This window comes from Sporosarcina sp. JAI121 (assembly GCF_013408665.1).
Taxonomy (GTDB): Bacteria; Bacillota; Bacilli; order Bacillales_A; family Planococcaceae; genus Sporosarcina.
The window spans coordinates 870,150-927,820 of record NZ_JACCCL010000001.1; the positions used below are offsets into that span (position 1 = coordinate 870,150).

General features: G+C 43.2%; 54 protein-coding genes and 1 tRNA gene (1 of these 55 only partly in view). 38 read left to right on the forward strand and 17 right to left on the reverse strand.

Features of this window, described 5'->3' with window-relative positions; translation table 11 throughout:
• Window positions 1–2 precede the first annotated feature (2 nt).
• Window positions 3–269, forward strand: a complete 267-nt coding sequence (locus tag HDC33_RS04055) for a tyrosine-type recombinase/integrase (protein ID WP_179391221.1) — start codon at window positions 3–5, stop codon at window positions 267–269.
• 106 nt (window positions 270–375) lie between these two features.
• On the opposite strand, the gene HDC33_RS04060 is transcribed toward HDC33_RS04055, so the two are convergent.
• A tRNA-Val gene (locus tag HDC33_RS04060) sits at window positions 376–448 on the reverse strand.
• A gap of 127 nt (window positions 449–575) precedes the next feature.
• Here HDC33_RS04060 and HDC33_RS04065 point away from each other — a divergent pair.
• Window positions 576–1,430, forward strand: coding sequence for a DNA-3-methyladenine glycosylase family protein (locus HDC33_RS04065; protein WP_370457402.1), 855 nt, complete (start codon window positions 576–578; stop codon window positions 1,428–1,430).
• 186 nt (window positions 1,431–1,616) lie between these two features.
• Here the strand turns inward: HDC33_RS04065 and HDC33_RS04070 are convergent, their stop codons facing one another.
• Window positions 1,617–1,760, reverse strand: coding sequence for a hypothetical protein (locus HDC33_RS04070; protein ID WP_179391222.1), 144 nt, complete (start codon window positions 1,758–1,760; stop codon window positions 1,617–1,619).
• Between the two features lie 249 nt (window positions 1,761–2,009).
• Between HDC33_RS04070 and HDC33_RS04075 the strand changes: the two genes are divergently transcribed.
• The 9 genes from HDC33_RS04075 (at window position 2,010) to HDC33_RS04115 (ending at window position 15,873) form a co-directional block, all read left to right on the forward strand.
• A complete protein-coding gene (locus HDC33_RS04075; protein ID WP_370457403.1) occupies window positions 2,010–2,765 on the forward strand; it encodes a Gfo/Idh/MocA family protein in 756 nt (251 codons plus the stop codon).
• 61 nt (window positions 2,766–2,826) lie between these two features.
• On the forward strand, window positions 2,827–4,215 hold the full coding sequence (locus tag HDC33_RS04080; protein WP_179391223.1) for an aldehyde dehydrogenase: 1,389 nt from the start codon (window positions 2,827–2,829) through the stop codon (window positions 4,213–4,215).
• A 199-nt stretch (window positions 4,216–4,414) separates the two neighbouring features.
• Window positions 4,415–5,467, forward strand: a complete 1,053-nt coding sequence (locus tag HDC33_RS04085) for a M42 family metallopeptidase (RefSeq protein ID WP_179391224.1) — start codon at window positions 4,415–4,417, stop codon at window positions 5,465–5,467.
• Window positions 5,468–5,480: 13 nt separating this feature from the next.
• On the forward strand, window positions 5,481–6,971 hold the full coding sequence (locus HDC33_RS04090; protein ID WP_179391225.1) for a UDP-N-acetylmuramoyl-L-alanyl-D-glutamate--2,6-diaminopimelate ligase: 1,491 nt from the start codon (window positions 5,481–5,483) through the stop codon (window positions 6,969–6,971).
• Between the two features lie 293 nt (window positions 6,972–7,264).
• Window positions 7,265–8,839 (forward strand): peptide chain release factor 3, encoded by a 1,575-nt coding sequence (locus HDC33_RS04095; RefSeq protein ID WP_179391226.1) that lies wholly within the window; start codon window positions 7,265–7,267, stop codon window positions 8,837–8,839.
• A 142-nt stretch (window positions 8,840–8,981) separates the two neighbouring features.
• A complete protein-coding gene (locus tag HDC33_RS04100; RefSeq protein WP_179391227.1) occupies window positions 8,982–12,047 on the forward strand; it encodes an efflux RND transporter permease subunit in 3,066 nt (1,021 codons plus the stop codon).
• Window positions 12,048–12,309: 262 nt separating this feature from the next.
• Window positions 12,310–13,398, forward strand: coding sequence for an SDR family oxidoreductase (locus HDC33_RS04105; RefSeq protein ID WP_179391228.1), 1,089 nt, complete (start codon window positions 12,310–12,312; stop codon window positions 13,396–13,398).
• A 242-nt stretch (window positions 13,399–13,640) separates the two neighbouring features.
• Window positions 13,641–14,396 (forward strand): TerC family protein, encoded by a 756-nt coding sequence (locus HDC33_RS04110; RefSeq protein ID WP_179391229.1) that lies wholly within the window; start codon window positions 13,641–13,643, stop codon window positions 14,394–14,396.
• Window positions 14,397–14,523: 127 nt separating this feature from the next.
• Complete coding sequence (locus HDC33_RS04115) at window positions 14,524–15,873, forward strand: TrkH family potassium uptake protein (RefSeq protein ID WP_179392623.1); 1,350 nt, start codon at window positions 14,524–14,526, stop codon at window positions 15,871–15,873.
• 37 nt (window positions 15,874–15,910) lie between these two features.
• Here the strand turns inward: HDC33_RS04115 and HDC33_RS04120 are convergent, their stop codons facing one another.
• On the reverse strand, window positions 15,911–17,659 hold the full coding sequence (locus HDC33_RS04120) for a B12-binding domain-containing radical SAM protein (protein WP_179391230.1): 1,749 nt from the start codon (window positions 17,657–17,659) through the stop codon (window positions 15,911–15,913).
• A 193-nt stretch (window positions 17,660–17,852) separates the two neighbouring features.
• Between HDC33_RS04120 and HDC33_RS04125 the strand changes: the two genes are divergently transcribed.
• Together HDC33_RS04125 and HDC33_RS04130 are read left to right on the forward strand one after the other, a co-directional pair.
• On the forward strand, window positions 17,853–19,286 hold the full coding sequence (locus HDC33_RS04125) for an ATP-binding protein (RefSeq protein WP_179391231.1): 1,434 nt from the start codon (window positions 17,853–17,855) through the stop codon (window positions 19,284–19,286).
• A gap of 101 nt (window positions 19,287–19,387) precedes the next feature.
• Complete coding sequence (locus HDC33_RS04130; protein ID WP_179391232.1) at window positions 19,388–19,828, forward strand: MarR family winged helix-turn-helix transcriptional regulator; 441 nt, start codon at window positions 19,388–19,390, stop codon at window positions 19,826–19,828.
• 89 nt (window positions 19,829–19,917) lie between these two features.
• Here the strand turns inward: HDC33_RS04130 and HDC33_RS04135 are convergent, their stop codons facing one another.
• Both HDC33_RS04135 and HDC33_RS04140 read right to left on the reverse strand, forming a co-directional pair.
• The gene (locus HDC33_RS04135) at window positions 19,918–20,571 is read right to left on the reverse strand and encodes a hypothetical protein (RefSeq protein ID WP_179391233.1); all 654 of its coding nucleotides are present in this window, start codon (window positions 20,569–20,571) and stop codon (window positions 19,918–19,920) included.
• Window positions 20,572–20,619: 48 nt separating this feature from the next.
• Window positions 20,620–20,805, reverse strand: a complete 186-nt coding sequence (locus HDC33_RS04140) for a YkvS family protein (protein ID WP_179391234.1) — start codon at window positions 20,803–20,805, stop codon at window positions 20,620–20,622.
• A gap of 247 nt (window positions 20,806–21,052) precedes the next feature.
• Here HDC33_RS04140 and HDC33_RS04145 point away from each other — a divergent pair, with 247 nt between their 5' ends.
• The 3 genes from HDC33_RS04145 to HDC33_RS04155 all read left to right on the forward strand — a co-directional run bounded on the left by HDC33_RS04145 (window position 21,053) and on the right by HDC33_RS04155 (window position 23,248).
• Window positions 21,053–21,211: an aspartyl-phosphate phosphatase Spo0E family protein gene (locus HDC33_RS04145; RefSeq protein WP_179391235.1), complete on the forward strand. Its 159-nt coding sequence runs from the start codon at window positions 21,053–21,055 to the stop codon at window positions 21,209–21,211.
• Window positions 21,212–21,738: 527 nt separating this feature from the next.
• Complete coding sequence (locus tag HDC33_RS04150; protein WP_179391236.1) at window positions 21,739–22,605, forward strand: NAD(P)-dependent oxidoreductase; 867 nt, start codon at window positions 21,739–21,741, stop codon at window positions 22,603–22,605.
• Window positions 22,606–22,789: 184 nt separating this feature from the next.
• Window positions 22,790–23,248, forward strand: a complete 459-nt coding sequence (locus tag HDC33_RS04155) for a chemotaxis protein CheW (protein ID WP_179391237.1) — start codon at window positions 22,790–22,792, stop codon at window positions 23,246–23,248.
• 73 nt (window positions 23,249–23,321) lie between these two features.
• Here HDC33_RS04155 and HDC33_RS04160 read toward each other — a convergent pair whose 3' ends face one another.
• Entirely contained in the window at window positions 23,322–23,786 is a 465-nt protein-coding gene (locus HDC33_RS04160; protein WP_179391238.1) for a YkyB family protein, read from the reverse strand.
• A 289-nt stretch (window positions 23,787–24,075) separates the two neighbouring features.
• Here HDC33_RS04160 and HDC33_RS04165 point away from each other — a divergent pair, with 289 nt between their 5' ends.
• From HDC33_RS04165 to HDC33_RS04205, 9 genes are all read left to right on the forward strand, one after another.
• Entirely contained in the window at window positions 24,076–26,121 is a 2,046-nt protein-coding gene (locus HDC33_RS04165) for a putative bifunctional diguanylate cyclase/phosphodiesterase (protein WP_179391239.1), read from the forward strand.
• A 153-nt stretch (window positions 26,122–26,274) separates the two neighbouring features.
• Window positions 26,275–27,033 (forward strand): 2,4-dienoyl-CoA reductase, encoded by a 759-nt coding sequence (fadH, locus tag HDC33_RS04170; RefSeq protein WP_179391240.1) that lies wholly within the window; start codon window positions 26,275–26,277, stop codon window positions 27,031–27,033.
• Window positions 27,034–27,085: 52 nt separating this feature from the next.
• Window positions 27,086–27,322 carry a hypothetical protein gene (locus tag HDC33_RS04175; protein ID WP_179391241.1) on the forward strand — a complete coding sequence of 79 codons (237 nt, stop codon included), beginning with the start codon at window positions 27,086–27,088 and terminating at the stop codon, window positions 27,320–27,322.
• A gap of 104 nt (window positions 27,323–27,426) precedes the next feature.
• Window positions 27,427–27,867 carry a cyclic-di-AMP-binding protein CbpB gene (cbpB, locus tag HDC33_RS04180; RefSeq protein WP_179391242.1) on the forward strand — a complete coding sequence of 147 codons (441 nt, stop codon included), beginning with the start codon at window positions 27,427–27,429 and terminating at the stop codon, window positions 27,865–27,867.
• A 64-nt stretch (window positions 27,868–27,931) separates the two neighbouring features.
• Complete coding sequence (locus HDC33_RS04185; RefSeq protein WP_179391243.1) at window positions 27,932–29,425, forward strand: MDR family MFS transporter; 1,494 nt, start codon at window positions 27,932–27,934, stop codon at window positions 29,423–29,425.
• Complete coding sequence (locus tag HDC33_RS04190; protein WP_179391244.1) at window positions 29,406–30,299, forward strand: transcriptional regulator CcpC; 894 nt, start codon at window positions 29,406–29,408, stop codon at window positions 30,297–30,299. Before HDC33_RS04185 ends, HDC33_RS04190 begins: the two co-directional genes overlap by 20 nt.
• 95 nt (window positions 30,300–30,394) lie before the next feature.
• Window positions 30,395–32,794: a COG1361 family protein gene (locus HDC33_RS04195; protein WP_179391245.1), complete on the forward strand. Its 2,400-nt coding sequence runs from the start codon at window positions 30,395–30,397 to the stop codon at window positions 32,792–32,794.
• Window positions 32,791–33,720 (forward strand): ABC transporter ATP-binding protein, encoded by a 930-nt coding sequence (locus HDC33_RS04200; protein ID WP_179391246.1) that lies wholly within the window; start codon window positions 32,791–32,793, stop codon window positions 33,718–33,720. Before HDC33_RS04195 ends, HDC33_RS04200 begins: the two co-directional genes overlap by 4 nt.
• A 1-nt stretch (window position 33,721) precedes the next feature.
• A complete protein-coding gene (locus HDC33_RS04205) occupies window positions 33,722–34,573 on the forward strand; it encodes an ABC transporter permease (RefSeq protein WP_179391247.1) in 852 nt (283 codons plus the stop codon).
• A gap of 263 nt (window positions 34,574–34,836) precedes the next feature.
• Here HDC33_RS04205 and HDC33_RS04210 read toward each other — a convergent pair whose 3' ends face one another.
• Window positions 34,837–36,030, reverse strand: coding sequence for an MFS transporter (locus HDC33_RS04210; protein ID WP_179392624.1), 1,194 nt, complete (start codon window positions 36,028–36,030; stop codon window positions 34,837–34,839).
• Between the two features lie 266 nt (window positions 36,031–36,296).
• On the opposite strand from HDC33_RS04210, the gene HDC33_RS04215 reads away from it, so the two are divergent.
• Entirely contained in the window at window positions 36,297–36,725 is a 429-nt protein-coding gene (locus tag HDC33_RS04215; RefSeq protein WP_179391248.1) for a hypothetical protein, read from the forward strand.
• A gap of 319 nt (window positions 36,726–37,044) precedes the next feature.
• On the opposite strand, the gene HDC33_RS04220 is transcribed toward HDC33_RS04215, so the two are convergent.
• From HDC33_RS04220 to HDC33_RS04245, 6 genes are all read right to left on the reverse strand, one after another.
• Window positions 37,045–38,118: an ABC transporter substrate-binding protein gene (locus HDC33_RS04220; protein WP_179391249.1), complete on the reverse strand. Its 1,074-nt coding sequence runs from the start codon at window positions 38,116–38,118 to the stop codon at window positions 37,045–37,047.
• Window positions 38,115–38,915: an ABC transporter permease gene (locus HDC33_RS04225; RefSeq protein WP_179391250.1), complete on the reverse strand. Its 801-nt coding sequence runs from the start codon at window positions 38,913–38,915 to the stop codon at window positions 38,115–38,117. Before HDC33_RS04225 ends, HDC33_RS04220 begins: the two co-directional genes overlap by 4 nt.
• Window positions 38,899–39,723, reverse strand: coding sequence for an ABC transporter permease (locus HDC33_RS04230; protein WP_179391251.1), 825 nt, complete (start codon window positions 39,721–39,723; stop codon window positions 38,899–38,901). Before HDC33_RS04230 ends, HDC33_RS04225 begins: the two co-directional genes overlap by 17 nt.
• On the reverse strand, window positions 39,713–40,819 hold the full coding sequence (locus HDC33_RS04235) for an ABC transporter ATP-binding protein (RefSeq protein WP_179391252.1): 1,107 nt from the start codon (window positions 40,817–40,819) through the stop codon (window positions 39,713–39,715). The genes HDC33_RS04230 and HDC33_RS04235 overlap by 11 nt, the downstream gene beginning before the upstream one ends.
• Before the next feature lie 32 nt (window positions 40,820–40,851).
• A complete protein-coding gene (locus HDC33_RS04240) occupies window positions 40,852–41,394 on the reverse strand; it encodes a helix-turn-helix domain-containing protein (RefSeq protein ID WP_179391253.1) in 543 nt (180 codons plus the stop codon).
• 159 nt (window positions 41,395–41,553) lie between these two features.
• Entirely contained in the window at window positions 41,554–43,008 is a 1,455-nt protein-coding gene (locus HDC33_RS04245) for a hypothetical protein (protein WP_179391254.1), read from the reverse strand.
• A gap of 73 nt (window positions 43,009–43,081) precedes the next feature.
• Between HDC33_RS04245 and HDC33_RS04250 the strand changes: the two genes are divergently transcribed.
• From HDC33_RS04250 to HDC33_RS04265, 4 genes are all read left to right on the forward strand, one after another.
• A complete protein-coding gene (locus HDC33_RS04250) occupies window positions 43,082–43,405 on the forward strand; it encodes a hypothetical protein (RefSeq protein WP_179391255.1) in 324 nt (107 codons plus the stop codon).
• A 199-nt stretch (window positions 43,406–43,604) separates the two neighbouring features.
• Window positions 43,605–44,147, forward strand: coding sequence for a peroxiredoxin (locus HDC33_RS04255; RefSeq protein ID WP_179391256.1), 543 nt, complete (start codon window positions 43,605–43,607; stop codon window positions 44,145–44,147).
• Between the two features lie 72 nt (window positions 44,148–44,219).
• Complete coding sequence (locus tag HDC33_RS04260; protein ID WP_179391257.1) at window positions 44,220–44,678, forward strand: TlpA family protein disulfide reductase; 459 nt, start codon at window positions 44,220–44,222, stop codon at window positions 44,676–44,678.
• Window positions 44,679–44,809: 131 nt separating this feature from the next.
• On the forward strand, window positions 44,810–45,469 hold the full coding sequence (locus tag HDC33_RS04265) for a potassium channel family protein (RefSeq protein ID WP_179391258.1): 660 nt from the start codon (window positions 44,810–44,812) through the stop codon (window positions 45,467–45,469).
• Window positions 45,470–45,523: 54 nt separating this feature from the next.
• Here the strand turns inward: HDC33_RS04265 and rnjA are convergent, their stop codons facing one another.
• From rnjA to def, 3 genes are all read right to left on the reverse strand, one after another.
• Window positions 45,524–47,191, reverse strand: coding sequence for a ribonuclease J1 (gene rnjA / locus HDC33_RS04270; RefSeq protein WP_179391259.1), 1,668 nt, complete (start codon window positions 47,189–47,191; stop codon window positions 45,524–45,526).
• Between the two features lie 2 nt (window positions 47,192–47,193).
• Window positions 47,194–47,403 (reverse strand): DNA-dependent RNA polymerase subunit epsilon, encoded by a 210-nt coding sequence (locus HDC33_RS04275; RefSeq protein WP_179391260.1) that lies wholly within the window; start codon window positions 47,401–47,403, stop codon window positions 47,194–47,196.
• A gap of 291 nt (window positions 47,404–47,694) precedes the next feature.
• Window positions 47,695–48,252: a peptide deformylase gene (gene def, locus HDC33_RS04280; RefSeq protein WP_179391261.1), complete on the reverse strand. Its 558-nt coding sequence runs from the start codon at window positions 48,250–48,252 to the stop codon at window positions 47,695–47,697.
• Between the two features lie 134 nt (window positions 48,253–48,386).
• Here def and HDC33_RS04285 point away from each other — a divergent pair, with 134 nt between their 5' ends.
• From HDC33_RS04285 to HDC33_RS04320, 8 genes are all read left to right on the forward strand, one after another.
• Window positions 48,387–49,028, forward strand: a complete 642-nt coding sequence (locus HDC33_RS04285) for a YkyA family protein (RefSeq protein ID WP_179391262.1) — start codon at window positions 48,387–48,389, stop codon at window positions 49,026–49,028.
• Window positions 49,029–49,294: 266 nt separating this feature from the next.
• On the forward strand, window positions 49,295–50,410 hold the full coding sequence (pdhA, locus tag HDC33_RS04290; RefSeq protein ID WP_179391263.1) for a pyruvate dehydrogenase (acetyl-transferring) E1 component subunit alpha: 1,116 nt from the start codon (window positions 49,295–49,297) through the stop codon (window positions 50,408–50,410).
• 3 nt (window positions 50,411–50,413) lie between these two features.
• Window positions 50,414–51,391: an alpha-ketoacid dehydrogenase subunit beta gene (locus HDC33_RS04295; RefSeq protein ID WP_179391264.1), complete on the forward strand. Its 978-nt coding sequence runs from the start codon at window positions 50,414–50,416 to the stop codon at window positions 51,389–51,391.
• 63 nt (window positions 51,392–51,454) lie between these two features.
• Window positions 51,455–52,834 carry a dihydrolipoamide acetyltransferase family protein gene (locus HDC33_RS04300; protein WP_179391265.1) on the forward strand — a complete coding sequence of 460 codons (1,380 nt, stop codon included), beginning with the start codon at window positions 51,455–51,457 and terminating at the stop codon, window positions 52,832–52,834.
• Window positions 52,835–52,838: 4 nt separating this feature from the next.
• Complete coding sequence (gene lpdA, locus HDC33_RS04305) at window positions 52,839–54,251, forward strand: dihydrolipoyl dehydrogenase (protein WP_179391266.1); 1,413 nt, start codon at window positions 52,839–52,841, stop codon at window positions 54,249–54,251.
• Between the two features lie 241 nt (window positions 54,252–54,492).
• Window positions 54,493–55,335, forward strand: a complete 843-nt coding sequence (locus HDC33_RS04310; protein ID WP_179391267.1) for a polysaccharide deacetylase family protein — start codon at window positions 54,493–54,495, stop codon at window positions 55,333–55,335.
• 107 nt (window positions 55,336–55,442) lie between these two features.
• Window positions 55,443–56,408: an NAD(P)H-dependent flavin oxidoreductase gene (locus HDC33_RS04315; protein WP_179391268.1), complete on the forward strand. Its 966-nt coding sequence runs from the start codon at window positions 55,443–55,445 to the stop codon at window positions 56,406–56,408.
• Window positions 56,409–56,422: 14 nt separating this feature from the next.
• Window positions 56,423–56,704, forward strand: coding sequence for a UPF0223 family protein (locus HDC33_RS04320; protein ID WP_179391269.1), 282 nt, complete (start codon window positions 56,423–56,425; stop codon window positions 56,702–56,704).
• 562 nt (window positions 56,705–57,266) lie between these two features.
• Here HDC33_RS04320 and HDC33_RS04325 read toward each other — a convergent pair.
• Window positions 57,267–57,671 carry the 3' portion of a YktB family protein gene (locus HDC33_RS04325; RefSeq protein ID WP_179391270.1) on the reverse strand. The gene runs 225 nt beyond the window's last position, so only the last 405 of its 630 coding nucleotides appear in the window; the start codon falls outside the window, past its right edge; it ends in the stop codon at window positions 57,267–57,269.

Here is a 57,671-nt window from a genome sequence, read left to right on the forward strand (position 1 = left end):
TCATGAAGCGCATTATAAAAGAGGCTAATGTGGTAGCAATCCGATTTCATGATATGCGGGACACATATGCTTCCATCCTTTTATCAGAAGGAGTCGATATCGTTAAAATATCAGCTCGACTTGGACATGCGAATCCTGAAATCGTGTTAGGGCTTTATGCCCATCTGTTGCCTAATTCACATAGTGACGTTGCTGATATATTTCACAATGCTATTCGAAATCATACGAATGGTCAGCAACAACAGCGGCGGACAAATGGCGGACAGTAGGTAGGTAAAAAATCCAATGAAAAAAAGACCTCCAAGCACAAGGCCTGAAAGTCTTTTTATGGAGAAACCTCTGTTCCTAAAGGTTTCCTGCGGGTTTGGCACCCAATGGTCCCGACTGGGCTCGAACCAGCGACCCCTACCTTGTCGAGGTAGTGCTCTCCCAGCTGAGCTACGGAACCGGGAATGTAATTGGTGCATCTGCTTACTGCACAAGTTCTATTATAGCGGGTCTGAAATAGAAGTCAACACTTTTTGTGAAAGTTTTTCGGAAAGAGTATAATAGACAGCAGAACTATGTAGATAGGGGTGCTTCTAATCGATATTCAGCTTTCGTTGCCGTTCGTTTATGACTTCGATAGTGCAATTGAGCGGTTGGCGGGGGATCCAGTGAATTCGGTGGATCTGGCCAAGCGCACGGTACGTTTTCCGATGTTGGAAGGGAATATTGTCACACTTCAAAGTATCGGTACGACTAGGCAACCGTCTTTCATTATAGAAGATGCTACTGATGAATTTCAAATTAAAGAAATTAAGTCCATTTTCCACTTCGATAAACCGCTTGACGAAATCGGAACTCATTTTACTGGAACGGATCTTGAACCGTTGTTTTTGAAATATGTAGGGACTCCTCTTATAAAAGAGTTTTCATTATATGGCACGCTGATGAAAAGTGTCATTCATCAGCAACTCAATCTGTCATTCGCGCATACGTTGACAAAACGTTTTGTGGAAACGTTCGGGGATGAAACGGAAGGTGTTTGGCGTTATCCTGCACCGGAGCACATAGCATCACTAAACGTCCCAACACTTCGTGAATTGCAGTTCAGCACACGAAAGGCTGAATATGTCATCTCTCTCTCGCAAGCGATTGCAGAGGGCGCGCTGGATCTTGAGCGATTCCAATCGTTGGAAGATGTAGAAGTGGTGACGGAACTTGTTGCGTATCGCGGAGTTGGTCCATGGACTGCGCAAAACTTTCTGATGTTCGGCCTGGGACGTCCGAATTTATTCCCGATAGCGGATATCGGTTTGCAAAACGCACTGAAAAAGTTGTGGGGAATGGACCGAAAACCGACGAAAGATGAAATGCTTGTCCGTTTTCCGGATTGGTCGCCTTACCTAAGTTATGCGGCACTCTATCTGTGGCACAGCATCGAATGAACGCCGTTTGCCGGAGCGTAAACAACTTTACCAAAACACCAACTGACACTTCGGACAAACCAAACAAGGTTCACTAAAAATCGCTGACCCCAAAAACAAAAACAGCTTTTCCATAGTGCTTCGTGGAAAAGCTGTTTTAAGGTCCGCTGGAAATTGGTATCGTTATCAGGTTGGCTAAAAGCAATATCAGTGTGTTTGCTCCAGCATCTGTTGCTCCTCATCGAAATAAAGGAAATTTTCTTCTTCAAGTTCAGATAGACGGTCTTTATTAATCCCTAATGAAAGATTACCTTCAAAGATTGTTTCCCACCAAATATCAGTTGTTGTCATGTCCATTTCCTCCTTTTGATTCTTTGTTATTTGAACATCTTATTCCCGCTAATGTTACAATACGAAACATCAATGGCTAAAAAGGAATCATAAGGCCTATCAATTTTATTTATAAAACAATTCAATAAAAAGGAGCTGTTTCAATGGGGAAAACTACATTTGCCATTATCGGTACTGGAATCGTCGGCGAACGGATCATCAATCAATTACGGCCTATATGCGGCATCCTCTTATGAAGAAGTACTTGAGTTGAAACCAGACTGGATTTACATTGGAACCCCGCCTGTATCGCATGCCGCACTAAGTGTGAAAGCGATTACAAAAGGATTGAATGTCCTTTGTGAAAAACCCCTTGCGCATGACGCGAAGGACGGCTCAGTCATGGCTTCAGTCGCTATGGACAGCGATGTTCTAACGGCTATGCATTTTCCTTTATTATATAGTCCTTCCGTCAGACATATGATGGAACTTGTAAAGATGGGACAAATCGGGCAAATCAAGCGAATTGAGCTACAAACTTATTTTCCGCATTGGCCACGTCTATGGCAACAAAACCCGTGGATCGCTTTTCGAGAACAAGGCGGCTTTACACGAGAAGTATTCCCGCATTACCTTCAGCTTATGTACAGGATGTTTGGTCAACTATCGATCACTTCCCACCAAACCGTTTATCCTGAAGATGAAACGCTTGCGGAAACGAGTGTCCTTGCAATCGGAAAAACAGTTGATGACATTCCGGTCTTCTTGAATGGTATTTCCGAGATTGGTCAGCAAGAAGAACTGTCCTATACAGTATATGGAGATGAAGGCGTTCTAAAACTGCGCAATTGGTCGGAACTTAGCATGGCACAAAAAGACAGTCCTTTTGAGATATTGACTTCTTTCAAATCTGTAAAAACCCTTGCAGAAGAATGTATTGCGGCAATCAAAGATGAAGAAGCGTTGCTTGTTTCATTCGACGAGGGACTTGCAATACAAAAGATGATCGATATTTTGTTAACATAATTTTTGCATCCTTCCATTATTCTCTTTAAGATGAAAGCAATAAGGAAGTGGAGGGGATATCATGAACTTTACACCACAAGACGTAGAATCGATGATTGCTTTACAGCGTTCATTTTACTTTTCGGGGGAGACGAGAAGCGCTGCATTCCGTAAAGAAATGCTTTTGAAATTAAAAAATGCGATTGTTGCGAATGAAGAGGCGATTACGGAAGCACTGCATCAAGATCTCCGTAAAAGCTCCTTTGAATCCTATGTGACGGAAATCGGTTTCGTGCTTTCAAGTATTTCCTATATGATAAAACATCTTGAAGGTTGGATGGCGGATGAATCGGTGAAAACGCCTATTCATCTGCAACCGGCAAAAAGCTTCATTGTCCGAGAGCCATATGGGTCCGTGTTGATCATCGGTCCATTTAATTATCCGTTCCAGCTTGTCATGGAACCGTTGATTGGAGCGATTGCTGGGGGTAATTGCGCAATTGTCAAACCATCCGAGACATCTGCCTATACAGCACAACTCATTAAAAAGATATTGACGGAAACATATACACCGGATTATATCCGAGTTGTTGAAGGGGAGCGCGATGAAACATCCGCCCTTATCCACGCATCGTTCGACTATATATTCTTTACGGGAAGTGTGGCAGTCGGGAAAGTCGTTATGAAGGCGGCCGCTGAACGTTTGACTCCGCTTACGCTTGAACTCGGTGGTAAAAGTCCTGCCCTTGTCGACCAGACGGCGGATTTACAAAAAGCGGCTGAACGGATTGTCTGGGGCAAGTTTGTCAATACAGGACAGACATGCGTCGCACCCGATTACGTACTTGTACATCATGCTGTTAAAGAGCGGCTTATCAAAGAAATGCTAATCACAATCCGTAAATTCTACGGAAGGGATAGTTCCAAAAGTCCGGATTATGGCAGGATAGTCAGTGGAAAACAGTTCGATCGCCTTGTTGAAATTATCAACAAAGACCGGGAGCATGTAATTAGCGGTGGTGATTCCGACCGTTCAGAACTTTTCATTGAACCGACACTACTTGATAACGTTTCGTGGAATAGTGCTTCAATGGAAGATGAGATTTTCGGGCCGGTTTTACCGATTTTGACTTATGACAATCTTGGGGAGGCGCTTCATAGAATCCGTCAATTGCCAAAACCGCTAGCGGCATATATGTTCACTGAAAACGGCCAGGCTGCAGATTACTTCATTGAAAACCTGCCGTTCGGCGGGGGATGCATAAATGATACAATCGCCCACGTCGGCAACGTGAATTTACCGTTTGGCGGAGTAGGTTCTTCTGGGATGAGTTCGTATCACGGAAAAGCGAGTTTTGAAACATTCACCCATGCTAAGTCCATGATGAAAAAAAGTACGTCCATCCCGATGTCGATTGCATTTCCGCCCTACGGCAATAAATTGAAAATAGTAAAACCGCTCATCCGATAATAAAGGATGGCGGTTTTCTTTTAATCATGGGAAGAACGGTGACGAAGGATATGAAAAAAAGTATAATGAACGTATTACGGGAATGCACCGTCGACGAATCATCTGTTAGGCACTCCGGTACATCTACTTTATACTGATGTTATATGATTCCGACTGCGAATAGACAGCAAGATTTGCGCGGAAGAAAGGAGAACTGAAATTGACTACTGCATTTGATGAGAAACAGACAATTGGTTTGCTGAAAAAGCTTGTGGAGACGCCTAGTCCATCCGGTTATACCGAAAAAGTGATGAAACTGATTGCGGAGGAACTTGACGACATCGCTGTCCCATACAAAAAGACCAACAAAGGTGCAATCATCGCAACAATTGAAGGCACAGATACAGCGCGCCACCGATTACTCACTGCACATACCGATACGCTCGGAGCAATGGTGAAAGAAATTAAAAGCGATGGTCGTCTGAAGTTGGATATGATCGGCGGTTTCAGATGGAATGCGGTTGAAGGGGAATACTGCCTAATCCATACGGCATCTGGGAAAGAGGTACGCGGAACAATTTTGATGCACCAAACATCGGTCCATGTTTATAAAAATGCCGGGACAGCAGAGCGCAGTGCAGCTAACATTGAGGTGCGCATTGACGAAAAAGTGACTGATGCGAAAGGAACACGGGCACTGGGTATCGAAGTGGGCGATTTCGTGTCATTCGATCCGCGTTTTGAAGTGACGGACAACGGTTTCATCAAGTCGCGTCATCTAGATGATAAAGCGAGTACAGCGTTATTGCTTGGACTGATCCGTTCATTAAAGGATGGAAAAGTTGAACTCCCGCATACGACACATTTCTATATTTCGAACAATGAAGAAATCGGTTATGGCGGTAATTCCAATATTCCAGAGGAGACAGTTGAATACATCGCGGTCGATATGGGAGCGATAGGGGACGGACAAACTTCGGACGAATATACGGTTTCGATTTGTGCGAAAGATTCGAGCGGTCCCTATCATTATGCGCTGACACAACAGTTGACGGGCCTTTGTAAAGAAGGAAACATTCCGTTTAAACTTGATATTTATCCGTTTTATGGGTCGGACGCGTCTGCCGCAATCCGTGCAGGATTTGACGTGAAGCATGCATTATTCGGTCCCGGGATTGAATCGTCACATGCATTGGAACGGACACATACAGATTCACTGAAAGCGTCTGCCCAGTTGCTTCGCGCATACGTTGTTTCTGCCATGATGGAATAAGAGGGGGATAATGATGGATACAGAAAAGTTATTTTCAATTTTGCCTGTTAAACAGGTGACAGGAACACTTCCGCCGACTGTGACGGATATCGCGGTTGATTCGCGCGCGGTGAACGCAGGAGGGGTATTCGTCTGCATCGAAGGATTCACGGTGGATGGCCATAAATTCGTAGAGAAAGCTGTGGATAACGGGGCGAGGGTAATCGTCGCTTCAAAGCCGGTTGATGTTGACCTGGGTAAGGTCGCGGTCGTGATGGTTGAAAATACGTCGAGGGCAATCAGTTTATTGGCACCGCGGTTTTATAATTATCCGTCCAAGCGGATGACGATGGTCGGTGTGACGGGTACGAACGGAAAGACAAGCGTCAGCGGTATCCTGCAAGCGGTACTCCAGGAGGCAGGGGAAAGGTCCGCTGTAACGGGAACGATCGGTTTTGATTTGGATGGAACTCTTTACGAAACCGAGAATACGACGGCGGATGTATTGACGACACAAGGGATGATCGCCCGTGCGGCGGAAGAAGGGTGCGCAACGATGACGATGGAAGTTTCATCACATGGTCTCGTTGAAGGTCGCCTTGCCGGAACGGAATTCGATATCGCCATCTTCACAAACTTAACGCATGATCATCTCGATTACCATGGGACGATGGACAATTATGGCCAGGCGAAAGGACTGTTGTTTTCACAGCTTGGACAAGACTTGGAAAAGCGTAAATTTGCCGTTGTCAATGCAGACGATGAATGGAGCAACAAGCTGCTGGAAATGACTTCTTATCCAGTTCTGACATACGGTATCCGAAATGAAGCGGTCTTTCGTGGATCTGCTATTGAGCTACGGGCGAACGGGACGACGTTCACGCTTACCGCTCCCGGTGGGGATTTCCGTGTCGCCATGAATTTAATCGGCGAATTCAGCGTCTATAATGCGCTCGCTGTCATCGCTGCTTTATATGCGAAAGGGATGGCAATAGAGGATATCATCAACCATCTCGGTAAAATTTCATCCGTCAAAGGCAGAATGGAACAAGTGCCGACTGAATTGCCGATTACAATCTATGTTGATTATGCCCATTCACCGGATGCAATCGAAAAAGCGATTGATGCAGTCCTTCCCTATAAAAAGGAAGGGACTCGTCTGATTTTCGTCATCGGTACCGGCGGAAACCGTGATCGGATAAAACGTCCGATTATGGCCGAGAAAGCATCCGTCGCCGATTACGTCGTCTTAACGACGGATGACCCTCGGGACGAGCCGTATGAGTCGATACTGGCGGAATTGGAAGCTGGCATGAAGCATGATCAATATGCATGCATCGGCGACCGCCAAGATGCGGTCCGTCATGCAATATCGGTCGCAAACCGCGATGACATCATCATATTTGCCGGTAAAGGCCATGAAGATTACCAAATTATCGGATCTGTAAAATATCCGCACTCGGATGCAGACATTGCACTGGAAGAAGCCGAAAAGAAATTCGGTTCTGGCGTAGTTGAAAAATAAATAGAGAAGGGCTGTCCTGATTCCGGGATAGCCCTTTTAGTTACTTGATAAAAATAAGATGGAGAGGCTTATCGTCATGCGTCTGTCGTAGAGTTTCTTGAATCCGTCGTACAGTACTGCGTCTGTCGTATAGTTTTCGGATTCCGTCGTACAGTAAGCGCCGGCTATCGTATAGTTTTCGGATTCCGTCGTACAGTATCGTCTTCGCTTCGCATGTTCCGAGAAAAAAATGTTGAAATCATCCTCTATTGTGTCTATGCTAAGAAAAGCAGAACAGAAGGAGACAATATATAATGGACAAACCTATACAGGAAGAAATTGCATCGCGCCGTACGTTTGCAATCATTTCACACCCGGATGCCGGTAAAACGACAATTACAGAAAAACTACTTTATTTCGGCGGCGCAATCCGTGATGCCGGAACAGTAAAAGGGAAGAAGACAGGGAAATTCGCTACTTCGGACTGGATGGAAATCGAGAAGCAGCGCGGAATTTCGGTTACATCATCTGTCATGCAATTCGATTATGATGGCAAGCGTGTCAATATCCTTGATACACCCGGACACGAAGACTTCAGTGAAGACACATACCGTACACTGATGGCGGTTGACGCGGCGGTGATGATGGTAGACTCCGCAAAAGGTATCGAGCCACAGACGATCAAATTATTCAAAGTTTGCCGCATGCGCGGGATTCCGATTTTCACATTTATCAATAAAATGGACCGTCAAGGGAAAGAACCACTTGAACTGATGGAGGAATTGGAAGAAGTGCTGGGCATCCAGTCCTACGCAATGAACTGGCCAATCGGGATGGGTAAGGAGTTCCTTGGTATTTATGATCGGTTTAATAACCGCATTGAACAGGTTCGTGTCGAAGATGACAAACGTTTCCTTGCGTTAAACGAAGACGGCGGACTTGCGGAAACACACCCGATGATGGAAACATCGTATTATAAGCAGGCACTTGATGACGTTCTTCTATTAAATGAAGCAGGCAACGATTTCGATGAAGCGAAGATTGCAATCGGCGAATTGACGCCTGTATTTTTCGGCAGTGCATTGACAAATTTCGGCGTCCAGACATTTTTGGAAACGTTTTTACAGTTTTCTCCGCCTCCGCAACCTCGAATAACTAAAGATAAAACGGAAATTGATCCGTTTTCTGAAGAGTTTTCCGGGTTCATTTTCAAAATCCAGGCGAATATGAATCCGATGCACCGCGATCGTATTGCTTTCGTACGGATCGTATCGGGAAGTTTTGAACGCGGGATGACGGTTACGGTACCGCGTATTTCTAGAACGTTCAAATTGACACAGACAACCCAGTTTCTGGCGGATGACCGAGAAATAGTGGATGAGGCAGTTGCTGGTGATATCATCGGTCTGCATGACACTGGGAACTATCAGATCGGGGATACGGTAATCGGTGGTAAATCGAATTTCCAATTCGATGCGCTGCCTCAGTTTACACCGGAACTTTTCGTTCGGGTAACCGCGAAAAACGTAATGAAGTCGAAGCATTTCCATAAAGGTATTTTGCAGTTGGTTCAAGAAGGGGCCATTCAATATTACCGGACTCTCCACACTGAGGATGTGCTTCTTGGTGCGGTTGGCCAGCTTCAATTCGAAGTGTTCGAGCATCGGATGAAGAATGAATACAACGTAGAGGTGCGTATGGAACACGCTGGTTCAAAAGTTGCACGCTGGATTGAAAATGAAAGCGACGTCAAAGAATCGATGGCGGGACAGCGAGCGATGCTCGTAAAAGATCGCCACGATAAACTTGTATTCCTATTTGAAAATGACTTCGCGATGCGATGGTTCCAAGACAAGTATCCTGATATTCGTTTGTATAGTCTTTTATAATTCCGAAACCCGGCAAGACGGTCTTCCGTTTTTCCGGGTTTTCTTGTCATTATACAGGAGAAAAGTAGCTCCCATTTGAAGTAGCCCTCATTATTCAATATGATTAATGTAATGAATTTATTGGAAAGAAAGGAAAGTGTAAATGAAAATCAGTGACTTTTCTATAAGAAGACCCATATTTACAATTGTTACGATGTTTCTTGTCATCATTCTTGGAGCAGTGTCCTTTTTTCGTATACCGGTAACACTGATTCCTGAGTTGAATCCTCCCATTGCAGTTGTTGCGACTAGTTATCCAGGGGCTTCCCCTGTTGAGGTGAACGAGAAGATAACTAAACCGCTCGAAGCGAGTCTATCAACTTCCCCGGGATTGAAATCGATGCAATCCACGTCGCGGGAAGGAACCAACTTCATCCTGCTCATGTTCGACTGGTCGACGAAAATTGACGAAGTCCAGCTTGATGTCATGCAGCGGGTCGATTCAGTGCCGGTCCCGGACGGCGCGAGTAAGCCTAGATTCATGAAATTCGACCCTTCTCAGTTCCCGGTTATCCAAACGTCGTTGCGCGCAACGGCGAAAGACACCGATGTGCGGAAAATTGCTGAACAGTTGGAAACGGAACTAAGACGTACAAAAGGGGTGGCCAGTGTCTCCATTTCAGGCCAGCTGGTGGAAGAAGTACAGGTCATATTGGATCAGAACAAACTTGTTGCGAATGGCCTTGAACAGGCAAACATCGTTCAAGGTCTACAAGCGAACAATGTATCGATGCCGGGTGAACCGATTCAAACCAATGGCGGTAAACAACTTACAACCCGTATTGTCAGTACGTTGACAACGATATCCGATATCCGAGGGATTGCGGTTGGTGTAAATCCGCTGACAGGACAAAAGGTGCAAATCGGCGATGTGGCGGACGTAGCTCTTCTTGAAGCCGATACAGGCATGGAAACGCGTGCAAATGATCAGCAGGCCGTCCTTTTGTCCGTGTTGCAAGAGTCCGGCGCAAATACGGCGGATGTTTCAACTGCATTTAAAAAGTCGCTTGAAAACTTACTTAAAAAAGACGAGTTTAAAGGTGTAGAATCGGATATTCTATTCGACCAGGGCGATTATGTAAAACTCGCCATTGGGAATATTGGACAGTCGCTTATTTTGGGCGGTATTTTTGCAATGCTCGTCCTGTTCTTGTTCCTTCGAGGAATAAAAAGCCCGATCATTATCGGGATTGCTATCCCATACTCAGTAATTGTCACATTCGTACTCATGTATTTTGCGGATTTCTCACTGAATATAATGACGCTGGGTGCGCTTGCACTTGGTATAGGAATGCTGGTCGATAATGCGATTGTTGTTATCGAGAATATTGAACGGCACCTGTCTATGGGCAAAGCGCCAAAGCAGGCGGCATCTGAGGGGACGAATGAAATTGGCGGCGCTATTACAGCGTCGACATTAACGACGCTAGCTGTCTTTGTACCAGTCATTTTCATCAGTGGATTGATCGGGCAGATATTTACTGAATTTGCCTTGACAATCTCCTTCAGTTTATTCGCATCGCTTGTCGTTGCTTTAACAGTTGTGCCGATGATGGCTAGCCGCATGCTAAGGAAACCTACTAAAAACGTCGAAGCACGGAGACGCCGTTCGAAAAAACTGAACAACTTTGAAAGATCGGTGAAATGGTCGCTGAAACACCGTTTTATCGTTCTTGCTTTTACTGTGGCGGCACTGGTACTCAGCAGTTTTGCCTTATTCAAAGTCGGTACGGAATTCCTGCCTGCCACCGACGAAGGATTTTTCAGCATTTCGGTGAAATTACCGAATGGATCTTCTGCAACTGCAACAGATGAAGTGGTAAAAAGAATTGAATCACGGCTGAAAGATGAAAAAGATGTGGAAGTATACGTAAGCCTAGTTGGTGGGACGCAGGAGAATATGGCGCAAGGTTCTTCCAGGGCCAACGTTGCGGAAATGTATGTAAAACTTACACCTCTTGCAGATCGGGATCGTTCCGTCTTCGAATTCGTCGATGATGTTCAGCCAAAAATAGTGAAGGCAATCGGCGATGACGCTGAGGTCGGCTTCGTGATGCAGACCGCGGCGGGCTCTAGTCCGAATACGTTGTCATTTTCGTTGAAAGATACTGATGAAGAACGTCTCAATGAAGCGGTTACCAAATTGAACAGTAAGCTTGCGGGGCTTGATTCGGTAACGGAAGTGACGAATAATCTCCAAGACACCGTCCAAGAAATACAAATCGAAGTGGACCGTGAGAAAGCGGCCGCAAATGGATTGGCGCCCTATCAGATTGCGCAGACGGTCAATAACGTCACCAGAGGTTCACTGGCCACACAAATTATCGGGAAACATGATGACGTGTTCGGAGTCTATGTAAAATACGATAAGAAATTCCGCAACAGTATGGATAGGCTGAAAAATTTGAAACTGCGCACTCCTGCAGGCAATTTTATATCCCTAAGGGAAGTTGCGAAAATTGATATTGCCGAAGGGCCGGTTTCCATCCAGCGTGTCGATCAGGCACACTCGGTTACTTTCAATTTGAAATATGAATCGACGCAGTCGCTTGGGAAGATGACAACGAAAGTGAATGACGTCATGGACGGGCTCAACTTACCGGAAGAAATTGAACTTACATTCGGCGGTGACAGGGAATTATTCGAAAGTGCTATCAATGACATGATCATGGCGGTATTGCTGGCTGTCGTGCTTGTTTATATTGTCATGGCGGCGCAGTTTGAGTCATTCAAATATCCATTTGTTATCATGTTCTCCGTGCCGTTGATGGTCATTGGAGTTGCGTTGGGACTATTCCTGACAAAGACACCGATCAGCGTTACGGCGGTAATCGGGATTCTAGTGCTTGTGGGGATAGTCGTCAACAATGGGATTGTCCTCGTTGATTACATCAATCAGCGAAAAGAAGCGGGTATGGATTCTTATGATGCGATTATCGCCTCCGTTAGGGACCGGGTGCGTCCGATACTGATGACAGCGCTGACGACAATACTAGGGTTGTTGCCACTGGCACTCGGTATCGGTGAAGGGACTGAAATGAACCAGCCGATGGGAATTGCTGTGATCGGCGGATTACTAAGTTCGACATTGCTTACATTGTATATTGTACCTATTATCTACAGTCTATTTGATCGACAAACGAGAAAGCGTGCGATCGCTAAGAAATGACGAAAAGAACCGCCAGTCTTATCGCTTCGGGATTCTTATGGGAGATTTAGAGCAAAAATATTGAATGGGAAAGGCGGTATTTCGTTCGAAATGGGACGAAATACCGCCTTTTTTATATACAGATTTACATACAAGTTTAATTACGTAAGCTTTTCACTAAATCCCTCGTCGAAGTGGCTCTTATTCCGGGATGTAAAGTAATCTGAATATTCTTCTATTCGATAATACTGGGTGCTATACTAGTAAAATAAGGGGTGATTTCATGAGAACTCATTTTTTTACCGGCTTTCCGGGATTTATTGCTTCGCAATTGATAACAGAATTAATTCGCGAGGGTGAGGTGGAAAAGATCTACACGGTGGTCCATCCCAGTCAAGCTGAACGTGCCCTTCAAAAAGCGGATATCATCAAGGATGAAATGAATACGGCAATCTCAATTGAAATACTTGTCGGTGATATTACTGAGGAGGGGCTTGGATTAAAACCTTCGGTGATTGAGGAATTACATCAGGAAACGCTCACGGTGTGGCATCTTGCTGCCATATATGATCTTGCGGTAAAGGCTGAAATCGCTTGGAACGTCAATGTCGTAGGAACGAGACAGGTGAATGAATTTGTACAGAACCATCCTTCTATAGAACGCTATATGTACTTCAGCACGGCTTACGTTGCTGGGAAAAGGGAAGGCAAATTACTCGAAACGGAGCTGATTCGGCCGCATTCGTTTAAAAATCATTATGAAGAAACGAAGTTTGAAGCGGAACTGCTGGTAGAGAGGCTAAAGAATGAGGCACCTGTAACGATCATCCGTCCGGGAATCGTCCGGGGCCATTCCAAAACAGGAGCAACTAGTAAATTTGACGGTCCATATTTTTTTATGAATATGATTGACAGGTTACGATGGATGCCCATTATTCCATACGTGGGGAAAACGGAAGCCCTCATTAACGTCGTGCCGATTGACTATATTATTGATGCAGCGGTGTATTTATCTCATCATGATGATGCGGCCGGCCAAACAATCCACCTAACGGACCCTTGCCCGCACCGGATCGAAGAAGTTTACCGTGCAATGGTCTTTGAATTGACGGGGAAAAAGCCAAAAGGAAGAGTGCCACGTCTTCTGGCTGAAAAAGGGCTCGCCTCCATCCGTATACAGCGCAGACTGGGCGTAGAAGCGGAAACGCTGGACTATATGATGTGGAATGCAACATTCGATACAGCGGTTGCGGAAAGGCTTCTTAAAGGCAGTGGGATAGATTGTGCTGATTTCCTTGAGTCAATTCCATCGATGACAGCGTATTATGAAAAGAATAAGAAAAACAATGATTATCATATACAAATTGGTTGATTAAACATTTACATTTATGCTCAGAATGGTATAATGTAACTGAAAGCATCCAAACTTAATAACTTTTGACTTTACGTCAAAGGGGAGTAGCTATAGGGAAACCTATTTCATAGTCGTCAATACATGGCTTTTGCCATCGGTTATGATAGCTGGATTTTGTAAAAAAATTCCGACTTAGCGAGACCTTTGCCTTTTATTAGGTGATGGTCTTTTTTATTCGTGAAAAATTGGGAGGAATAAATGTGGAAGCAATACTATTGGAATATGCATGGGTACTTGTCGTACTCATCGTACTGGAAGGACTGCTTGCAGCAGACAACGCAGTTGTCATGGCCGTAATGGTCAAGCACTTACCGAAGGAACAGCAGCGGAAGGCACTGTTCTACGGATTGTTTGGAGCGTTTGTGTTCCGTTTTGCAGCATTGTTCATGATTACATTCCTCGTGAATATATGGCAAATTCAAGCACTTGGGGCTGCCTATCTACTGTTCATCTCCATTAAGAGCATTATTGATCAGCGAAAAGGCGAAGATTCACATCCGGATAGTAAAAAGCGCAAACAATCCGGTTTCTGGATGACCGTTTTTAAAGTTGAACTTGCGGATATCGCATTTGCGCTTGATTCAATGCTTGCAGCAGTCGCGCTAGCGGTGACGCTTCCTGAAATTGGCGACTTCCACATCGGTGGCATTAACGGAGGACAATTCACCGTCATGTTGTTAGGTGGTATCATCGGATTAATCATCATGCGATTTGCAGCACGTCAATTTGTTGGCTTGTTGGAAAAGTTCCCATCCTTGGAAACGGCAGCATTTCTTATCGTCGGCTGGGTAGGGGTCAAATTGCTTGTGCTTACCTTGGCACATCCACAATTACAGATTCTTGATCCTGAATTTCCACATTCGACCTTATGGCAAGCAATATTCTGGATTGTCCTTGTCGGAATTGCCCTTAACGGCTATTTGGTTGGCGTCAAGAACAGGAAAAAAAGAGTGTAAATCACAAAACGGCCCTAGCACTGGAGGGCCGTTTTTGTTTTTTTATCAGTTCATCCTTTCATTTTTCAAGCAACTTCTCTAAAATAAGTACAACGCCAAGTCATTGGTGAAAGGAACGGTGAAACGGATGAAATTCAATCGCGAGAATTTACGCAGGTTCACACCCGCTCAGGTTATTGTGTTCTATTATTTTCTGGCCATCGCATTTTCGTTTTTACTGTTAAATCTGCCGGGAGTTTACTTGCCCGGTGTCCAGGTAAGTTTTATCGATAGTTTGTTTACAGCTGTCAGTGCTGTAAGTGTAACCGGTTTGACAGCCGTCGACATCGGCAGTACGTATTCGGTTTTTGGTATTAGTATGTTGATGCTCGTTTTGCAAATCGGCGGTATCGGAATCATGTCGATCGGTACGTTTTTTTGGCTGCTTGTTAAAAAGCGGATCGGTTTACGGGAAAGACAACTAATCATGGTCGACCATAACCAATATAGTCTCGCGGGTGTCGTCCATCTAATACGACAAATCGTTAAAATCATTGTGTTAATTGAAATTATAGGTGGACTTATATTTACGGTTTATATTATGCGGTTTTATGACACATTCGGCGAGGCATTTTTAAACGGGATGTTCATGTCTGTATCCGCAACAACAAATGCCGGGTTTGGTCTTAAAGGATCGTCGCTAGCAGTATATTTCAATGATTACTTCGTTCAGTCATTGACGATGATCCTTATCATACTTGGTGCAATAGGCTTTCCGGTTCTTATCGAAGTGAAAAGTTACTTTTCAAAAAAAGTGCCTCATTTCCGTTTTTCATTATTCACGAAGATAACGACGGCGACGTTCGGATTCTTGCTCGTTTTTGGTGCGGTTATGATATTCATTTTGGAATCTGTCCATTCATTCAAAGGGATGGCTTGGCATGAGAAGTTATTCACCGCGTTATTCCATTCGGTGTCATCGAGGTCCGCGGGCCTGACAACGTATGACGTGACGAAATTTAGTGAAGCGACGGATATTTTCATCAGCTCACTGATGTTCATCGGTGCTTCGCCAAGTTCGGTAGGCGGTGGCATCCGGACGACAACATTCGCGATTGCTATCCTGTTCCTTATTAACTTTGCACGAGGCAATCAAGTCATTAATATCTTTAACCGGCAAATAAAACTGGTTGATGTATTCCGCTCTTATGCTGTCATCATTCTGGCGCTGATGATGGTCATGACGGCACTCCTCATTTTGCTCATTACGGAACCGGGTGTTCCGGTTATTGCGCTTCTATTTGAAATAACATCCGCTTTCGGGACATGTGGCATGTCACTCGGAATCACATCGGAACTTTCACTAACCGGGAAAATCATCATTATGTTGCTCATGTTTATTGGGAGAGTCGGACTTATTTCGTTCCTGTTCACATTAGGAGGAAAAACAAAAAAATTACACTATCATTTCCCGAAAGAACGAGTTATTATCGGATAATAAAAAGGCTGTCCCATTTATATGGAACAGCCTTTTTTCAATTGGAAAGTGATTGTTCAAGGAACATGAAACGGGGTGTTTCATCGTGTCTAAAGATTGTGACGAGATACCCGGCAGCCTTTTGGATAATCCCGATTTCCACATCCTCGGGTTGGATGGCAACTGGCGTAATGAACGTCTGCTTGCGAATATTCCTCGTATTTAAACCTAATGAACTGAATTCATCGCCTAATATAGCGGGAGAAGCAAGCAGTATCTGTTCGAGTGATGAACGTTCCTCGATAGGCATATCCTCTTTCCACCAGACTTTCCGTGGTTGGAACTTATGGTGTGCCAGGTAATCAATCTTCAGAAGACTTCGTGCGATATCCATGTCTGCACGGCCATCTTCCGCTAGGAAGTCATTCAAACGTATGAATAGATCTTCCAGTTGGTGTCCGATTCTGGACCACCCTCGATTTTCCCAATAGGAACCGAATTCCTGAAAGAAGTCAAATGGTGTCTCGAAGACCTCGGATACAAGATATTCGACCGTTCGCGGCAGGCGGTTGTCGTTCCAATACTTTTCAAGGACATCCTCCGTCTGCTTAATTCGTAAAATATCATCAAACGTCAAAACGTTGTTCGAAAATATTTCATAAGGTGCTTCGTCGATATACTCGTAGCCATATTGCTCGGCCTGGATCCGCAATCCTGTTCCTCGTAACAATTTCAAGAATCCAAGCTGCAACTCTTCAGGCCGCATTGCGAACACATCATTGAAAGTCTTGCGGAAAGAATTATAATCTTCTTCAGGTAAACCTGCAATCAAGTCAAGATGCTGATCGATTTTCCCGCCTTCTTTGACCATCGTAACAGTACGCGAGAGCTTTTCGAAATTTTGACGGCGCTGCACTAATTCGTTTGTCAAGTCGTTTGTGGATTGGACGCCTATTTCAAACCTGAACAGTCCAGCGGGTGCATTTTCATTAAGAAAATCGATGACTTCAGGGCGCATGATATCTCCCGTTATTTCAAACTGGAAAACGGTACCGGGTAGATGCTCATCAATCAGGAATTGGAACATTTCCATGGCGTAACTTCTACTAATATTGAATGTCCGATCGACAAACTTTATTGTTTTTGCGCCATTCGCCATTAGATAGCGGATATCATCCTTAATGGCATCGCGGTTGAAATATCGTACACCTACTTCGATCGATGACAGGCAAAACTGACATGAAAAAGGGCAGCCTCGGCTAGTTTCGATATACGTCACTCTTTTGCTGAGTTCAGATATATCTTCAGGGAACTGGAAAGGCGAGGGAAGTTCCCGTAAATCCAATTTGGGTCCTGGCGCCGTAATTTTGAGGTTACCATTTTCCCTATATGCAATTCCTTGGATGGCAGTCATTTCTTCCTTACCCGCAAAGACATCAAGCAGTTTTTTAAATGTTCGTTCCCCTTCACCTATGACGACGACATCGATTTCAGGTACCCGTTCCAACCAATAATCATAATCGTACGTTACTTCCGGACCGCCGGCGATAATTTTAACATCAGGTTTAACTTTCTTAAGCATTCTCATAACCTTTATGGATTCTTCAATGTTCCATATATAAAGACTGAAACCGACGACGCTCGGCATTTTTTGATATAAATCTGATACGATATTCAAGGTTGGATCCTTGATCGTATACTCCGAAATAACTGGATTATACTCAGGCATAGCATATGATTTCAAACAGCGGATGGCTAGATTTGTATGGATGTATTTCGCGTTTAGGGTTGTTATAACAATGTTCATAATTCTGCTCCTTTTTTTTCAATCATATTGCATACGTCAAGCTATGTGTTAATATAGGTAAAAAGGTCTGTTCCCATTGTATCTTAAATGTGGAATAATCTGATTAGGTTGGTAATTGTAAAAACTTGATCTTGCTGCATGTATCAATTATTTATTTCATACTGTTTTGAAACGGGATCTAGGGGGGACACGTTTGAAATATCAAAAGGAAAATGTAATGGACCACATCACATTCATACTGGATAATTCAATCAGGCCGGGAATAGTCTTTGATAATAAAGAAACGTTTGTATATGTAAATAAATCATTCGAAAAGTACTTTGCCATGAATGGAAAGTGCAACATCAAAGATCTATTCATTAATCCATCCAACGAGTTGTGGGAAAATATTACAAACCAAATTAATAAGCACGAGAATAAGACGCTAACCGTCAATGTCCAATTAGTCGATGGCAGGATATATGGTGTGAAAATGCACCTTATGTATTTTGAGGATATTCAACAAACGATTGCACTGTTCGATATTCCCCAAAACTATATGGATTCGACAGGGAAAACATATATAAAAGCATTTCATAACTCCGATGATTTTATGATTGTCGTGAATAAACACGGGCGGATCTTCGATGTCAATGAAAAGCATACCACTTTTTTAAATGTACCAAGAGATTATTTAATGGGGAAGTCAGTTCAAGTGATTTTGGAATTGTTCAACGTAAACCCGAAAATACTTGTTGAATATATTCGAGACTTGGCCCAATATAATTATGCGGAAATGACATTGTTGTACGAAATATCGGCTGATGAAAAACGAAATTATCAGGTGTTTACTCTATTTGACAGTGAGACACAGACCTATTTGATACGGATGAAAGATCAAACAGAAACGATGGCAATGGAGAAACTATTAGCTCATTCAGATTCATTATCAACAATTGGCGAGTTGGCGGCAAGCATTGCGCATGAAATCAGGAATCCGATGACGACTTTAAAAGGGTTTGTCCAATTGCTTAAGATTACTGCTACAAAAGATACGATGAAGTACCTTTCTGTCATTGATGAGGAAATTTTAAGGATGGAATCTATATTGACGGAAATGCTGATTCTCTCCAAACCTGCATTGAACAAGAAGACGACGTTTTCATTGGAAGTGCTCGTTACGGATATGTTGCAGGTCATCCAGCCCAAAGCATTGATGGATGGAATCATGATTAAGCAACAGGAAAATACACTTAAAGATTCATTGATTTTCGGTGATTCCGACAAATTGAAGCAAGTACTTCTAAATTTATATAAAAATGCGCTCGAAGCAATGTCACCTGGTGGAATCCTAACCATTGCAATGGAACAGGATCACTACGGAAAAATAACACTGAGAGTTACCGACACCGGAAAAGGAATGGATTTGGAACAGATGAATCAAGTGTTCGTTCCCTTCTTTACTTCCAAGCCTGATGGAACGGGACTTGGACTGCCATTAGTTTTGAAAATAATTGAAGAACATGGCGGAACGATTTCGGTTGAAAGTAAGGTTGGCATAGGCACGACCTTTATAGTAACATTTCCATCAGCAATTGGACACGGTCCCGAGGTAATTTTAAACGAAAAAAGCATGTTGTTAGCGTAAAGGATAATTCTATATGATTTTCCGTCCTTTTGACAGGTGTAGGAGCTTGCCGGTATAATGGGGGCAACTATTAAGCGGGATATAGAAGGTGGCACTGAATAATGACAAAAGATACAGAACGGGCATTGAAGCTATTCATCGTTCTTTCCAGGGCAAGTAAAGTGATATTGGAAGAAGCACATAAAACTAATGAAAAGTATGGTCTTAATCCGACTGAATTCGCTGTTCTGGAATTGCTTCACCATACCGGAAGACAGCCGATTCAAAAGATTGGCCAGAAAATCCTACTTAGAAGCGGTTCTATGACGTATGTCGTTGATAAATTGGAGAAAAGAGGATTGTTGGAACGTGTTTTTTGCGAAACGGATAAACGGGTGACGTATATGTCGATTACACCAGCAGGGGTTGAATTAATGACGTCCATATTTCCGGAACATGCAGATCACATTAAATCCATCATGTCTTCTCTTTCCAGTGAAGAACAAGATCAGGCAATCGAATTGCTGCGAAAATTGGGTCTGTCTGTCAAAAGTCTCTCGTAATAAGCAGCATCTTGTTGATAAAGGTTGCGTTTTCATAAGGAATGCAAAAAGAGCCAAATGGATTCCATCCGGCTCTTTTTACTGTTGTATTACTTGCTCACAATTGTTTCGCCCATTCGAAGAAATCTTTCGAAATGTTCTTCTTCCGGGGAATCATAGATTGTTAGTTTAACAACCATATCGTCACGCTCTAAGATGATTCCTGTAACAGTTGCAGTTTCCGCCTTTACAGAAAAGACTTTTGCGTTTTCAATCCCTTCACCTGTCGGAATCGATGCTTCATCTGTCAATTCGCTTGGCGTATCCCCATTACCGGATGCTTCGAGTCCCGCAGTCATATTCTCTAACAGATAGTCATATGTGCCGTCCTCTTTCGGAGATGTCTCAATACGCATAAACACGGATTCGTTTCCAGTCGCCATCAGACTGTCTTTACCGGGTTCCTCACTCGTTAGCGTATAATCGGGAAGTACAGAAATAGCATAATCCTGTTCGTCGCTTTCTGTAAGTTTCGCATCTTTCATAATGTTTTCTTTACCGTCGGCAGATGCAGATTTGTCAGCGTCATCTGTTCCTTCCGTATCCGTCACTTCATTTTCGTCTACGGTGCCTTTGTCAGTTTCTTCTACAACATTCGCGGATCCGTTTGTACTGTTCTTTTCTGCCTCCGGGCTTGTTCCGCAAGCCGTTAGCACCAACGAAGCGGCAAGTGCTGCGAGTAATAAATTCCATTTACTTTTCAATGTAAACCCCTCCTTGTTTAATATAGACGTTTGAAAGCCATTGATGTTTCATTTGCTGTTCTGGACGATTGTATACTTTTTGTGGCTGACAACCGTTTTCTCTTCAATCTCAAGGTCTTCGAAGTTCTCCATAATGGACAGGTTAACGATGACCGAATTCTCATTCACTTTTTCAACAATTCCTCTTAATCCATCTTTGAATTCAATAATGTCCCCGACCTCTGCAATTGTCATTGTAAATCATCTCCCTTATGGATTGCCCCGAATTAGGTCCTCCAGTAGTAAACGCTCGGCTTAACGAGATTCTACCCTTTTTTGATAATCTTATATAGTGTGCCTTAAAAAGAGTATAACGTAAAGTGTTTTCTATTGTCTTAATCCTTGCCTGATGTCGAAATCCGTCGACAATCGGTTTCCATACGATTAGAATATTCCTGTATAATATATGGTTAGTGATGGTTTAATCCGTGGAGGGATTATTTTGGATTATACTTTAGAAGAAAAAATAGAATTGATGCGTGAAGAGATGATGAGCGCAGCGATAAAAAATGGATTGAAAGACGATGAAACATTAGGATTCAGCAGAAAGTTGGACTGTCTCATCAACCAATACGAAGAACAAAAGGAAAACACTCAATAGTTGTGATGTTTCTGGTAAATACACCTTTATAGAACAAATTAGGAATTCCATATAATACACGCTTCGGCTACCACATGAAATGCGCCTACGCCGGCTTATCCTAGGTATATTGTTGATACTTATTTCATCGATACGGGGTTTATTAATAACAGGCGAGCCTTAATCCGATAGTACCGAGGAAAGGCTCGCTGTTATTGTTGTATAATGAGTATACGAATCCTTAGTTCCGAACAGTTCATGAACTTGTTGATTTTTATTTTATACTATAATGAATTAAGCGCAGATGCCTTACAAGGGATTCTTTATTTAAATTTATAAATATTTTCTAAACAATGTTTAGAAAGTGAGAAAAGCGGGCAAATTAAAATAGAACACAGCAACATTCTCATTTCCCCCTTTTAAGGACGGAACCCTGTTACAGGGTCCCGTCCTTCTTTTTTTGTCTGAAAATAGAAACGATTGATGGAAAATTGAATATGTTTTGGTAGGATTGATAGTAATACATTTATTGAATAGGGGGAAATAGGATGGAAATGAAAAAAATCGCATTTATTGGGACGGGTGTAATGGGTGCCAGTGTCGTAGCCCATCTTTTAAACAATAATTATGAAGTGACGGTATATACGAGAACGAAGGAAAAAGCTGAACAGCTAATTGAGGCAGGCGCAGGTTGGGCGGAAACTATCGGTGCAGCAATTAAAGATGCTGACATAGTTTTTACGATGGTCGGTTATCCTGCAGATGTAGTAGAAGTCTATTTCAGTGAGAATGGCATCTTGCGGAGCGGTAAGGAAGGTCAAATCTTAATTGACATGACAACGTCTAGCCCTGCACTTGCAAAACGGATTGCGGAGGAAGGGGCGAAAAGGCGGATGGCGGCGATTGATGCTCCTGTTTCCGGAGGCGACGTCGGGGCGAAGAATGGCACATTATCGATAATGTGCGGTGGTGATAAAGAAACCTTCGATGCGATTTTCGTTATATTATCGACCTTTGGAGAACAAATCGTCTACCAAGGGACGGCGGGTGCGGGACAACATGCCAAAATGTGTAACCAAATCGCAATTGCGACAAATATGATCGGCGTTTGCGAGGCGCTAGCATATGCAGAAAAATCGGGACTTGACCCCGATACTGTGTTGAAGTCCATATCGACAGGAGCAGCCGGTTCTTGGTCGTTGTCAAATTTAGCCCCCCGGATGTTGGATGGGAATTTTGAGCCCGGCTTTTATGTCAAACACTTTTTGAAGGATATGAACATCGCATTGGCAGAAGCGGAAGGGATGCAGTTACCGCTTCCGGGATTACAGCTAGCGCGTGACATGTATGTGAAGTTAGTAGAGGAAGGGTTCGCCGAACAGGGGACACAAGTTCTTTATGAAAGTTATAAATAATCCTCAATAATTGCTGGAATATGCCGAAAATAACTATATGGGCGAAGTCTACTTTTAGTAGCGATTTTATAAGTAGAAGAATAGATTTCCATCCAATCTGCTCTGGCCATTACAGGTAATGTGCCTGTGCTCAGTTTACACACAGTAGTCAATGCGTAAATAGTAATAATCAGGGGGCCAACAAATGAATACAATGAAGTCGGATATTGTAACATATGAAGTTTTTGAATTTGTTGAATTCCAAGTCGGAAAAAGTAATTATGGAATGAGTATTCACCATGTCCGCGAAATTATTCAGCCCCTGCCAGTCACAATCTTGCCGCATGCCCATCCGTACATCGAAGGCATCATTCAATTGCGGGGGGAAGTATTGCCGGTCATTGATTTGAAGAAAGTAACGGGAAATAAAGAACTGAATGACGTGAACGAATCAAAGTATATCGTTGCGGAAATCGGTGGAAAAACAGTTGTTTTCAATGTGACTGGTGTCACTCAAATCCAGCGTGTCAATTTTACTGAAATAGAACCCGCTTCCGATATGTATGCAGGTGATCAAGTGCCTGTTTCAGGAATAATTAAGCGTGATAACGGGATGATCCTACTTGTAGATTTTGAAAAAGTGATTGCAGCACAATTTAAGTAAAAAAAGGAATTGTTATAACGAAAGATGAAAAACGGACTGAATCCTGTTGGAATTCAGCAGGATTCAGTCCGTTTCATTTTCCGTCCAAATAAGAAGAACGGAAATTTTGGGTGTTCTGTATGGTATGAATGGACTTTTTCGGTACCATCTTTTTGGTCTTATCTGGTTTCCTGTGGATAGGTTCGACATAATTGGAGAGAATTTCACGTGCTGTTTTCAGACTCATACGTTCTTGCGGGTTACGAGACGTTGGATCTTGTTGTCCGAGGTGTGGTAGAGCATTGAAGTCTTCTTTTTCCGGGATTGTATGGAAGAGGAAATCGTCACAACGAACGAGGACCGTGGAATGCTGTTTGCTGAATTTTGGATTATCCACAAAATGTAATCCGATTTTTTCTGCACTGCCTGAATTGATAAGTTTATCAATCGCCATTTTCTTTAATGTGTAAAGCTGTCTATTATCGGGAGCCGTTTTTGCGTGCCGATTTATTGTATAGATTGCAATAGCCAATTGACGGATGGAATTTTTATTTTTCAAAATAGGCCTCCTTCTTTGGTGAATTGAGTGATTGCATATATGTCGATGATACCAAGAATGTAAAGAATTGTACACCTTCTGATGTATGGATTTGAGAAATCATGGTAATGTATCTTGCATATTATGGAAGTGTTTCGAATTAATTATTAGCATATAGCGATACATCAATTCAAAGAATCGGTACATTCTATTCATACCGAAATCCGAAAAATTCTACGTGAATTGTGTCCGCATATACATGAAATACTTTGCGGCACTTTGGTAGCGTACACTACAAACGGAGGCACTCATGGGAAACGTTAAAATAGAAGACCAATTAAGCAGAGTAATGGAATCCTTTATTTTAGATCATTCTTTTAAGATGTCCATTCTTATCAAGAAAAGTCGGCTCGAGGAACATTCAGTCGTTTATGCCAATGCGTTGGCATTACGCTATTTTTCAGCCGATATCCCCTCATCGGCTAGTGACTTTTTTGGCGAATGTTGGGTACCGATCAATCGAAAGATGCGAAAACTACATAACTATTCCGATAGGGTAACTGAATTTGAACGGTTGCAAAATGGTGTGAATGTTTTATATGAAGTGGAATTCCAATTCCGCACGGAAGATTGTGGATGTGAATACATCTGTATTGTATTGTGTGAGCGGCAGGATATTGCCGTGGAAAGAGCATCTCACAATGAAATACGTCATAAATATCAATCTGTCATAGACCACAATCTGGATCCAATCATAACCATTGATCAAAACCTGAGAATCATCCATGCGAATCGGGCTCTCCATTTAGCATTCGGTTATCGATTCAAAGAACTTTCCGGCAGGTCAATCCCGAATTTGATGGGAGAGGAAAAGCTAGCGGAATTTCATCTTTTTTTATCCCGAGCATTGGCGGGAGAATCAATTGAAATGGAAGGTTCATCTTTTTTCCACAAAAGCGGTTATTTATTGCCTGTCTATTTAAAGGCGATTCCTGTTTTGATAGATGAAGAGGTAAAGGAAATCCATTTGATATTACGGGATACTTCCATTCATCAAGAAAATAATGAGAAACTTCTGTTCCTATCTTTTCATGATCATTTGACGGGTCTGTGGAATCGGCGGGCGATGAAAGAACATTTCACTGAAGACTCCACAAATGCTGTAAAAAATGATGAAAGGCTTTCTTTCATCCATTTGGGATTGGATCGTTTTAAAATGATCAATGAATCGCTTGGTCATACTGTCGCGGATGAAGTTTTGAAAATTGTCGCAGAACGATTGAAAATGATCTGTCCGGCATCCGCCAGATTGTATCGTAACGGGGGGGACGAATTCATCGTATCGTTGAGAAATCATTCTGTATCGATGACCGAGAAATTTGCCCAAACGTTATTAAACGATTTCGGCAAACCGTTTTACTATAATCACCAAGAATATTTCATATCCGCTTCAATCGGAATCGCGGTTCATCCGGAAGATGGAACTACACTTGAAGAATTATTGCGGAAAACGGAACAGGCGCTTGTATTTGTGAAAGATCGCGGGCGCTCTCATTATCGCTTCTATCAGGAAGAAATGAATTCATTCTTCCCGGATGAGGCGCTGATGGAGTCGCATTTACGCAGGGCGATAGAATTAGATGAATTGACGATTCATTATCAACCCCAAGTCGATTTGAAAACGGGGAATATCAGCAGTTTTGAAGCGTTGCTTAGATGGAATAATCGCAAATTCGGATTTGTTTCTCCCGTCCAATTCATCCCCATCGCCGAAGAGTCCGGTCTCATCCATGGAATTGGTGATTGGGTAGTAGACCAAGTATGCAGCCAACTGAAAGAATGGCAGGACAAGCGTTTCAAAGAAGTCAGAATTGCCGTCAATATTTCACCTAAACAATTCAGGATGGAAAACTTTGCAGATAAATTGAAAGAGAAAATAGCACGCCATGCCATCGTGCCCTCATCACTTGAAGTTGAAATTACTGAAAGTGCATTGACAAAAATGGATGAAACAGTAAGAACACTTAATGAATTGAAGAAAATTGGTGTGGTCATTTCTGTGGATGATTTCGGTACCGGGTACTCTTCACTCAGTTATTTGAAGCAATATCCAATCGATATCATTAAGATAGACCGATCGTTCATCAAAGATATTGAAACGGACGTTAAGAATGAGGCAATAGCAAAAACAATCATTAATTTAGCCCATAATCTAGGAATGGATGTTATTGCGGAAGGCGTTGAAAAGGATTTACAGGCGCAGATCCTACTTGAAGCGAAATGTCAGAAAGCACAAGGCTTTTTATATAGTAGGGCAGTGCCGGTAGAGGAAATCGTGGAAAAGTATTTTGCATAATAGTTTCAGAAGTAAATGTGGACAACGAGATAATTCTGTTGTCCACATTAACTTTGTAAGGGAGGGCGACTATCACTCTATTACTCTCGTCATACACCTGATAACATGCTATAATTATGAGTGAATATTCATTCATTAAAAGGGGGAATCGGTATGTTTGATGGAAAAGTCATTATTGTAACGGGTGGATCTAATGGAATGGGGAAATATATGGCGAAGAAATTCGTCGCAGAAGGTGCACAAGTTATTATTACAGGTAGGGATTCGGATAGATTAAAATCGGCTCAGGAAGAAATCGGGGATCGCGCGCACTTGTTTCAGATGGATGTCCGGAATGTAGAATCCGTCGAAGCTTTAATTGCTTTTACTGATGAGAAATTTGGACGGATTGATGGATTGGTTAATAATGCGGCCGGAAACTTCATTGTCAAAGCGGAAGATTTGTCACCAAACGGCTGGAAATCTGTTATTGATATCGTTTTGAATGGCACGTTTTATTGTTCGAGTGCAGTCGGAAAATATTGGATTGAAAAAGGACAAAAAGGATCCATTTTAAATATGCTTGCAACGTATGCATGGAATGCTGGAGCCGGCGTCGTCCATTCCGCGGCAGCTAAAGCGGGCGTCATGTCATTGACACGGACATTGGCGGTCGAATGGGGAACGCAATATGGGATCCGTGTGAATGGCATTGCTCCGGGTCCGATTGAACGCACGGGCGGCGCTGATAAACTGTGGGAGTCGGAAAAAGCGGCAAAACGTACACTCGCGTCGATTCCTTTAGGCCGTCTCGGTCAGCCTGAAGAAATAGCGGAATTGGCGGCGTTCATCATGTCAGATAAAGCGTCCTATATGAACGGTGAAATTGTTACACTCGATGGCGGACAATGGCTGAACAAATTTCCGTTTTAAAGATTAATTTTGCCCATTAGGCGCATCCTACTCCCAAAAGGAGTGATGTGTGATGGACATCTGGACAGTCCCATTGATCATTGTTGTGTTAATCATCGGTTTGATTTCTTTTGTCTCCGTCCGGAAGTGGAACAAAGCAAATGCGGCTGTTGAGGTGCAGGATAGTCGAAATCCGGCGGTCGTAGAAGAAGATCATCCTTTTACGCTTAATCCGATTATTTGGATTGCCCTTGCCTCTGTATTTTTCATGGGAATTGTCATTTTTTATTACGCTACCTCTTCTTTTTAAGGAGAGGTTTTCTTTTTTGTTTTAAGGATTGAAAGTCCTTCTTATGATATGATAGATATGTAGTTTTCAGATGAACAGCATAGCTACAGAAGGAGCAGATTTACATGATTTCTGTAAACAATAGAGATTTTCTTTTCACACCGATAGCCGACTTTATCATTTCGTCCGAAAAAGTTGCGCACGTTCAGGTTGGAAATAATGCAGAGCACGCTCTCCTTGTTCTGACAAAAACAGGATATTCAGCCATACCGGTCCTTGATGCGAAATATCATCTGAAAGGGCTACTTAGTATGGGTATGATTACAGATTCGATTCTGGGTCTTGAACATATTGAATATGAACGCTTAGCTGATTTAAAGGTAGATGAAATAATGCAGACGGATCTGCCCTCCATCAAAACGACTGACCGATTTCAAAAAGGGCTCGATTTATTAATTGACCATACGTTTCTTTGTGTAACTGAAGAAGATGGTACATTTGCAGGCATACTGACGAGAAGAGTAATTTTGAAACAATTTAAAAAGTATATTTACTCCGTTCACTAACGATTATGGTTACATTACGGGCTCCTTATGGGGCCTTTTTCTGTTTGAAAGGGGAGAGGGAAACATGAGAAACAGTAAAACAACGAATCGCCCGCTCGTGCTGATATCTGTCATGCTGGCGATGTTCGTCGGTGCCGTGGAAGCGACGATTGTGACAACCGCAATGCCTGCGATAGCTTCAGATCTTGGCGGCTTTTCACGGTATAGCTGGATTTTTTCTGCTTATTTACTGATGAGTACGGTGACTGTGCTCATTTATGGTAAACTGGCGGATTTATTTGGACGTAAGCCGATCTTGTTCATTGGGCTGACTATATTTTTAATTGGATCTATTTTATGCGGTTTTGCTGTTTCGATGGAGCAGTTAATCGTTTTCAGGCTGATCCAAGGACTTGGCGCGGGCGCAGTAATGCCGATTGCCACGACAATAGTCGGCGATATTTATACAACGGAAGAACGGGCGAAAATTCAAGGCTATTTATCCAGCGTCTGGGGGATTTCGGCGGTATCCGGTCCTGTTATTGGCGGGTTGATTGTCCAATATATGAATTGGAAATTTGTTTTTTGGGTGAATGTCCCCCTTGGTATACTTGCAATGGTCGGTATTTACTTGTATCTCCATGAGCCCGTGCGCACGAAAAAAGTTTCGATTGATTACAAGGGTGCGATACTACTGACATTATCATTATCTACGATACTTTATTGGCTTGTTGAAGGCGGTCAGGCATTCGGCCGTCTGTCTTTCTATAGTGTTTCGTTAATCATTGTAGGGCTAGGCGCCTTCGCATTGCTTGTCAGGGTCGAACGAAAGGCAATAGATCCCGTCATGCCGTTTGCGATGTGGAAAAACCCTGTCATTTTGTATGCAAATCTGGTTTCATTAACGACCGGCGTGATTTTGATCGGTATATCTTCTTATTTACCGACATATGTAACAGGGGTGATGGAGCAGCCTGCGATAATCGCCGGGTTCACATTGACCGCCATGTCGATTGGATGGCCGATAGCATCTTCTGTTGCCGGCCATCTATTGATTCGTTATGGCACGTTTCTTGTATCTTTCGCAGGGGGATTATCGCTCATCCTGGGAACGACTTTGTTTGTCATGATGAATCCTGCATCGGGGCCGTGGTGGGCGGCAATGGCTAGTTTTTTTGTCGGTATCGGTATGGGATTGACCAGCACATCGTTCATCGTCACAATCCAAGGGGCAGTTCCAAGGGAGAAAAGGGGATCTGCGACTGCCGCCAATATGTTCATGAGGAATTTTGGGAATACTATCGGTGCAGCGCTTTTCGGAGCGGTTTTGAATGGCATGTTAATGACACACTTTAGAAAAGATAAAATGGATTACGATTTAAATGATATCAATTTTCTTCTGACCGATGACATGAGACGGACAATACCTGAAGAGGAAATACTTTTACTGCAACGTGCGCTTGATGGTTCATTACAATGGGTGTATATAACAGTGGCCATTTTTGCTGTGATCAGTTTGCTTCTTATATTAAAAATCCCACGCGGAAAGGGGTTCCAACATGACAACGACGGAACTTGAAATCATTAAAGCACTTGCGGAAGAAGGAAATATGCGGAAAGCTGCAGAACGGCTTTTTTTATCGCAACCTGCGCTTTCTCAACGATTGCAGTCAATTGAAAAAGAATGGGGAACGTTATTGTTCATCCGTTCCCAGAAAGGGCTCGAACCAACATCTGCAGGCGAACTTGTTATTGCATATGCTCGCGAAGCAATTTTGAAAAGAGAAGAAACTTTTGAAATGATCGCATCGATGGCCGACAAAATACATGGGACGTTGAAGATAGCGTGTGCATCCATCGTTGGTCAGACGTGGTTACCTCAAGTATTGAAAGAGTATGTGGAAATGTATCCAGATGCAAAAATTTCACTGATAACAGGATGGAGTTCGGAAATCGTCAAAGCACTATATGAAGGGGAAGCACATGTCGGTATCGTACGTGGCCAAGTCGATTGGAAGAGTAGAAAAACGTATTTGTTCCGAGATTGGCTCTATTTGGTGGACCGTGAAATTACAACTATCGATGAGTTGAAAGATACAGAACGGCCTTTCATCCAGTTTAAAAGCGACTCGAATTACCATATGGAAATCCAGCGTTGGTGGCAACGCCATTTTGATCAAAATCCAGGGCGTCAAATTACGGTCGACCAGATTGAGACATGTAAACAGTTGGCGTTAAACGGAATCGGCTATGCAATTTTACCGTCGATTACATTGGTGGGCGACGAGGATGTCAACAAAATACCGCTATTGAACAATGAAGAGGAATTCGAATTGACGAGGGATACATGGCTGATCGGATACGAATCATCGTTTGCGTTGAAACAGGTGGATGCGTTTACACAAATTGTCCAAGGGCATGCAGAAAAGTTGCAAAAGGATTACGATTATTGAAAAATTCAGGAACTTTGAAGTGCCTTGTTCGTACTAATAAAAGAGTGAAAGTCTTCTTGTAAAATTCTATCCAGCAATGAAAGGAGGAAAATGGTATGTGGAAAAAGTTAGCGCTGTTTTTGTTTTTATTTATTGGATTGATTATCTCCATTCCGACTGTCAATGCTCTAGCGGCTCCAGATTTAACAGTAACTGTTTCAGTGGGCATCGACGGAAAAGTGAAGGAAGGAAAAGGTGCACCGCTTGTAATTGTGGTTGAAAACAACGGAACCGCATTCAACGGGGACCTCGTAATCGATGTTCCGAACGATTATATGACTGGAAGTGGGGAAGCAATCCCTCTCGATATCGGTGCCGGAGAGACTAAAACGATTTCACTTGTTATCCCGAATGTGACTAATATGAATGAGGGAATGTCGAATGCAAAAACAATTTTCCTATACGAGGGTGGATGGGAAAAAGGAAAGGAAATTGTACATAAGGGAGCGCAGAAAGTAACGGCGGCTCTGTTTTATCATGAATCAAAATTCATCGTTACGTTTACAGAAAATCCGGATCGTCTTGGTGCTTTGAAAAATAGTCGGATTTTGGATGCATCGAATAACCAAATCATTAGTACGTCAAAAATGAGTGAACCCAATATCCCGGTGGAAGCTGCGGGATGGGGCGCGGCAGATTTTATCATTGTCGATGAGTATCCGCTTGCCGATTTATCCGCAAAGAAACAAGAGGCGTTGTTGGGATGGGTTCGTTCAGGTGGCATCTTAGTAATCGGGGGTTATGCCAACGTGAATGCTGAGGCAGGCATTTTTTCCGGCTACTTGCCTCTGACGTTGAAAGGTAGTATTGAGTCGAATCCCGAGGTATTGAACAATTGGGTAGGAATAAAAGGATTTGAAGGCGTCATACATTCGTATTTGTCCGAATTGAATCCGAGTGCATTGCCACTGCTTGAAGATGAAGAAAATGTTCTTATTGCCTATTCTCAGGTAGGCCGGGGGCAAGTAGTACAGACGGCTTTCTCGGTCGGCGATGATCCGATTTCTACAGCGGTTGGAATGCCGGCACTCTGGAGTAAATTATTTGATACGGCAGGACAGCAAAATCAATTCAGTCAGAATCAGCATGACAATCCAAGAACAGCGCTGGCCCATTCTGTAGGAAGGACCAACGAATTGTTTCCATCATTTAAAGTATCCGCACCGTTAGTTTTTGGGATTATCATCTTTTACATTATTCTTATTATCCCCGTTCTTTACATTATCCTAAAACGGAAAGATAAACGGGAATATGCGTGGTGGATTATTCCTTCGATTGCAATAGTGACGTCTATTGCTATTTTTGCATATGGAGCGAAAGATCGGATCGGAGGAGCACAAATTCAACATTCCGCAATAGTAAATGTGGAACAGGATGGTAGTTTGTCAGGATATTATGTGGAGTCAATCCTATCCAATAAATCCGGGGACTTTACATTAACTGCACCTGCCGAAACAACGCTTAGTGCTTCGTTGCCGGCCAATGATCCTTTCGTCTCCACTCCAGGGACTATTCATAAACATGCAATTGTTGAAAAGGATGCCACAGGGTCAAAACTGCATCTTCGCAATATAGGTTATTGGAATGTTGGGACGGTGTACGGGGAAACAAGGCTCGAAAAGAAAGGGAACTACGAAATACAATTGAATGTCACAGATAAGAAGTTGACGGGTACAGTGACGAATGAATTTCCGTTTGCATTGACGGAGGTAGCGATATGGTCAGGAACAAAACTGATTCCAATCGGCGATCTCGGACCAGGGGAATCCGTCCAAGTGGATGAAACGTTGAAAACATCTACATTGCTTCCTAGAAAATCAATGTTCAATCCGTATATGAATCCAACACCTGTCAATATGGATGATCTGATGAAGATGCGGAAAGACAGTCTTCTTTCCTTTTCGAGCGATTATATGAACAATCCCTCGAATCCCGTCATAATCGGTTATACGGATACCCAGATTGTACCGATTGAACTTCCTAAGGCAAAGCCCTCCGTGTCGGCATTGACGATGGTTGTTCAGCCGATAAAGTCGGAAGTGGCGTTCACCGGTATGCTGTCAATTGAACCCGAAATGATGGAAATGGTCATGATTTCGGAGGACGGCCAAACTGAACCTGAGCCGATGGGATCCGCGGGTGACGACTATTATTTCGGTCAGGCTGTATACAATCAAATATGGCGGTTGCCGGCTGAATTAGTTGAGAAGAAAATGAAATGGACGTCGATTGAAGTATCGAAAATACAAAAACAGCTTTATGGCGTAAGTATATTAAATGTCCGGACCAAGGAATATGAACAATCGGAATCAGGAAAATTAATGAAAACGGAAAACCTGAACGATTATATAACGCCTGAAGGGGAAGTTATCGTCCGAATTGTATTCCATGATGCAAAAAATGGAAACCAGGGACGTGCTCCTGTACTCAAGATGATTGGTGAGGTGGCACAATGATAGAAATAAAAGGGCTGACGAAAAAATATGGACAATTCATAGCGCTCGACAATTTGAACTTGACGCTGAGTGAAGGTACCGTTTTTGGATTTGTCGGAGCGAACGGTGCAGGAAAATCGACGACCTTTCTCATTTTGGCGACTTTATTGCAACCAACAGCGGGCGATGTTTTTATCAATGGCAGGAACATCCGTGAAAATCCTACGGAAATACGTAAAATGATCGGATATATGCCTGACTTTTTCGGAGTCTATGACCAGCTGAAAGCAGATGAATACTTGGATTTTTACGGTGCAAGCTACGGCATTCCTGATGCGGAACGGCGAAAGCTCATACCGCAATTGCTGGAACTGGTGAACCTATCGCATAAACGTCATGCGTACGTAGACCTTTTATCGCGGGGGATGAAGCAACGACTTTGTTTAGCCCGGAGTCTTATCCATGATCCGAAAGTGCTTATCCTCGACGAACCTGCATCCGGGCTTGATCCGCGTGCTCGTGTGGAGATGAGAGATATCCTAAAAACGTTGAAGAAAATGGGCAAGACGATTTTAATTTCATCACATATTTTACCTGAACTTGCGGAAATGTGTGATGAAATCGGAGTGATTGACAATGGACGTCTTATTGCACATGGTTCCGTTGCCGAAATTCAAGATAAACTGCGCGGAGAAAGGATCATTACGGTCCGTTTGACTGGAACGCTGGACAGCACGATCGGATTTTTCGAAGAGGATCCGCTCGTGTCGAATATTGAGGAGCTAGCCGATGGCGATGGCATCATATTTTCATATAAAGGGACTGAAGAAGATCAGGTCATGTTATTGAAGCGGGCCGTCATGAATAATGTTCCAATCCTTTCATTTATGGAACATGTAACCAATCTTGAGGATGTGTTCATGGAAATTACGAAAGGAGCCGACTGAAATGAAAATGAATTTCAATAATCCGGTCCTTTTTAAAGAATTGAAATTAAGGTTCCGCTCGCCGAAAAGTTTCATAGGTATCCTATTTTACTTGCTAGCGATGTGTATTTTTGTTTTCGGTTTCATTTTTACGACAATGAATATGTCAGGGACGTCTTATTTCAGACCGAGTGAAAGCTTCATCCTGTTCGGACTGTTATCATTTATCCAACTTGGACTCGTATTATTCATTACACCGGGTTTAACGGCTGGAGCAATCAGTTCGGAGAGGGAAAAACAAACGCTGCCGATTTTATTGACGACATCACAAAGTTCGTTTCAAATCATATCAGGAAAATTATCGTCTTCAATCGCATTCCTGTTGTTGCTCATTGTGGCGGGATTACCGGTCTATAGTTTAGTGTTTTTATTCGGCGGTATATCTCCATTGGACTTTGCCAAAGTGTTCTTTTTCTTATTTGTTACGTTGCTTGCAATCGGAAGTATAGGTGTCATGTTTTCAACACTTATTCGACGGACTATCGTTTCGATGATTGCAACGTATGGAACGATGCTGTTCCTATCGATTGTCACCGGGTTTCTATTTTTGATCGTTATCCAAATGACAGCGTTCAATCAAATGGGAACGGGCATACCGTCACCTTCTGTGTCAGGGCAGATCCTTGCGTCGATAAATCCGGCCATCATGCTCGCTTCACTCCTTTCACAGGGAGTGGGGGATAGCATTTCGGAAATGACGCAAGTGAAGTTTCCGATTTGGATTGGCTATCTTATTTTCTATTTGTCGCTTACTGCCATTTCTATATTCATTTCCGTAAAAAAACTGCGTGTTAATATGAAACGTTCCAAATGATAAGGAAGTGAGCGAATGGAACGGAAATCATTATTAAAAAATAGATGAAGACCATGCTGCGCTGTGGCTAGCTTGGCTTGCTACAGTCATAAGAAGATGTGCCTTCATCTTTTTTAGCTTTTCTTGAATGCCTTTGGTGTTTAAACAGTAGACAGAATCAAACACGACTATACAACAAACTCCACGTATTCAATACTTTAATTAATAAAGTGAAAAGCCCAATCGCACTGGAAGATTTCCTGTGCGATTGGGCTTTTTTATGTTTATAAACTTGAAAGTAAATTTCTGCTTCGTTTCGCCCAATAAAAAGCGACTGCAAAACAGACGAGCAGGATGATAGTACCGATAATATACGGGTAAATGATATTAATGTCGAACAGAATGCCTGCAAGAGCCGGGCCAACCATGTTTCCAAGACTCATATAGGCGGTCATCATACCTGCTGCAAAACCTTGTTCCTCCCCTGCGAGCTTCGATACAAGTGTATTGACGGCGGGGCGGAGGAGGGATGTTGCAGTGAAGAAAATCGTTGCTACGAAAAGAATCATATAGAATGAATTGACGAACACAATCCCGATCATTGCAAAAGCTGCGATGATAAGGTTTACATGAATAACGCGCATTTCACCGAACCGTTTGAACAGTTTATTGATGACGAATGTCTGTGCGATAACGCCGACGAAGCCTCCAACTGTAATGATGACTGCGATTTGAGAAGGTGTATAACCATATTTATGGTCTACGTAAAGAGAGATTGTGGATTGGAAATTTGCCAAACCGAATGAAAAGACAAACATGACAATGAGCATAACAAAATAAGGAGTCTTCGCTGAACGTTTCATCTGCTTGATAAGACTTTCCCTCTTTTTCTCACTACCGGGTTCGACTGTTGTCCGCGGTGCCGGATTCGGTAGAGCGAAAATGGAAATAAGTGCTGCAGTCAAAGCGGCTGCTGTTGCGATGTAAAATGGGAACGTTAAGCTTACTTTTGAAAGAAAACCGCCGATTGCAGGTCCAATCATGAATCCGAGCGACATTGAAGCACCGAGCAGGCCCATCCCTTTGCCACGTTGTTCGTATGTCGTGATGTCGGCAACAAATGCCATCATCGGGGGTACTAGGAATGCAGAGCCAAGCCCTGAGAAGAACCGAGCGGCATAGAGCATCCATAATTCGGTGGATAGTCCGAATGCAAGTTGCGAAAGGCCGAAAATGATCAACCCTATTATAATCAGCTTTTTCCTGCCGTGTTTATCAGATAAATCGCCGGCAATCGGAGAAAAGATAAATTGTGAAAATGAGAACATAGCAATCAGAAAACCGAGAGCTTGACCCGCAACGCCAAACGTACCAAGATATTCCGGCATAATCGGAATGATTAGACCGATGCCCGACATGGCGATAAACATATTGAACATTAAGACGTATAACGCAAAATTATTAGATTTGACCGCTATAACTACCACCACTTTCCAAACTATTTCGTGTTACTAAAATATATTACCATAAACTGCATTGGAGTACATTGTGATGCGACTTTCAAGCAGAAAAAAGACGACCTCGGGATGTACAAAGATTGTCTTAAACGTCAATAAAAGATGGGTGTATGAATTCGTGTAAAAGTTGAGCGAGAAGGGGAGGTCACTCAAAAAGTTCACTATTATAGATTGGACTAAGGAATGTCCATAATATACGCTTCGGCGCTTTGTGGATGCCTCCCGCGATGAGCCGGGCGGAAGACCACCGCCAGTCTTATCGCTTCGGCTACCACATGAAAGGCGCCTTCGCTGGGTTTTCTCAGGTATGTTGGATCATTAAAATTGTCCACTATTATAGAACTGGACTAAGGAATGTTCATAATATACGCTTCGGCGCTTTGTGGATGCCTTTCGCGATAAGCCGGGCGGAAGACCACCGCCAGTCTTATCGCTTCGGCTACCACATGAAAGGCGCCTTCGCTGGGTTTTCTCAGGTATGTTGGATCATTAAAATTGTCCACTATTATAGAATTGGACTAAGGAATGTTCATAATATACGCTTCAGCGCTTTGTGGATGCCTTTCGCGATGAGCCGGGCGGAAGACCACCGCCAGTCTTATCGCTTCGGCTACCACATGAAAGGCGCCTTCGCTGGTTATTTTCAGATATATTGATGATGGCTAATTAATTATCTTGTTGACAGGCACCTCACGGTATTAGTATTGATAATTGTAAAGGTAAATGTCACTCGAAATTAACAATCCCGGTAAATACTTCATAGTTAGCCGTGCTACTCGTATGAATTCAATTGAAAATATCAAGCGAAGGCGCCTAACAGGGGTAGCCGAAGCCATAAGACTGACGACGAAGTTGTCTGGCTTATGGCGAGAGGCATCCCCTAGCGCATTAGCGGGTTCAATGGTATTTGCTCTTCCGCTCCGACTACCCGAGCGCCGTAGTATTTGAAGGAATTGTTTATCTCCAATTTAATTGTTATTTCATATCCATTTTGAACTCAAGGAACAACTCATTGTACTGGCCAAGCATTTCAAGGCCTAGATTTCTATATACCTCAAGGTGACCGCGTGTTTCTTCATCAGGGTAGAAACGTTCATCTTCAGTCACTTCAGGATCCATCAAATCCAGGGCTGTTAAGTTCGGTGTCGAGTAGCCGACGTAATCAGCGTTTTGTGCAGCCACTTCAGCGTCGAGCATGAAATTAATGAACGCATGCGCGCCCTCGATATTTGTCGAGGTACGAGGAATGACCATATTATCGAACCAAAGATTGGAACCTTCCTCAGGGACAATATAATCGATATCCTCGTTCTCATACATCATATCTGCAGCCTGGCCTGACCAGGTAAGTGAGATGGCAGCCTCTCCATTAATCATCAGTTGAGTCACTTCATCCCCGATGACAGCTTTCACATTAGGACTAAGTGTTTTCAACTTATCCGTCGCTTCACGTAGTTCGTCAAGATTGGTTGAGTTCAATGAATATCCTAATGAATTCAGTCCCATTCCAATCGTTTCACGTGCGCTGTCTACAAGAATGACTTGCTGTTTAAGGGAAGGGTCCCATAGGTTATCCCAGCTTTCAAAGGTCTGCCCATCCAGTAATGTTGGATTAAATGCAATCCCAAGTGTCCCCCAGAAGTAGGGAAGTGAGTACTTATTGCCTGGATCGAATGGCAAGTCGAGGAAATAGGGATCGATATTTTTGACGTTTGGAATTTTATTATAGTCGAGCGGAAGTAATAGATCGGCTTCCTGCATCATTTCAATCATATATTCAGAAGGCATTGAAATATCATACGATGTTCCGCCTTGTTCGATTTTTCCCATCATCCCTTCATTCGAATCAAATGTTTCATAAATTACTCGGATGCCGGTTTCCTTTTCAAACTGTTTCAGCAAGTCGGGATCGATGTATTCGCCCCAGTTGTAAACAGTGATTGAATCCTTGCCTGCACTTCCTCCGCCGTCATTCAACTCTGCATTAATGAATAAAAGAATTGCGGAAACAAGTAGAATCACTGCCGCACCCCTTACTATTTCTTTCATTTTCTCACCCCCGAAAGCGGTGCTTTTGTTTTGCGGCTAATCGCGTAATAACCGATAACAAGTACGACTGTCACCAAGAAGATAAGACCTGACAATGCGTTGATTGTTAACGTGATACCTGCACGTGCCATTGAATAGATTTCTACGGACAATGTAGAGAAGCCATTTCCTGTGACGAAAAACGTTACGGCAAAATCGTCAAGGGAATACGTTAAAGCAAGAAAGAATCCTGCTAATATTCCCGGTTTTATGAAAGGAATGATGACGCGCGTCAAGACATCCCGTTTAGAAGCACCAAGATCCAGGGCCGCATCGATAAGCGTCGGACTCATTTCCTGGAGCTTCGGCAATACCATGATGACAACAATCGGAATGCTGAATGCGATATGCGAAATGAGTACGGAAGCAAAACCGAGTTTCACGCCAATCATTGTGAATAAAATGAGGAATGAAGCACCGATGATGACATCCGGACTGACGATCAAGATATTATTGAGAGACAACACAGCATTGCGCATCGCTTTATTGCGCATGAAAACGATTGCCAATGCTCCAAGCACTCCGATTGCAGTCGAAACGAGCGCAGACAGCAAGGCAACGATAACAGTATTAATTACGATAACAATCAGCCTTGTATCTTCAAAGACTGCTGCATAATGTTCAAGCGTGAACGATTCGAAATTCGACATTCCGCCGCCTGAATTGAACGAGTAAAAGATCAAGTAGAAAATAGGGGCATATAAAATGATGAATACGGCAACCAAATAGATTTTAGGGAGTTTACTTAATTTTTCCATTGATTGTCGTCCCCCTGTCTTTGCTGCTCGTAATCAGCATGATGATAAACATGAATAAAATAAGGAATACAGCGATAGTTGAACCCATTCCCCAGTTTTGCGTGACGAGAAACTGCTGTTCTATCGCTGTCCCGAGCGTGATCACCTTATTTCCTGCAATAAGTCTGGTGATCATGAACAGTGACAGGGCAGGGATGAAGACAACCTGGATTCCCGATTTAACGCCATTTAACGTCAATGGCCAAATAACGCGCCTGAATGTTGTCCATGAATTTGCGCCAAGATCACGTGATGCATCGATGAGGGCGGGATTCAGTTTGTCGAGCGAATTGAAAATCGGCAAAATCATGAATGGGATGAAAATATAAACGGAAACGAAAACAAAACTGAAATCGGTGAAAAGGATTTGCTGCTTGCCGATCCCTGTCGTTTCCAGCAATGCATTGATTGGACCGTAAAGACTGAAAAGGCCGATGAACGCGTACGTTTTCAGAAGTAGATTTATCCATGACGGGATGATGATGAGCAAAAGCCAAAGTTGCTTATGCTTCGTCTTCGTCAGAAAATAGGCGGTCGGGTAAGAAAACAGCAAAGTGAAAAACGTTATCAGGAATGCATACCAGAATGAACTGATGGTCAGTTTCAAATAGACGGAAGAAAAAAAGTTATTATAGTTGTCGAATGTGAAATTGCCGCTCAGGTCGAAGAATGAAAAGTAAATGATAAGTGCAATCGGTGCGATGACGAACAGCAAAATCCAAGCGGTGTAAGGAATCGTATATAGCGGGCGTAGAGGTTTATTGTTCATCGACCGCTACCCCATACGCCTCAAGTCTAGCATCGAATTCTTCTTCTGTTTCGTTCAGTCGCATGACATGAATGTCTTCCGGATCAAAATCGAGCCCGACAGTTACACCGACTTCCGCTTTTTTAGTTGAGTGCACAAGCCATTCGTTGCCATCAGCGTCGTACGTGGACAGTTCATAGTGCACACCGCGGAACAATTGTGTATCGACTTTCACGTTCAGTTTCCCTTTATCGATAGTAGTGAGCTCCAAATCCTCCGGACGGATGACGACATCGACTTTCTCGTTTGGATTCAGACCTTTGTCGACACATTCGAAAGTTTTCCCGGTAAATTGGACAACGAAGTCTTCAACCATTATGCCCGGTACGATATTCGATTCGCCGATGAAATCAGCGACAAAACGGTTGATGGGTTCGTCGTAGATATCAAGCGGAGTACCAGATTGCTGGATTGCTCCAGTGTTCATTACAAAAATTTCATCGGACATCGCAAGCGCCTCTTCTTGGTCATGCGTGACGAATACGAATGTTTTACCTAGGCGTTGTTGCAATTCCCGAAGTTCATATTGCATTTCGGAACGCAATTTCAAATCGAGTGCGGATAGCGGTTCATCCAGCAAAATGATTTCAGGGTCATTGATGATGGCGCGTGCAATGGCGACGCGTTGACGTTGACCACCCGACATTTCCGCGATTTCCCGTTTTTCATATCCTTCAAGATTGACGAATTTCAGTGCTTCGATGACCCGGCGATTGACTTCTTCTTGTTTTACTTTCTTAATTCGCAAGCCGAATGCAACGTTTTCAAATACATTTAAATGAGGGAACAATGCATAGTCTTGAAAAACCGTGTTCACTTGGCGTTCATTGGCAGGCACGTTGTTGATTTTTTTTCCATTGAAGAAAATCGTGCCGTCCGTCGGTTCGATAAATCCGGCGATTAGACGGAGGATAGTCGTTTTCCCGCAGCCTGAAGGACCAAGCAATGTGTAAAATTTACCGCGTTCCATTTCAAAGGAAACGCCGTTCAGAACAGTCGTCTCATTATTATATTTTTTTGTCACATTTTCAAAGCGAATAATCGGTTGAGTCGTCATGTAGACACTCCTTTTCTAATAGTGAACTTTACTTAAAGATAAGAATTTGTAGCAACGAGGAGAATTTCGCTCGTTCCGTTATGTGCATTCGTTAAACAGTGTTGCTCGGATGCATCATAATAAACCGCATCCCCTTTCGAAGCGGTGTGTTGCGTGTTACCGATCTTAATCGTCACTTTGCCATTCAGAATGTAGATGAACGTTTCAGCAGAAGAAGGTTCAAATCTTTTAAATTCCCCTCTTTCATGGAATGTTATGTGGACAGGTTCCATCTCATTTTCATTCGACCGCGGGACCAACCAGCGTATACTATATTTCAATTCATCATCCGAATAGATGGTTTGGTCGCTGGTCGAGTAAACTACTTTTACATTCTTTTTAGGTTCATCGAAGAATTCCTTTGGCGTTGTTCCCAGCACTTCCAATAAAGCGAACAAAGTTTCAATTGAAGGAGAGTTCAGATTCCGTTCCAATTGAGAAATATGCCCCTTCGTTAAATCCGTCCGCTCCCCAAGTTCTTCTTGCGTCAGCCCTTTTTTTAAGCGAAGGCTTTTAATCTTACTTCCTATTTCCATGGACACACCTCCCCATTCATGACGGAGTTTATTAGTAGTATACTTGAAGTTTACTTAAAACCCTTTTAATTATACGAAATACCGCGCAGAAATCAAGATGTATTTTAAAAAATTAAAACCGGGTTCCTCTCGTTTGTGGAGTAGAGGACCCGGTTTCTTTCACAAACGTGAATTGGACTTTTTTTCACGAAGTTTGTTTTTCAACACTTTGCCGAAAGTTGTGAAGACCAAATACACGGATAACCCGATACCGCTAAGTGCCGTGACCAAGGATATCCATTCAAAAACCGTGTATGAAGAAATCGCTTTCCAACCGGAAGGGGACTCCCAGTCTTGAATGACGAGATTCATGCCATAAATTCCAGAAATGACGGTAAAAATGGTTAGGAAGAACAGAAGCATGTTCATCCTATCGGAAGCGTTGTTTTCCTGACTTTTATATAATTCCTGTAACGTTTTGCTCACATCATTGAAAAGATCATCGATATTGAAAACCCGTTGAAACATCCTTGAAATTTCTTTACCTTCCGAGCGAGTGCTGATTTCTTGGAAATAGTACCAAGATGAAAAAAGGGTGATGAACTTAATAAGTGACTTTACATATTCATCATCTTTTTTCCAAACGATTTCACTGTACTCGAATGAGACCCGCAAAAGCATAATTTTATAGAAATAATGCAATAAGAAATTATAATAATGGGTCCCCATGAATTGTGAAAGCTGCCGGGACATATCTTCCGGCGGGGAATTCGTTACGGTTATGAATGCATGCTCCGTTATGACAGTATACATATTGGGTGCCCATCTATCATGCAGTGACTGATCCAGAGAGCGGCGTATATAGTCAGGGTTATTGGCGGATATAAATTTCTCTCCGTTCGGTAACCTTCCGTCAAGGGCTCCCATCCGATACAATTGGTCCTCGGTAATCAGCGAACCTTCTCGGCTGAAAAGGAATGCCGACGCATACATCCTCTCGTCTTCATAGTATGGTAAAGAACCGAAATAACCGTTCAGCTTCTCATTTTGCAACATGAACTTTTTCAAAAACGGGAAAAGTCGTTCAAAGAGTAAATTATGAACGGTTAAGTGATTTCCGTTGTTGGGGCTACTGATCACCATACCCTTTTCTTCCGTCAATTTCGGTTCGACTGTCCTGAAATGATGCAAGAACCCGAGAACATCTGAAAGTTCCGCTTCTACATTGTCCAATTGAACTCTGATTGTCAGGAAGGCGATGCCGAATGGGGCTAAGACGATATCCACACTTTGGATGATGAAGGGCAGGCTTGTATTTCCAACGTTGTATTCGAATCGTTCCACGATAGTAGTAGTGAATCTATGGAATCCATTTTCAGTAATCGCAGCGGGAAAGAGTTTATGCCCGAGGTGCGGCAGAAAATACTGTTCGAGTTCTTTTCCCTCGACAGTGATTCCCTCACCATAGACACGTTTATCTCTGGAAGATTCACCTAACTGGAAATAGGTATATCCATTCTTTTTTAATGTTTGCATAAGTTCATCTGTTCTTCGATTGTCGTAGCCCAAAGGAAGAGTGAATGACATATGTGAACGAAGGATATCCAGTTGTGTGACAGAAACCGATTTATTCATAATCAATTCATCCTTCATCAATTGAAATTTTGGCTATTCATGGTACAATATAGCGAATAAAGGGGGGCTCTGATTGGGAAAAAAGAAAGTTTTTTATTTGGATCCTGATGACCGTAAATGGACGATGGAAGACCTCGGACTCAGCTGGAACTCGATTGACGGCCTTACGGCGGATAAAAAGGAAATCGAAGGCGTATTCCTGATGAAAAACGGAAAAATCTGCGAACTGCTCGAACTGCCCAATCACTGTAAAGTCTGCCTTGATCCATTGGATTATAATGATGAACATGATTCCATCTTTTGCCCGACATGCGATGAGTGGCGCGAAGGCTCTTGCAGTGATCCGAATTGCGAGTATTGCCTGGCAAGACCTGCGAAACCATCCAATTGTAATTGACGCTTACACTCCTCTTCCCTTAATGGTAATTGGAATAAACATAATGAATGAATATCCGTCATGAGTTTGCCACATATTGACCGGAGCGCCATAGCGACGAGGCGCTCCGTTTGAATTCAAGCTATTTTTTTGCTATTGTTGAGAAGGACTGTGCAGGACGGATGTTCTGTCACAAAAGAATTTTTGGAGGGGTTATTTAATGATTAACCGTATGGTAGGCAAACAGGCGCCAGAATTCACACTTGATGCAGTATTGGCAGATAAATCTTTCGGTAAAGTAAGCCTGGAAGAAAACATGAAAAATGATAAATGGACAATCTTGTTCTTCTACCCGATGGACTTTACATTTGTATGTCCGACGGAAATTACAGCTATGTCCGACCGTTATGATGAATTCGAAGACCTTGATGCAGAAATTATCGGTCTTTCAACGGATACGATCCATACACACCTTGCATGGATCAACACAGATCGTAAAGATAATGGACTTGAGCAATTGAAATATCCACTTGCTGCAGATACGAACCACCAAGTATCACGCGACTACGGTGTATTGATTGAAGAAGAAGGCATTGCGCTGCGCGGTCTATTCATCATCAATCCTGAAGGCGAATTGCAATATCAAACAGTATTCCACAACAATATCGGCCGCGATGTTGATGAAACATTGCGTGTACTTCAAGCTCTTCAAACAGGCGGACTTTGCCCGGCTAACTGGAGACCTGGTCAGAAGACTCTATAATTTTACCAATCGGAATCCCCGCGCATATAGTAGCAGTGGGGATTTTTTTGAAAAACAAAGGAGGATAAATGTATGAAGTTGCGTGAACAAATGCCTGAACTTGAAGGTTCAACAGCATGGTTGAACGGTGAAAGAACTAAAGCTGAATTGGTTGGTGAGAAGCCGACACTGATTCATTTCTGGTCTGTCAGCTGCCACCTTTGTAAGGAAGCAATGCCCGAAGTGAATCAATTCAGAGACAAATATAAAGAAGATTTAAATGTTATAGCAGTGCATATGCCCCGTTCAGAAGACGATTTAGATTTGGATGAAATCAAATCAGTGGCAGCAGAGCATGATATTACGCAACCTATTTTTGTTGATAGTGAAGCGAAACTAACCGATAAATTCGATAACCAATATGTTCCGGCCTATTATGTTTTCGATAAAGACGGCCAGTTGCGTCACTTCCAGGCAGGCGGCGGAGGCATGAAAATGCTCGAAAAACGAGTAAACCGCGTGCTGGATGAAATGAAAAAGAATGACGAATAAAGTATAACGACTAAAGATAAGCCCGATTGCGCATTTGCGATATCGGGTTTTTACATAGGCGAGCATTTGAGGGAGCCGATTGAGTATGATACACTAATCGCATCCAGTAAGCGGATAGGGGAGGATGCTTTATGAAAAAGGAATTTGCAGTGATTGGTCTGGGCCGTTTCGGAGGCAGTATCGTCAGGGAACTGATTGAGCTCGATGCAGATGTGATGGCGATTGATATATCCCCCGAAAGAGTGGAGGAGTATGCTCAAATTGCAACGCAGGCGGCATCAGCCGACACCACTGATGAGTCGGTCCTTCGATCACTGGGCATCCGTAATTTTGAGCATGTGGTCGTTGCAATCGGTGAAAACATTCAAGCTAGTATTTTGACGACGCTTATGCTGAAAGAAATCGGTGTTAAAAAAATTACGGTCAAGGCGCAAAATGATTCTCATGAAAAAGTGTTGCGTAAAATCGGGGCTGATCAGGTTGTCCATCCCGAACGTGACATGGGTATCAGAATTGCAAACAATATGGTATCTAACAACATACTCGATTATCTTGAATTATCGGATGAGTTTTCCATAGCGGAAATAAAGGCAAACGATAAACTTGTAGGCTCAACATTGATCGATCTAGATATAAGGGCTAAATATGGCGTCAATATTGTCGCCATCAAACGAGGTAAGCATATTCTTGTATCTCCGCAAGCGATTGAAAAGATCCGACTTGAGGACATCCTGATTGTTATCGGATCGGATGAGGAGATTCACAAATTTGAAAAGAAAGCCTTACACTAAAAAAAACATCCCGCCTCGCTTTTCAGCGCGTCGGGATGTTTTTTACAATTATTGTTAAACTTCCATGATAACTGGAAGCACCATAGGCTTACGTTTAGTTTTATCATATAAATAAGGTCCCAGTACATCAATGACATCACTTTTCAATGCATCCGGATCGGCAGGCGAGTTAGCCAACTTCCGCTGCATCTGTTTGGATAACATCTGCTGCGCTTCGTGGATCATTGCACCCGACTCACGCATATAAACAAATCCGCGGGAGATGATATCCGGTCCTGAAACGACACGATTTCGCTTAAGGTCCACCGTTGCCACAACGATGACAAGACCATCTTCTGAAAGGATTCTGCGATCGCGCAGAACGACACTGCCGATATCACCAATTCCGCTGCCGTCAATATAGACATCTCCGGCGGGAACGCGACCGGCAAGGTGTGCTTCATCCTGTGTAAGGGCAAGTACATCGCCGTTGCCCATGATGAACGTGTTTTCACGAGGAACATCACAAGAGACGGCAAGATCTGTATGAATTTTCAACATTCTGTACTCACCATGGATCGGCATGAAGAATTTAGGTTTGATCAGCCTTATCATCAATTTCTGCTCTTCCTGCGAACCGTGTCCTGAAGTATGGATGTTATCTAGAGAACCATGTAGCACATCGGCACCCGCACGAAATAGTGCATTAATCGTTTTATTGATGCTAAGTTTGTTACCTGGAATCGGTGAGGACGAGAAAATTACCGTATCTCCTGGATGTATTTGAACTTGTCGATGCGTGCCGTTTGCAATGCGCGAAAGTGCAGCCATCGGTTCACCTTGACTGCCTGTACATAGGATCAATACTTTGTTTGCAGGCAGCTTATTCAATGATTGAGTATCGACAAATAATTCTTTCGGTGCATCGATGTAACCAAGTTCACGTCCGATTGTAATGGCATTGTCCATACTGCGACCAAACACCGCAATTTTACGGCCCAATACTTGAGCTGACTCAATCACTTGCTGCAATCTGTGGATATTTGATGCGAACGTCGCAAATATAATCCGGCCGTCAACTTTTCTGAAGATTTCATTCAAGCTGTCGCCGACCTTACGTTCAGACACTGTGAAGTTAGGGATTTCAGCATTCGTACTATCCGATAATAGACAGAGGACGCCCTCGCTTCCAATCTTCGCCATTTTAGTCAAGTTTGCCGGTTCACCGACCGGTGTAAAATCGAATTTGAAATCTCCCGTGTGGACGATATTACCAGATGGCGTTTTAACAACGACACCGAATGCATCTGGAATACTGTGTGTAGTACGGAAAAATGAGACCGAAGTTTTCCGAAACTTGAATACGTCATCCTCACCAAAGGGAATCATCTTTGTAGTTCGCAGTAAGCCGTGTTCTTCAAGTTTGTTGCGCAATAGTCCAAGTGCGAGTTTACCGCCATATACTGGAACGTTGATTTTACGAAGCAGGTAGGGAATACCACCGATATGATCTTCGTGACCGTGCGTGATAAACAGGCCTTTTATCTTGTCCACGTTTCTTTCAAGATATGTGTAGTCCGGTATAACATAATCGATACCTAATAATTCGTCGTCAGGAAATTTAATACCCGCGTCGATCAGGATGATTTCATCTTGGAATTGCACGGCGTATGTGTTTTTACCGATTTCACCTAGTCCGCCTAAAGCGAAAACGGCAGTTTCATTGTTTTTAATAGTTTTCATCTTTAAACCTCTTCGAGCTCGAAATAGGGTGCAGCCTGCTCGTATTCAAGATGAACACCTTCAAGAAGTTGAATAAATTCGATATTAAATGCGCGATCCTTCAACTTCTTGCGGACAGACCTTACCGAGTCCGCTTCGATGTACATGCTCTTTGTGTTTTCACGGACTGGGACTTGTAGCATGTTCTCTTGGTAATAGACTTTATAAATCATCGTTAGCTCTCCTTTTTACGTTCGTTTGAACTGATTCTCTTTATAGTAGCATGACACTTCTTTAAAATAAAGAAAAGCTCACCATTTTCATGGTGAGCTGACATAATCAGGCGATAGTTTTCTTTCCGAGAATGCCATTTAGCCGTTTCAACAATTTGCGTTTTAGGCGTTTATACATGGCTGTATCACTCCTCGAAATCATTATACCAAATTCAGAACAATCTGTCAAGGAGGGATTTTCGGCGAAGCCGATAGAGCCCTTCATTAAGTTTTAAAGCTCCATAAAGTTCATCAGTCACGTTCAAAAGGAGTCGCACCCGGAATTTCTTTGAATGGCATTTTTTTATCAATATGGTCAAAAAACATGACACCGTTCAAATGGTCGAGTTCATGTTGAAAAGCGATTGCAGCAAGTCCTTTTAACCTTTTTTTGTATTCTTGTCCCTCCATATCAAATGCTTTAATCGTAATCCGCGCATAGCGGGGGACATATCCTTCGACATCACGATCTACTGATAGGCAACCTTCACCCGAAGCGAGATAGGTTTTTTCGACAGAGTGACTGACGATTTTAGGGTTAATGGCAACGAAACTAATCGTTTCCTGATTGGTCCCAGTAATGTGGAGTGCAAATATTCTTTTGGATTTATTCAATTGAGGGGCGGCGAGTCCAATACCGGGGCGCAGACCAAACTCGTCACTTATTTCAGGAATTTGACTACCTATTACATATTCCAGCAAATCTTTGCTGAGTTCACGATCGTCGGAGGATAACGGAAATTTCACTTCCTCCGCCCGTTTGCGCAGAGCGGGGTGCCCTTCACGGACAATATGGTCCATTAATATCATCGTACAAACTTCCTTTCGGTTATACTCTATTCAATAGTATAATGGAATATGAAAATGGGTGAAAGAATTTGATTGCGAACTTGAAATAAAAAAAGGGAAACGCTATAGTTTATAAAAATTGGAGGCGTTTAATTTTGAAAAAAACGGTAATAGTACTTATATTAGCGGTCATGTTCGTCCTTTCGGGATGCAGTTTCGGGTCTTCGGTCGAGAAAATGCTGTCAGATACAATGTCAAAAATGACAAGTGAGGAAAAAGGGTATCGGGATGCGCAAAAAGACTTGACGGAACTTGAAATAAAGGAACAGAAACTATTTAATGATACGATGGAACTGACAAAAGAACAACAGGATGAGCTAACTGCTAGTGTAACTCAACTTAAAGATTTGCTCGATCAAAGGCTTGCTCATATTGAAGCGGAGCAAAAATCAATGAATCAAGCAAAAGGTTCAGCGGATGACTTTGACGATATCGTTGAGCAAGCGGATGAATCGGACAAAAAAAATATCGAAGGACTGAAAGCGGCTGTTATTAACCGCTATAAACTTCATTCAGACTTCATTTCCGCATATAAAGATCTTACTGCTTTGCAAAATGAACTGTATGCAATGCTAGATGCCGAGGAAACTAACTTGACGGAGCTGAGGGGTAAAGTCAGTGAAGTAAATGCTCAAAATGATACAGTTAAAACCGTAATTGCTTCATTTAATGATGCAACCGAAAAAGTGAATGTGCAGAAAGACGATGTATTTGCCGGTTTGCGGAAAGAGGAGTAATTTTGAATAGGTCACAAAAGGCGGGGGATTCATTTCTTCCGCTTTTTTCAAGAAGTGAAATAGCAATCTATTATAATACAGTGCTGTCATTGTATTAATACAGTTTTTTTTATTAACTAATAATTCCAATGCTTAAAACTCGCATTAAGACGTGTGATTACTATGTTTGACCATTTTGTTCTGATTAGTTATACTATGAATGAAGTAAATTGTACCAATCAATAAAACAATGAAACATAATACAGTTATAAAGGAGAGTTGCCGAAATGGCTGCAAACAAAGACAAGCAGTTCGATCCGGTGGAAACACTTCACGCGATTGAAGAAAAGTTTGAAATGTTCCAGATCTTGAACGAAGAAGGCGAAATCGTCAATAAGGACGCAGATCCGCAATTATCAGATGACGAACTTGTCGAACTGATGACACGCATGGTATATACACGTATTTTGGACCAACGTTCAATTTCATTGAATCGTCAAGGTCGTCTAGGATTCTACGCACCTACAGCGGGACAGGAAGCATCACAACTTGCGTCCCAGTTCGCACTTGAGAAAGAGGACTTCATACTCCCAGGATACCGTGACGTTCCACAAATGTTGTTTCACGGACTTCCATTGTCGGCGGCGTTTCTCTGGTCACGCGGACATTTCCAAGGTGGTGCGATTCCAGAAGGCGTTAATGTATTCCCACCGCAAATCATTATCGGTGCACAATACATTCAAGCGGCAGGAATAGCACTAGGTTTCCAAAAACGCGGAACGAAAGCGGTTGCTATGACATATACAGGTGACGGCGGAACGTCACAAGGGGACTTCTATGAAGGGATTAACTTTGCAGGGGCGTACCGTTCACCAGCAATTTTCATCATTCAGAACAACCAATACGCAATCTCGACACCACGTGAAGCTCAAACAGCGGCAAAAACGCTTGCACAAAAAGGAATTGCTGCAGGAATCCCGAGCATCCTCGTAGACGGTATGGATCCGCTTGCCGTGTATGCGGTTACACGCGACGCACGTGAGCGTGCAGTCAATGGTGATGGACCAACACTTATCGAAGCGCTGTGCTATCGTTATGGACCGCACACGATGGCAGGAGATGACCCGACACGTTACCGTACATCAGAGACGGACAGCGAGTGGGAAAAACGCGATCCTCTTATCCGTTTCCGTACATACCTCGAAGCGAAAGGTATTTGGAATGAAGAAAAAGAAAATGAAGTAATCGAACGCGCGAAAGAAGAAATCAAGGAAGCCATCAAAGTTGCCGATGCAGCTCCTAAACAAAAAGTGAGCGATTTCATCAATATTATGTATAAAGGCGAACTGCCTTACAATTTACAAGAACAGCTAGATATTTACACAGAAAAGGAGTCGAAGTAACCGATGGCACAAATGACGATGATTCAAGCAATAACTGATGCTCTGCGCACTGAGCTGAAAAATGATGAAAACGTCCTCGTCTTCGGTGAAGACGTTGGAAATAACGGCGGTGTATTCCGCGCAACGGAAGGGTTACAAAAAGAATTCGGCGAAGAGAGAGTATTCGATACGCCACTCGCGGAATCAGGTATCGGCGGACTTGCGATCGGACTTTCTTTTACAGGTTTCCGTCCAGTCATGGAAATCCAGTTCTTCGGATTCCTTTATGAAGTGATCGATTCTGTCAGCGGTCAGCTTGCACGAATGAGTTTCCGTAGCGCAGGGCGTTTCAATGCGCCTGTTACAATCCGTTCGCCATTCGGCGGAGGCGTTGCAACGCCTGAAATGCATGCTGACAGCCTTGAGGGGCTCGTTGCTTCACAGCCTGGATTGAAAGTTGTTATTCCTTCAACACCGTATGATGCGAAGGGGCTACTGATTTCTTCAATCCGTGACGAAAACCCGGTTATCTTCCTTGAACATATGAAACTTTACCGTTCTTTCAGACAGGAAGTTCCTGAAGAGGAATATACGATTCCCCTCGGGAAAGCGGATGTAAAACGTGAAGGGAAAGATCTTTCCATCGTTACATACGGCGCAATGGTCCATGAAAGTTTGAAAGCTGCTGAAGAGCTCGAAAAAGAAGGGTTTTCAGTGGAAGTTATCGATTTGCGCACGATTCAGCCGATTGATATCGAAACTATCATTGCATCCGTTGAAAAGACAAACCGTGCGATGGTCGTGCAAGAGGCACAAAAACAAGCCGGTATCGCTGCGAATATCGTTGCTGAAATTACAGAGCGTGCAATACTTAGCCTTGAGGCACCGGTTCTCCGCGTAGCGGCTCCGGATACTGTCTATCCATTTGCACAAGGTGAAAATGCATGGCTTCCAAATGCGAAAGATATTATTGAAGCAGCTAAAAAAGTATTGACGTTCTAATAAAGACGTTATGAACGCTGAATGTCCAAAGGAACTATCCTAAATTAAGAAAGGGTGAATCGCGTGGCATATGAATTCCGTTTACCAGATATCGGTGAAGGTATACACGAAGGTGAGGTCGTAAAATGGTTTGTCGCAAAAGGCGATAAAATCAATGAAGATGACACACTTCTTGAAATCCAGAACGATAAAGCGGTTGTGGAAATTCCATCACCGGTTACAGGTACTGTCGAAGAATTAATCGTTTCCGAAGGTACGGTTGCAATTGTAGGGGATGTATTAATCCGCTTTGACGCACCTGGTTATGAAAATGTGAAGTCCGAAGAAGACGACAATGCAGAAACCGAAGCACAAGTTCAAGCGACGGCCGAAGCGGGTCAACCGATTGAAAAAGAAGAGGCGCCTAAGGAAGAAGCAGCACCAGCACCAGCACCAGCACCAGCACCAGCTGCTCCGTCAGTGAATGCACAAGCAAAAACAGACGTCGATCCGAATCGCCGGGTTATCGCAATGCCATCCGTACGTAAATTCGCGCGTGAGCAAGGCGTCGAAATTCAGCAAGTTGCGGGATCGGGCAAAAACGGCCGCGTTTTGAAAGAAGACATCGTGTCATTCCAGAACGGCGACCAAACACAAGAAACTGCGAAAGCAGCTCCAGTGGCGGTAGCTCAAGACGGACAAGTTGAAAACAGTGTCAAACAAGAAACTTCTGCTGCGGCTCCAGTTCACCTGGAAGGGGACTTCCCTGAAACACGTGAAAAAATGTCAGGTATCCGAAAAGCGATTGCAAAAGCAATGGTCAATTCGAAACATACTGCTCCACATGTTACATTGCTTGATGAAGTTGATGTTACAGCACTTGTGGCTCATCGCAAAAAGTTCAAAGATATCGCTGCGGAAAAAGATATCAAACTTACGTATTTGCCGTATGTCGTGAAAGCGCTCGTTTCAACATTGCGTGAATTCCCTGAATTTAACAGTTCGCTCGATGATGCGACGCAGGAAATTATTCAGAAGCACTATTACAACATCGGTATCGCTGCGGACACTGATCGGGGACTTCTTGTCCCTGTCATCAAGCATGCGGACCGTAAATCGATTTTTGCAATATCTGATGAAATCAACAGTCTTGCAGTAAAAGCGCGCGACGGTAAACTTTCACCGGCTGAAATGAAAGGTGCATCATGTTCAATCACGAATATCGGTTCTGCAGGGGGCCAATGGTTCACACCAATCATCAATCATCCTGAAGTTGCAATTCTTGGAATTGGCCGCATCGCAGAAAAACCGGTTGTTAAAAATGGTGAAATTGTAGCGGCACCTATGTTAGCATTGTCATTGGTATTCGATCACCGGATGATCGATGGAGCAACGGCACAACATGCATTGAATCACCTTAAGAGGTTGCTCGGAAATCCGGAACTTTTATTAATGGAGGCGTAAACAAATGGTAGTAGGAGACTTTCCAATCGAAGTAGATACGCTCGTCGTAGGATCCGGACCAGGAGGTTATGTCGCAGCAATCCGTGCGGCACAACTGGGTCAAAAAGTAACAGTCATCGAAAAAGGAGATATTGGTGGTGTGTGCTTGAATGTGGGATGTATTCCTTCCAAAGCGCTCATTGCTGTTGGACATCGTTACGCAAATGCCAAAAATTCCGATTCAATGGGGATTACAGCAACAGAAGTGAAACTTGACTTTACAAAAGCTCAAGCTTTCAAGGACGGCGTAGTCAACAAGTTGACTGGCGGAGTCGCGGGACTTTTGAAGGGCAACAAAATTGATTATGTTAAAGGTGAAGCATACTTCGTCGATAGCAACACGGTACGTGTGATGGACGAAACATCCGCCCAAACATATAAATTCAAAAACGCAATCGTTGCAACTGGATCACGTCCGATTGAAATCCCGTCGTTCAAGTTTTCTAAACGTGTTATCAATTCCTCGGGCGCTTTGAATCTGACTGAAGTACCAGGTAAACTCGTTGTCATCGGCGGCGGTTACATCGGAACTGAACTAGGATCTGCTTATGCAAATCTTGGATCAGAAGTGACGATTATTGAAGGTGCCAAAGATATTCTGGCTGGCTTTGAAAAACAAATGACGCAAATCGTTAAAAAAGGCTTGAAGAAAAAAGGCGTCGAAGTAATCGTTAAAGCGTCTGCAAAAGGCGTGGAAGAGACGGATACAGGCGTTACAGTCACATACGAAGTAGGCGGAGAAGAGAAAAAAGTCGAAGCTGATTATGTACTTGTCACTGTTGGCCGTCGTCCCAATACAGATGAAATCGGTTTGGAAGAGATGGGCGTCAAGTTCCTTGAACGCGGTCTTATTGATGTTGACAAACAATGCCGTACAAGCATTCCAAACATTTATGCAATCGGCGATATCGTTCCGGGACTTCAACTTGCACATAAAGCTTCCTATGAAGCAAAAGTTGCAGCTGAAGTAATTTCAGGCGAAAAGTCCGAAGTTGATTACTTGGCCATTCCAGCTGTCTGCTTCACCGATCCTGAACTGGCGTCTGTTGGTTTGAACGAACAGCAGGCAAAAGAGGAAGGTTATGAAACAGTAGTGGGGAAATTCCCGTTTGCAGCTAACGGACGTGCACTTGCACTTGATGCGACAGATGGTTTCGTTAAACTTGTTTCGCGTAAAGAGGACGGTCTTCTGCTTGGTGCGCAAATTGTAGGTGAAAGTGCATCAGATATGATCGCTGAACTTGGTCTCGCAATTGAAGCGGGAATGACGCTTGAAGACGTAGCAATGACTATTCACGCTCACCCTACATTGAGTGAAATCTCAATGGAAGCGGCCGAAGTCGCTTTGGGTACACCGATTCATATGATTACGAAATAAGTTTTTAATTAATGATAAATGTAACCGTCTATGTGGCAGTAAGATAGCCTCATAGACGGTTTTTTGTGTTTAACTGACCGGGTTCCAGGTAATTGAATACATAAGCCGCATATTGCATTTCAACATACTGACAGGTTTCTAGTTATATTGAACATATAAATACAGCGTAGGCGCCTAAGCGAAATAGTAAGTATACTATAATTCTATTTCTATAGTTAATTGATGGAAAGGAAGGTGCACTATGAAAAAACAATTGATATACATACTGGGGACACTGCTACTATTGTTAGCTGCATGTACGGAGAAAGATGCGACTGTCAGTCCTGACAAAGTAAAAGGAAGTGCTTCCGACGTTAAGACTGTCGATGAAAACAGTAATGAAAAAGTCGACAGGCATGCTGAAACCGAGAAGGATGGGAATGAAAGGATTGCTGAAGAAGCTACAGAACCTTTGTATGAACTGAATCCGGAAACATATGCTATTGAACCAATTGGCGATGCAAACCCTAAAGTTGTTTTGCTGACGATCGATGATGCACCTGATAAGCAAGCGCTCGAAATGGCCAGGACACTGAAGGAGCTTGAGGCGCCTGCAATATTTTTCGTCAATGGACATTTCCTTACTACTGATGAAAAAAAGACAGTGTTGAAAGAGATTCATGATATGGGCTTTATGATCGGCAACCATACGAAAACGCACGCCAATCTAAAAGCGATTTCGGTGGAACAACAAAGAGAAGAGATCCTCACCGTCAATGATACAGTGGAAGAGGTCATCGGTGAGCGCCCTGTATTTTTCCGTGCTCCATTCGGAGTGAATACGGACTTCAGTAAAACACTTGCGGAACAAGATGGAATGCTACTGATGAATTGGTCATTCGGCTATGATTGGGAAAAGAAGTATATGGATGCGGATGCGTTGGCGGACATTATGGTGAACACTGAATTTTTGCGTGATGGAGCAAACCTGCTCATGCATGACCGTGAATGGACCGCAGAGGCTCTGGAGAAAATCGTAGTTGGTTTACGGGGAAAAGGGTATGAGTTAGTCGACCCGTCGACAATCAAAGTTGCCGGAGAATAAGTGATGGATGGTGAAGGGAGTCGAACAGGACTTCTTTCACCTTTTTTGAAGGTTTTTAAGATGTGAATGAAGAAGAGTAGTAGTGGAAATACAGGAGGGATATTCATATGGAATGGAAAACGAAAGTAACTGAACTGCTTGGTATCAAATTACCGATTATTCAAGGAGGCTTGGCATATTTAGCGTATGCTGAACTTGCAGCAGCGGTATCTGAAGCGGGAGGGCTCGGACAGATTACGGCGATGAGTCTGGAATCTCCCGACGCATTGCGGACTGAAATTAGAAAAGTGAAGGCTATGACAGATAAGCCATTCGGCGTTAACTTTGCAATCGGGCAACATGGACGCCCGTATGCGCATATGGTGGAGGCTACACTTGAAGAGGGAGTCCAAGTCATGTCGGTGACGGGTGGGAATCCCGCGCCATTTTTTGCACAACTTGAAAACACAAGCGTCAAAAAGCTTGTGCTGGTCGCCGCAAAAAGGCAGGCGCAGAAGGCAGAATCACTTGGGGCTGATGCTGTTATGGTTGTAGGGCAAGAAGGTGGAGGGCATCTTGGGCGGGATGATATCGGAACGATGGTGCTTGTACCTCAAGTTGTCGACGCTGTATCGATCCCGGTTATTGCATCCGGCGGAATCGGGGATGGCAGAGGCTGGATGGCCGCGCATGCTTTGGGTGCCGAAGGAATAGAGATGGGGACAAGGTTCATCGCGACGCAAGAGTGTGTCCACGCGTCACAAGCTTACAAGGAGGCGCTTCTTGCCAGCAGTGAAACGGATACTACCGTCATCAAACGATCGCTGGGAGCTCCTGCACGGGCATTGACAGGACGTTGGACAGAGACAATACTAGGAATGGAAGCTGAAAATGCCGATTATGAAGCATTGAAAAATTTCATCAGCGGTGAAGCGAATCGCCGTTTCATCCATGATGGAGATGTCGATACTGGTTTTGGATGGGCGGGGCAAGTTGCGGGTCTTATAGAAGATGTGCCGACTGTTTCAGTATTGTTCGAACGTATGGTGATGGAAGCGGAAATAATCCGAAATAAATGGAACTTTAATGGATGAAGGAGTTAATTAAGATGGATTACAATTACCCGATCAGGCAAGATTGGTCGACGGCAGAAATCATTGAAGTTGCAGCATTCTATGAAGCTGTAGAGAAGGCGTATGAATCAGGAATAGCAAGGGAAAAATTGATGGAGGCATACCGCGGCTTCAAAAAGGTAGTACCTTCCATGGCGGAGGAGAAGACGCTCTGCAAAGAATTCGAGGATGCGAGCGGTTACGTCTGTTACCAGGTAGTTCAGGCGGCAAAAGCTGCAAGCGGTGAAGAAGTGATAAAAGGAATAACTGCACGTTAAGGAGTCCATTGAGAAAGCCGACCATTATAGAGTTGACTAAGGAGTGCCCAGAATAACGCTTCGGCGCTTTGTGGATGCCTCCCGCGATAAGCTAGACAGAAAACCACTGTCAGTCTTATCGCTCCGGCTACCACATGAAAGGCGCCTGCGCTGGTTCTTTATAGGTATATTGATGACAGCTAATTCACTGATACAGAGTATACCGATAACAGGCGAGCTTTTCCACGATAGTGCTGAGGAAAGACACGTCTGTTGATTAACCACCTTTTTACATAATGTACCTGTAAAAAAACATAAAAGGCTACATTGGCACTTGTATTTTCCGGCTCGCTATTGAAGCAAAATAATGAATAAGAAAGGCGGCATTTAGTTCAAAATTGAACGAAGTGTCGCCTTTTTAAATACATGTATACACGTGGCGGAGGCATCCCCTAGCGTCAAAGCGGTTTGAATGTATTCTTTATCTTGATTTATATAGAAAAAATGGAAAAAGTAGTGTTTCAAATCGATAAAAGAAATTCTAGAAAAAATAACTTGTAAAGTAGACTAAAAAAATTCCGATTTAATTCCTATTTATGACAACATCATACACGGGTAAAAGATGGTCAAAAGTCTCTTCCGCAAATGCCATGAATTCTTCATTCGAAAGTTTGACAGCATCTTCGCGCGGCAAATGACGTCCCACAAGGAACTCCGCTTTTTTTACAGTTTGCAGCCGGTCTAAAAGCTGTTCCAGTCCTTCATCTCCAGCTTCCATGATTGATACCGCATCAGGCTTCATATGATCTCCTGATACGATATAAGATTCAGGAAGTGAGGATAAAACCGTCAAATTCCTGCTCAGCCGCTCGGCAATTCCTTTTTTATCGGGATTTTCATAAATAACCGCTAAAATGATGAATAAATGTGTTCCCCATAAGCCAACCTGGAAATGTGGTAACGCTTTATATCCACGTTTTGCCGGTGC

Coding starts and splice junctions, on each gene's coding strand:
- HDC33_RS04055 (WP_179391221.1), top strand. CDS start 3: ATGAAGCGCATTATAAAAGAGGCTAATGTGGTAGCAATCCGATTTCAT.
- HDC33_RS04070 (WP_179391222.1), bottom strand. CDS start 1,760: ATGACAACAACTGATATTTGGTGGGAAACAATCTTTGAAGGTAATCTT.
- HDC33_RS04080 (WP_179391223.1), top strand. CDS start 2,827: ATGAACTTTACACCACAAGACGTAGAATCGATGATTGCTTTACAGCGT.
- HDC33_RS04090 (WP_179391225.1), top strand. CDS start 5,481: ATGGATACAGAAAAGTTATTTTCAATTTTGCCTGTTAAACAGGTGACA.
- HDC33_RS04095 (WP_179391226.1), top strand. CDS start 7,265: ATGGACAAACCTATACAGGAAGAAATTGCATCGCGCCGTACGTTTGCA.
- HDC33_RS04100 (WP_179391227.1), top strand. CDS start 8,982: ATGAAAATCAGTGACTTTTCTATAAGAAGACCCATATTTACAATTGTT.
- HDC33_RS04105 (WP_179391228.1), top strand. CDS start 12,310: ATGAGAACTCATTTTTTTACCGGCTTTCCGGGATTTATTGCTTCGCAA.
- HDC33_RS04115 (WP_179392623.1), top strand. CDS start 14,524: ATGAAATTCAATCGCGAGAATTTACGCAGGTTCACACCCGCTCAGGTT.
- HDC33_RS04120 (WP_179391230.1), bottom strand. CDS start 17,659: ATGAACATTGTTATAACAACCCTAAACGCGAAATACATCCATACAAAT.
- HDC33_RS04130 (WP_179391232.1), top strand. CDS start 19,388: ATGACAAAAGATACAGAACGGGCATTGAAGCTATTCATCGTTCTTTCC.
- HDC33_RS04140 (WP_179391234.1), bottom strand. CDS start 20,805: ATGACAATTGCAGAGGTCGGGGACATTATTGAATTCAAAGATGGATTA.
- HDC33_RS04150 (WP_179391236.1), top strand. CDS start 21,739: ATGGAAATGAAAAAAATCGCATTTATTGGGACGGGTGTAATGGGTGCC.
- HDC33_RS04155 (WP_179391237.1), top strand. CDS start 22,790: ATGAATACAATGAAGTCGGATATTGTAACATATGAAGTTTTTGAATTT.
- HDC33_RS04165 (WP_179391239.1), top strand. CDS start 24,076: ATGGGAAACGTTAAAATAGAAGACCAATTAAGCAGAGTAATGGAATCC.
- fadH (WP_179391240.1), top strand. CDS start 26,275: ATGTTTGATGGAAAAGTCATTATTGTAACGGGTGGATCTAATGGAATG.
- HDC33_RS04175 (WP_179391241.1), top strand. CDS start 27,086: ATGGACATCTGGACAGTCCCATTGATCATTGTTGTGTTAATCATCGGT.
- cbpB (WP_179391242.1), top strand. CDS start 27,427: ATGATTTCTGTAAACAATAGAGATTTTCTTTTCACACCGATAGCCGAC.
- HDC33_RS04185 (WP_179391243.1), top strand. CDS start 27,932: ATGAGAAACAGTAAAACAACGAATCGCCCGCTCGTGCTGATATCTGTC.
- HDC33_RS04190 (WP_179391244.1), top strand. CDS start 29,406: ATGACAACGACGGAACTTGAAATCATTAAAGCACTTGCGGAAGAAGGA.
- HDC33_RS04195 (WP_179391245.1), top strand. CDS start 30,395: ATGTGGAAAAAGTTAGCGCTGTTTTTGTTTTTATTTATTGGATTGATT.
- HDC33_RS04200 (WP_179391246.1), top strand. CDS start 32,791: ATGATAGAAATAAAAGGGCTGACGAAAAAATATGGACAATTCATAGCG.
- HDC33_RS04205 (WP_179391247.1), top strand. CDS start 33,722: ATGAAAATGAATTTCAATAATCCGGTCCTTTTTAAAGAATTGAAATTA.
- HDC33_RS04215 (WP_179391248.1), top strand. CDS start 36,297: ATGAGCCGGGCGGAAGACCACCGCCAGTCTTATCGCTTCGGCTACCAC.
- HDC33_RS04220 (WP_179391249.1), bottom strand. CDS start 38,118: ATGAAAGAAATAGTAAGGGGTGCGGCAGTGATTCTACTTGTTTCCGCA.
- HDC33_RS04225 (WP_179391250.1), bottom strand. CDS start 38,915: ATGGAAAAATTAAGTAAACTCCCTAAAATCTATTTGGTTGCCGTATTC.
- HDC33_RS04230 (WP_179391251.1), bottom strand. CDS start 39,723: ATGAACAATAAACCTCTACGCCCGCTATATACGATTCCTTACACCGCT.
- HDC33_RS04235 (WP_179391252.1), bottom strand. CDS start 40,819: ATGACGACTCAACCGATTATTCGCTTTGAAAATGTGACAAAAAAATAT.
- HDC33_RS04240 (WP_179391253.1), bottom strand. CDS start 41,394: ATGGAAATAGGAAGTAAGATTAAAAGCCTTCGCTTAAAAAAAGGGCTG.
- HDC33_RS04245 (WP_179391254.1), bottom strand. CDS start 43,008: ATGAATAAATCGGTTTCTGTCACACAACTGGATATCCTTCGTTCACAT.
- HDC33_RS04255 (WP_179391256.1), top strand. CDS start 43,605: ATGATTAACCGTATGGTAGGCAAACAGGCGCCAGAATTCACACTTGAT.
- HDC33_RS04260 (WP_179391257.1), top strand. CDS start 44,220: ATGAAGTTGCGTGAACAAATGCCTGAACTTGAAGGTTCAACAGCATGG.
- HDC33_RS04265 (WP_179391258.1), top strand. CDS start 44,810: ATGAAAAAGGAATTTGCAGTGATTGGTCTGGGCCGTTTCGGAGGCAGT.
- rnjA (WP_179391259.1), bottom strand. CDS start 47,191: ATGAAAACTATTAAAAACAATGAAACTGCCGTTTTCGCTTTAGGCGGA.
- HDC33_RS04275 (WP_179391260.1), bottom strand. CDS start 47,403: ATGATTTATAAAGTCTATTACCAAGAGAACATGCTACAAGTCCCAGTC.
- def (WP_179391261.1), bottom strand. CDS start 48,252: ATGATATTAATGGACCATATTGTCCGTGAAGGGCACCCCGCTCTGCGC.
- pdhA (WP_179391263.1), top strand. CDS start 49,295: ATGGCTGCAAACAAAGACAAGCAGTTCGATCCGGTGGAAACACTTCAC.
- HDC33_RS04295 (WP_179391264.1), top strand. CDS start 50,414: ATGGCACAAATGACGATGATTCAAGCAATAACTGATGCTCTGCGCACT.
- lpdA (WP_179391266.1), top strand. CDS start 52,839: ATGGTAGTAGGAGACTTTCCAATCGAAGTAGATACGCTCGTCGTAGGA.
- HDC33_RS04310 (WP_179391267.1), top strand. CDS start 54,493: ATGAAAAAACAATTGATATACATACTGGGGACACTGCTACTATTGTTA.
- HDC33_RS04315 (WP_179391268.1), top strand. CDS start 55,443: ATGGAATGGAAAACGAAAGTAACTGAACTGCTTGGTATCAAATTACCG.
- HDC33_RS04320 (WP_179391269.1), top strand. CDS start 56,423: ATGGATTACAATTACCCGATCAGGCAAGATTGGTCGACGGCAGAAATC.